Below are 56,932 nucleotides of genomic sequence, written 5' to 3'. Positions count from 1 at the left end.
CATAACGACGACACGCCAGGAATAATCCTATGGATCAGGGAAGCCAAACGAACCAGGACCGATCGAATGTGTGCCGCAATGTCATTTCGGGCCTGCTTTTAGTTTCGCGCTAATATGCGCTGACATCACGTAGCGACAATGGTCGCTCAAGCTGTTGAGCTTGGTTCGCAGGCAAGCAGTGATAGCGTCGGCGTTCGGTATCTCATTGCGACACAAGCGAAGCACATCCGGGGTGCAAGCCCGTAGCTCTTCCTCCATGGCACGAAGCTCTCGAGCGACAGCGCTGAGAGAGCTCGTTGTCGTAAAAGCAATGAAAGCTCCTACATGCCAAACTGCTCTATAGGTCTGAAGAGAAAGGGGGCAATGCGTTCGATTCACGATATCCTCTTGGGGGGCGGCGTGGAGCAGGACGCTCAACGGTGCCTGTAGAGACAGTAGGCCAAAGGCTCAGTGGTGGGAGCGGCTACGGAAAGTGACCAATGAGAGAGAGGTCTACAATTGTCGGAGGGGCAGGGAAGCTACGCGTCGACTACCAAAATCACGCTGTTCGGTGTCGGACAGCTTGGTCGCGCATCGGACCGGTTGTAGATTGGATGTCGGTAATTTGTGACGTAGAGTACGCGGCAGAATGCGCCCTGGAGGCCGCTCTTGCAGTTGGCCTACTACGACGCGCTCATCTCCGCAGTCGTGTTTGGAGTGCTTGCTGTCCAAAAATGATACCAAATTGCATGCACGAAGGAGGTATGGATCCTCGCAGCATGGTGTGGCGTAGATCTTAACAGGCTGAGACATTGGCGATCCTTGAACTCGTTAGTGGCGTCGGCCTGGCCGGTGAGCCTACTTGTTCGAGATCCTACAATTTGACGCTGCGTGCGGTTCAACCCCTCCGAACGGCTGGTCGGACGAAATATGTTAATTCCAGTGCCGGCGGCAGACGCGTCATTCGCGAGACTAGCGGGTGGGCCGCCAAGGTAGACGAAAAGCCACCTCTACGAAGCACCGGGATTGGCCGGGCTGTTCCTCTGGCGATCCTTGAAATTGCTCGAAGAGCCGCTGTCGCTAGAGAAGCGGCGCTTTTGCGGCGTGCCGAGCTGCTATCAATCGACTTCGCGAGTTCCGCGACTGTTGCGAGGTTCGGGAACGCGGGCGAGACCGCGGCCGGTATTTACTAGATCTGGTGGGCGATCGAAGGAATAGCTTGAATCTCACGCAGCGTCACATTGTAGGCGTGAATCGCGGAACACGAAAGATACGCACCATGCTTCTACTGCACATGCTACGCAATTATGCGCTCGACATAGATCATCATATCGATACGCCGGAAGTCCAGCGTGCTCTATCTAATGGATGCCGCCGGTCGAACGACGACGAGGCGCATAACATATGGGCCTACTGCTTCTCGCCTCGGGAGCGGATCAAGTACATCCGGAAAAATCGCTCGCAGTTTGAATTTCACGACTATCGTCAGATCGTCAGCGTCGTTCGGGGACACTGTTTTACCGGCTGCGCATCAGAGCTGGTAAAATGGCGACGTCGATTCAGGGTAAGAGCGTGGCGCCTCGCTTTGTTGTTCTGCGTCGCTACTTGGTTAATCTTTGTCCTCGCCGTGATTCGATTGGTCCGCTAGTCTAAGCGTTGGCAAGTTAGGCGGGTTCTGCGAACAAAGGGACTTATTGAATAGGCTCGGACCGATTGAGCGCGAGAAAGCTCCCGAGCGTCCGAGCGTCTGCGAACCCCAACTACCATGCCGACAACATGCCAAGCGATGGTCCCTTCCATGGGTCCTCGTGCGGAGGCCCGGTCAGGTGATTGAGCGAACGTCGAGCGACGCCGCGAAACGAGCCCAGCCCGCCATAAGCTTTTAGAAGCAGCGGCTTGCTCGAGAGCGCTCTCGCTACTATCGAGCCAACCCACGGGGACGAATGCATCCCGACGCCACTTTTGATGGTGTCAGTCCTGTGCCATTTCGCGTGATGTCGCGGCAGAGGGGCGTATCGGCTATGTCAAGCGGCGGCGATAAGGGCACTGATCAACTTAATAAGAAGGCTAGGTTCGATAATAGATGCGCGTTCTAAAATGAGTTTGGCGATTTCGATCCGGTTAGAAGGAGTTCTCATACTTGGAGGTAATGCTAGGACGGCCTCGTCAAAAAGCAGCCCCAGAGTAGAAAGCTGTTCCGGCTCATACAGTTTGCCGTGGTCCTGTTCGAGACAGTTGGCGTCGCCCCCGATGACCGCATTCTCTGCTTGCGCGTCGAGTTTCGGACACATGCCGAGCTTCGCCGTTACTAGCTCGCTTGTAAGCGCATTGAGGAGTCGGGTTGCTTCGATCGCGCTCTTGTCCTCGCAGATCAGTCTCGCAACTTCTTCGATTTGCAACTCAATAGTTTGCTTAAGATCTTGAAGACGGTGACGAGTACACTCCACGGAGGGTTGTGCGGTGGGAATATGTGGGTCAGCATCAGCCTTCAGTGGAACGGAAGATGAGTTGGCAAATGCGCGGAAGGGGAGGGCGAAAAATCGAAGGAGTTGCGCGCAAAAACCTAACGTCATCACCCGATATGCTTGATTCAGGCCCTCCACAACCTTCGATTTGCTGGACCCATACACTGTCATAGTCATGGCTGCCTCATGTATCCTTCTGGCACACGAATCTTTCGTTACTCCGCGGTGGCGTCCAGCGCGGCGTGGTTGTGGCCTTCAAAGACATTGCTGGCAACCGTTTGAAAGGACTTCTTCTGCTTTACTGTTGAGCACGGGCCAAACAAGCTACCTAGAGCAACCGACCTCAACTGTCGACAGTAAGTCCCCACGCCCTGCACCATCCCCCAGCTCAACCTCCGCTTGGCCTAGCAGCCTTAATCGGGGTGGGTAAAATAGATTGTTGTGATGGAGGGCATTCACCTCGTGGATAGAACACAGCAACTGTGGCACTCATTCCGAATGATATGCGCGGCGGCCCAACGGACTTGATTCGGTCGTGACGCGCTCTGCGGCACCCAATTTGAAGCGCTTCGGTCGAGCTTAGCGATAAAATGCTCAAAGGGCAGCCCAGAAGGTTGCTCGTGCGGCGCCGGCCCGGCGGCGCAGAAATAAAACGATAGGCCCACCGCGTCTGCGGATTCACTGAAAACTCGGACGCCGAGCGACGATCTCACTGCCCGAGTGCGACCTGCGCTTTAGCTCGAAAGCGCGCAGACATTTAATCAGAATCTCGCTCGCCTAGCCGGCTTTGACTCCAGATAGCACCATGCTGACGCCATGTATCGTTGGCGTGCAGATCGTAGATGAATCATGCAAGATCACTCATTTTAGTGCTGCCGGAGTGTTTCATCCCCATAAGTAGCTGCAGCCTTTGACTGATGCGGCTTTCCGCCCGAATAGCCCATTCAGTGTCGGGCCGACGACCTCCTCGCGTTCTCGCCGACCTGATGACAAATCCCGTGAGCAGGGGACACCAATTATCCGGTGGACCCGCCCTGAGCGCTTGCCACCCCTTACTCCGGCCGCGACGAGTATCCGGTTCATCAAGCTATCCCTTTCGTCCCATCCGACGTCGAGACGGCGTCGAGAGTGTCCTTTGTCATCCCTTGATCTCTACAAGCTAACGCAACGTGCGATTCAAGTCATTTCTGCGTCTCTCGCGAAACCTATTCTATTCAGACATGAGCGCAGCGCAAGTCCGGGCAAGCTTAAGTCCGCGTATCGCGGCAGGAGATAAGACAAGTGCGAAATCACGATAGCAGGAGGCAATAGGATGAAACAAATGACGCTGCCTGCGAGTCGACCAGAGCCATGAATTCGGCAGTCTGGCACCGCGCGAGCATGCCGATTGTGCCAGAGCCGCAAGCTAGAGGAAATGCGCTTATGCTCATATCGTGGAAGGACCGGTTGGGAGCAGCGACAATTCACGCCAGCGCGATCGCTGGCCTGTCCAGATTGTGCAGATGCCGTAGGCGAGCGAATCAAGGCTGAATGAGCGTGACCATCCATGGTGTAGATGCGGCCCATCAACACAATCGATTTTACCAATCTTGTAGGATCTTGCATAACGACGGCGGTTTAGAGAAAGGCCTTCGGTCTAGTCGGAATGGTTATCGATCTTAGTCTGCGCACGAAAGAGCATTTTCGGCGTACGTCGGACATTCGTCCAAGCGCTAGTGTAGGCTGCTGCTCTCGGGGGCAGCCAGTTGACGCTGCGAGCATCCGAAGCGGCCGGCCACGGCTGAAGAACGGAGTTTGTCCCCAAAATCGTGGTACGGCGCGCGCATGAGTTCGGGCTCCTTGAACTCCGGTCCAATGACACATAAGGAAAAGCCAGATTACGCTCAAAATGGACATCTCTCTTCTGTGGCTAAGGTTCGCGGCGAATGCCCTCGCCGCAAATGGAGCGCCGGTAGTAGTCCTCCCTTTTGTCAGCGGACGCTGGTGTGATGTGAAGCAGCCTCGCTCTTCCCAGACTGCTGCCCAGCCAGAGAAAGCGGCCGGGCTTCTTTTGGCGGCCGAGTACAAACGACAGCGTGGAAACGGAAGCTTCAGTCAGCTATTCGCTTCTTTCCGGCATCAGCGGCGCACTTCCTGAGAACTGAGCTGGTGCATCGTGAATAATCCTCAGCGTAACCGACACGCCATGAAGTTTATACTGGTAAATCACAGGACACCTAACGGCGCGTCGAGCTGTATCGATTGTCGTCGATCTCTAGAGACTGGTTACTTGCGAGATGTGCCAAGCCGGCAGCACTATTGCGACTACAATTGTTATCGTCGTTACCAACAGAAGAGATCGGGCGCGCATTGGCTCGCGATCAAGTGGAGCATCGATAGGCTACCGCAAGAATATCTGAGCAATCTTGGAACTGTCGTTTCCTTTGCTGCGGTAGCGTTCTGGTGTTCGATCGTGCTCGTCAAGGTCGCAATGCGGCTCGGCGAACCGGAACTGCTGAAGCGGCCTCATGCGTAAGTGCACACCAGAAAGCGCCGAGCTAAACGTTACAGCGTTAGGGCAGGCGATCGAGCATTGCAGAACAGTGGAGCAGATTTGCGAATGATTGCTCCAAGAGTTGGGGGATATTGAGCCGTATGTGCGGGATTGTCGGAATTCTCGGGCGCGAACCGGTTGCAGAGCAATTGGTGGATTCGCTCAAGCGGCTTGAGTATCGAGGCTACGACTCCGCGGGGGTTGCCACGCTCGAAGGCAATCACCTGGAGCGCCGCCGCGCCGACGGCAAGCTGAAGAACCTCGAAGCGCGGCTGCACGACAAGCCGCTCAAGGGGACGACCGGTATCGGCCACACCCGCTGGGCCACTCACGGCAAGCCGACCGAGCACAATGCCCATCCGCACGCCACCGAGCGCGTCGCGGTGGTCCATAACGGCATCATCGAGAATTTCCGCGAGCTGCGCGAGGAGCTCGAGGCGAAGGGCGCGGTGTTCCGCACCGAGACCGACACTGAAATCGTGCTGCATCTGGTCGACGACCTGCTCGCGCGTGGCAACAAGCCGGTCGAGGCTGTGAAGCACGCCTTGAGCCGGCTGCGCGGCGCGTTCGCGCTCGGCTTTATCTTCGCAGGCGAGGGCGATCTGATGATCGGCGCCCGCAACGGGCCGCCGCTCGCGATCGGCTATGGCGACGGCGAGATGTATCTCGGCTCCGACGCCATCGCGCTTGGCCCGTTCACCAACACGATCAGCTATCTTGAGGACGGCGACTGGGTCGTGCTGACCCGCAACAGCGTTGCGATCTTCGACAAGGACGGCCATGCGGTCCAGCGCGGGAAGATCAGCCACGCGGCTTCGACCTCGCTGGTTGACAAGGCCAATTACCGCCACTTCATGGCCAAGGAGATCCACGAGCAACCGGAGGTGGTCGGCCACACACTGGCACGCTACGTCGATATGGCCACCGAGCGCGTCGCGCTGCCGGTCAAGCTGCCGTTCGACTTCAAGAACATCCAGCGCATCAACCTCACCGCTTGCGGCACCGCGAGCTATGCCGGGCTCGTCGCCAAATACTGGTTCGAGCGCTTCGCGCGCCTACCGGTCGAGGTCGATGTCGCCTCCGAATTCCGCTACCGCGAGGCACCCCTGCGCAAGGGCGATCTCGCCATCTTCATCTCGCAATCGGGCGAGACCGCCGACACGCTGGCGGCGCTGCGCTATGCCAAGGCCGAGGGCGCGCACACGATCGCGGTCGTCAACGTGCCGACCTCGACGATTGCGCGCGAGAGCGAGACCGTGCTGCAGACACTGGCGGGACCCGAGATCGGCGTCGCCTCGACCAAGGCCTTCACCTGCCAGCTCATGGTGCTTGCCTCGGTCGCGATCGCGGCCGGCAAGGCGCGCGGCCAATTGTCGGAAGAGGACGAGACCAGGCTCGTGCACGGCCTGGTCGAGATCCCGCGCCTGATGGCAGACGCGCTCAGCACCGAATTGCAGATCGAGAAGCTCGCGCACAGGATCGCCAAGTCGCGCGACGTGCTCTATCTCGGCCGCGGCACGAGCTTCCCGCTAGCGCTCGAAGGGGCGCTGAAGTTGAAGGAGATCTCCTATATCCATGCTGAGGGTTATGCCGCCGGTGAGCTCAAGCACGGGCCGATCGCGCTCATCGACGAGACCACGCCGGTCGTCGTCATTGCACCCAACGATCGGGTGTTCGAAAAGACCGTCTCCAACATGCAGGAAGTTGTCGCCCGCGGCGGCAACATCATCCTGATGACGGACGCCAAGGGCGCGGCCGAAGCGACGGTCGATTCTCTCGTCACCATCGTCATGCCCGACATGCCGGCGGCCTTCACGCCGATGGTGTATGCTGTGCCTGTACAACTTTTGGCCTACCACACGGCGGTGGTGATAGGCGCCGATGTCGACCAGCCGCGCAACCTCGCCAAGTCGGTGACCGTCGAGTGAGGAAGAGGGAACGGAGGCGATCACTTCTGTGTCCTTGTGGTTGTCGGGCGGTCCATTCTGGCTCTTGGATAACGAATCCTACGGCAACTTGGATTTGGATTCGCAGTAGGTTGGCAAACGTTGGTGAGCCGCCAGAATTGAGAGTTGTTCATGTTGGTCCGTTTGCATTTTTTGGCTTTGGTCTCGATTCTTGCCACAGTGGGCCTCGCACAAGCCAAGGATCGCCGCCCTGTCACCGAGCCCGTTGCACCTCATCATGTCTGCGCTCGGCTGGCGCCGTCGAGTGAAAACGTCACGGATAGTCTGCAAGACGCCATTGCTCACTGTCCCCTTGGCTCGGCCGTCTACTTGGCAAACGGGATCTTCAAGTCGGGTCCCATCGAGATGAAATCTGGCGTAACGCTATGGATCGAACGCGGCGCCACGCTTGTCGCTCTTGCACAGCCGAAAGCTTATGACAAAGGCTTAGGAAATTGTGGGCGTATCGGAGGCAAAGGCGATGGCTGTCGCCCATTTATTAGCTTTTCCAAAACACTGGGAGGCGGCATCTACGGCGATGGCATCATCGACGGCCAGGGCGGCGCGCTCATGGTCGGCACCGGTGAGAGTTGGTGGCAATTGGCGCGGCGCGCGCAAAGTGAGGGCGGAAACCAGAACGTACCTCGCCTCATCCAGATCGACGATGCCCAGGACATTGCCTTTCACGGCATTACACTGCGTAATGCGCCCAATTTCCACGTCGCGATGAACAGGGTCGAAGGTGCCACCTTTTGGGGGATCACAATCGATACACCGGCCGACGCCCGCAATACAGACGGCATCGATCCGGGCGCCAGCCAAGATGTGACCATTGCTCACTGTCAGATCCGTACGGGAGATGACAATGTGGCGATCAAAGCCGGAAGCAATGGTCCCGCCCGCTATATTTCCATTATAGACAATTACTTCGGGTGGGGGCATGGCATGTCGATTGGCAGCGAGGTTAGCTCTGGTGTCAGCGATATACTGGTGCATGGCCTGACCCTGGACGGCACGACGTCTGGCTTGCGTATTAAAAGCGATGTCAGCCGAGGTGGCCTTGTGGAGAGAGTCACCTATGATGATGTGTGCCTTCGCGGCAACCGATGGCCTATCTATTTCGATACACGCTATAATCCCCAGGCGCACGGCGACAAACTGCCGGTCTACCGACAGATCGTTCTGCGTCACGTGCGTGGCGGCGGTGGTGCGCTGGTGATGCACGGGCTTGATCTAATCCATCCGCTTGAGATTGCGTTGGAGGATGTGTATTTCTCCGATAGCGCGACTTGGCAGGTGGAAAATGCAAATGTGGTGGTTTCAGCGGTGTCGCCGCCTCTGCGGGGCGGGCACGGCCAAGTGCCGTCTGATGCGTGGGAAGTTTGTGCAAAGGCGTTCTCAAAAGCACCCAGCGAGTCTGCGAACAGCATCGGGCCCTGATAGAATCTATCGCCTCTTGTTAGGTACGGCTCATGACCGATCAGGTCGCGAGCTCTCTGAGCACGGCTGGCTTAGCCGGTGCCGTCCGTCCGCCCGCCTCGCGGGATATGTTTGGCTGAATTTTCCAGCTTCGGCTCCTTGTCAGATTTTGCGCCCGCAGACCGCAGGTAGCCCCCCTCGACTGTCCATTTCAGTTGAATAGAGAGGCTCTGGTCGCCGACGATAGGATTGCCGCCGACCTGCTGAACTTGGAAGCAGCCACCAAATTTGCAACCTCCAGCAAATGAAATGAGAGCACCTCACTCATTATTGGACGTTCGATGTCAAACCAGGCTCAAGTTGCCCCTGTCTCAGCCAGGCTGCTGTCATGCCAGACCGCGAACCCGCCCCGGGTTCACTTTTCTTTTCGATTTCGTCAGCTTCTCGAAAGCCAACCTTCCTAGCATTCGAACCTGGTCTCTAGACATCGATGCTGCCTAAGAAGGAACTGGCCACAAACCTAGGGTACCCGCTGGGTGGATCTGCAAGAGACTCTGTTTCTCGGAACCGAAAGGAGAGCTTTATGGAGTCCAATCGGATAAACGGTGCCGGCTCGCCTGAACCCTTAACGGGGTACGTCCAAACACTGGAGAATCATGATCTATTTAAACAGGCAGTGAATGATGCCAAGTCAGCATCATCTGCCGCGCCTGTATCGGCAAAGGCTTCGGCTTGGCACTCGAGCGATCCATACGGGAGCTATTCACGCGACGGTTACTCTTGGAATAACGACGTATGGGGCGCGGGCGCCGGGCCTCAGACGATTTCGGTGGGTGCAGTCAACGAGTGGGGCGTGTGGTCGAACCAGCCTAATACTCGCGGCATCAAGAGTTATCCACACCAGGCTCTTGATATCGGCAAACCGCTCAGTTCAATCCACACTTTGAGCTCGAGCTTCAATCAGACCGTTCCTGCTGGAGGCGCCTGGGACGTCGCTTATGATATCTGGGACAGCTCAAAGCAGTATGAGATAATGCTCTGGACAAACTACACCGGAAACCCGGACGGTAGCGGCAACGTTAAGCCCATTTCATATAATTACGCCGCTTCCGGGGCGGCGATCCCGGTCCGCAGCAATGTCAACATAGGTGGAGCGACTTGGAACGTGTTTGAAGGCTACAACGGTCACAAGGTCATCTCACTGCTTCGCACTTCGAAAACCAACAGCGGCACAGTGGACATCAAGAGTGCTCTGGAGTGGATCAAGTCGACGGGTTACTTTGGCGACATAAAGGTTGGTAGCGTCCAATACGGCGTCGAGATCACCTCGACCCCTGGGGGAAAGAACTTCAATTTCAACAACTGGACCGTGACTTCGAAGTGAAGATCTGCGGGCGGTGAGCTGATCTGCGCTTATGCCCTTGAGGCACGCCGACCGAGCCTCAGCTCGCCGCCTATGGCTGAACGAGAAGCTGACGAAGTTCGCGAGGCGGTTCGCGAACCCTGAAGAAAAGATCGTAAGGCGGTGCAGAGCTGGGCGTGACAGACCCAGAACGGCGCAGCGGTGGACATAATACAAGTTTACGCCACATAGTTTCCTATCTTGATGGTGAACTCAGCAACCAGTCCGTATCATCAGCGAAGAACGCTTTGAGCGACCATTGCTTGGCTTCACTGTCGGTTAGCTGATGGGCGTAAGGCTCCCGTCCTCTGGGGTTGGCGCCGATACCGGTGGATTGATATTCGGCATAATAGGCGGTCTTCAATCTATTGGTCTTACCGCGATCCCACTCGCTCCAGCCTTCCGGTATCACCGGCGCATTCATTCGGGTGAATAAGAAGATCACTGTAGCATAAGAGCGCCAAGGACGGCCAAGGGCGATGCCGTGTGCGCTCGGATCGGCGGTCAGGGTGCAATGGTCGAAAACATAGGCGCTGTCTTCGTCCGGCGAGTCTTTGCTTTGTGCGGTATACACCACAGCCTGGTTGGCAATGCCGTGCAACTCACAATGTTGGAAATAGGCCTTGGCGTTGCCAAATACATAGTCGACATGGCCCTCGACGTAGCAGTCCGAAAAGTATTGCCGTGCGGTTCGGCCGTTCGGCCCTTTGTTGGCGAATAGTGTGTCCTGTGCGCCGAGGAGCCGGACGCGGGTAATAATGTCCTTGTCTCCGGTAATAGACAGCGCCACCGCTTGCGACGGCGGATTGTCTGGATCCAAGGAATAGTCGTTTTGTATCGTCAGATTATCGAGTCGGAAGTCATCGCCAGATGCGTCCATCGTGGCGGAATGAACGGTTCCTCCCACTTTGATCGCGCCGTCGCCGTAGACGACCACCGTGTCCTCCGGTCTCTGGCCGGTGCCTTTGATGTGAACGCCAGGCTTGCCGATTTTGATCTTCTCGCGATAGACGCCCGGTGCGATCAGAATGTCGCCGCCTCGAGCCGGCAGTGCATCTACCGCCTCCTGGACGGAGCGATAGGCCATGTGCCCGGATTGCGAGACCAAGAGCCGCTCAGCATGTGCCTCCGATGGCTGCAAGGATCTGGCCAGAACGGCGGCGGAAATCAGGAGAATTCGCATAATGGTCCCCCACTCTTTGTCGAAGGAATAGCAAACTTGATAAACGTTTTGTGTAGTTGCGTCCTACATGAAGGCAGCTCTTCCCCAGGCAGACATACTGCAAGCATCTGAGGACGGATGAGGATATCACAAGCGTTCAGGTTCGAGGCAGCTCACCGCCTCCCCAACGTACCGGCCACACACAGGTGCAGCCGCATACACGGGCAGTCCTTCGTATCGAGGTGCAGCTTGATGGGCCCGTGGACCCGATCCACCGGATTCGTCATCGATTTTTTGACGTAGAGGAGTCTTTGGCCGAAATAGTGAATGCACTTGATCATCGATATCTGAATGAAGTCGAAGGTTATATAGTCGATCGTTAAGAAGCGGGACTGCGCTGAGTTGGACAGTTGAGTGTCCGCCAGAGCGGGATCAGGAACAGGCACAGAAGTTCTCTGAGCCAGGCGAGGACGCGGCGGAAATTGTGTCCGACGGCAGAGAGGAGAACGTTGGCGGCGTCCCCGGCGCGGCCTTTGAGATAGCACCGGCCGAGGTGCCCTTCGGCCTTCAGGTGTCCGATGATGGGCTCAATGGCGGAGCGGCGGCGCAGCTCGCGCTTGATGGCGCCGAAGACGCCGCGTTTCTGGCCGGAGATAAAGACGCGGCGGGGGTTTTGCGCGTCATGGCCGCGGTAGCCCTTGTCGGCATAAGCCCGCTCGATCGCACAGCCGGTGAGTGTCTCGGTGCGATCAAGGACGTCCCGCAGGGTGTGACCGTCGTATGGGTTGTCGGGCAGCGACCTGGCGTGCAGCACGAACAGGCCACCGGGAGCCCGGCGATTGTTGGTGACGATGGAGGCCTTCACCCCGAATTCGTAAGGCGCGGCGGCCTTGCCCTTGCCAATGCACTCCACCTCCGGAGCATGAAACGAATAAAGCTTGAAGCCGCGCTGGCGCTGCTGCTGCGAACGGATCTGCGTTGCCCGGCCAAGCGGGAGAGCGAATGCCTCCTCCAGTGCGGGCTGGCCCTCGGTCTTGCGGCGGATGTCGCGGATGATCCGGCCCAGCCGGCTGCGCAGGATACGCAGCTGTCGCTGATGCCGGTTGAACTGCTTGGCATGGGCGTAACGACCCGCCATCATCGCGGCGGCCTTCGCCACACGAGCATAGGATTGCCGCAGCCTGACCCCGTGCTTCCTCGCCAGGCGGTTCAACCCCCGGATCGCTGCATGCAGCAGTTTGGCATCGGTCGGGAAGCTGATGGCCTTCGGCTGCACGGTCGTGTCGACCGTGACCCGCTTGAGGTCTTGGCTGCGCAACGCACCGGTCTCGTGCGCCACCCGAAGGCTCTCGGCCAACAACCGCTCCAGCTTGTCGCCCAGCCGCTTGCGCCAATGGCTCAGGTCTGAGCGCTCGTGCAGGAAAACGTGCTGGAAAAACTCTTCGCCGGTAAAGAACTGGAAGTACGGGTCGTGGACCCAGCGCTCACACACCCCCTCATCGGACAGCCCGTAAATGTGCTTGAGCAACAACAGCCCGATCATGAAGCGAGTCTCGATCCCCGGCCTGCCGTTCTCGCTGTAGAGCGGCGCGATCTCCTCGTCGATCCAGTCCCAATCGATCTTGCCGGCAAGCAGAACCAGCTCGTGGTTCATGTTGATGATCTGGTCCAGCCGCGCCCGGAACAGATCGTTCGATCCTGTCGTCTTGTGCTTCTTCGGTCGCATCGTCCCTCCGATGCAACACAGAAGCACGGTTCACAGCGAACGGGAATCTACAAAAACGAATTTGCAAGGTTTGCTACGCCCAAGCGTCAAATCCCTGCAATCTCAAACGCCCCCAAATCCAAAAAACAGACTCCTGCTCAATCGCTTAGAGGCTTGTTCACGGGCGACTATATAATTCTACCGCCGAAAATATCGCGGTTTGGATCTGGGAAAGATTGCATCGCAAAGTTCTGCGAATTCGTCCGTTCGGGTCTATGAAACGTCTGATGCCTTGGCTGAATATGACGGACGATGAGAAAAATCAGTCTTCTCTAAGCTTTTCTCCTGCTGGATTGTCCAACAACGGCGATAGGCGAGCGGTCGTACTGCGCTGGCGGTGATCAAAATCGATCGCGGACCAAGCGCCAGGGGACCGCCAGCTTCGACGCCTGGGCGATACCGTCCAGTGGTTGGCGAGCGCATTTCAGAATCCAGCGGCATCATCTCAGTACATTTGGGAGAGATTGCCGGAATCCCTGCTTCAGACAGCCTCCTCAATATTATGCCAATCATCAAGCCATGCCGACTTGGATCACCGACTAGCGCTTGCACCGCAAGGCGCTGGGCTGACCGAGCAGCAAGTAAACTTTCCTATTCGGTAGTTGGCACAAGATGCGATTCGCGAAACCACGGTCGGTGGTTCGCACTAACGGCTCGCCAACGGCAAACATGTGGAATGGGAGAGGAGCGCGCGGCGCGCGCTCCTCTTCCTGGCCTGTACCTTTTACAGGTGGGGGCAACGAGGATAAACCAGATCGCTCTCGAATCCGGTCTCGTCATTGCAACTGTTACCCCATGGCCAATTGTCTCATGGCGCGCTCGAGGTGCCATGAAGGGTCGTCGTCAGAAGAATCTGCTTCACTCAAGTATGCTTCGCTACTTGCTTCGCTACCTGCTTCGGTATCGGTGTCGTTGCCCTCGGATTTCGAAAGATACAGTGGAGGTTTATCGGCTCGCTGCCATTCACCGTCGTCGTTCTTCGTCCATTTCTCGGGATGTTGGTTGGGATCGAGCCCCCAACAGTTATTACCCCGATCGCCCATATCACCCATATGAACAAAGCCCATCTCCGCTAGACGGGGTTCAATCCCATCTAAGGCAGGACGCGACATGACCAATGGCCGCTCGCCGTCGAGCCGAAGCTGATGCTCCAGCAGAATATCGCCTGCGTTCTCGACCAGCGGATGAGTAACCCTAAGGTCCAGAACGGATGTGACGTCGCTATGCCCAGGAAATTTCCGCTGGGCCTCTTCCGTTTCGAGGGGGAATCCGGCTCCTGACCTTAGAAGACCGACAGTTTTGTCGCCCAATTGATAGCGGAAGAAACGCGCCCTCTTGTTCGGATTATCGTAGGTGCTGGCATAACCCCCAGCAACCCATGCGGCACGATCAGCTTTGTTGGATACGAAATGCGAGTACTCTTGTGGATTGCCGGCGATGTGTCTGATGTCACCGCCCATAAATCCTCTTACTTCTCTCATGAAGGAAGACCTGTCGATCTCATCGATTGGGGGCTCGGCGACCAGGGAGTACGGCCTCGCCGCCGACGTGCCCGCAACCGTTTCAGCAAAGCGATAGCTGTCTTCTGAACGTCTCGTTTCATCAGCCTGGCTGGCGCTTGTGGACTGGCTGGATGAGCCAGTGATTCGGCTATACATTAGATTCGCCCTCCTATCGGCAAAGTTGCTTGCTACGCGCTTGTGCCGCTCAAGCGTTGGGCACAATGATACGCAGCTTAACTGACCATAAGCTGACACGCCGGCGCAGAGCGTCTGCTGCCGACCGCGACTAGCGTAGGTTCTGTGGGGGGCACGGCTCACGGGTCATAGCAGCGAAGCGTCGATCGGCTTGTCTGCGCGCAGCGGGACGTGTTTGAATTCTTGAGCCTGCAGAAGATATTTTTGATCGTGGTGTGTACTTTTCTCGTCGACGGGCGCGCGGCTGTGCGCGGCGTGGGTGCCGGGAGATCACTACCTTGGCGCCGATGCTCGCCGAGATCGGCGATGATGCATTGCTGCGGAACGCCTTGGCGGCGATCAGTGCGTCGATGGCGACATTTTGGATGATGGTGGAACGCCGACGATGGCGAAGCTCTATTCGGGCAGCAACACGAAACACACGAGAGCGCCGACCGCATCCGTGAGGCCAGGATTTTGGTGTTCATGCCACCCTTAACGGCCGATAGCCTGACCTTGAGTCCTCCTTTTGCGCCTTGTCCGTGGCGGTGCACCTTGATGCCCGCGGCGTTGACGATGGCGTATTCCATATCCGTCTCGTCTCGCCCCGAACAGGCTCTTCCGCACATTGGCCCAATGCCCGAGCACACGCCGGTTCGACATAGGGGACGCATTGTTAACTCATGAGGAATTTGGGAATGGCTATGAGATCATCCGCAAGCTGATCGATGAAAATTCGAACCTCAGGGTCAACTTCATCAATCATGGCGGAACTTCCGGAGTCTTGCGTGCAAGGCGCCGTTGGAGTCAAACGCAGAGTCCGAAATCGTACAAATTGACGCTACGTACGATTCAAGCTCTTTCGAACATTGCGCAAATGATGTCTCGTCGATGCGGAGCCGGTCTAGCGGCCTAAGTTTCGCCACGCTGCTCGCGTCAGTCAGAGCAGCATCATCACGGATGTACTGATGGTGCAGAGGCGGGACCCGGCGCATTTTACGACTGGCAAAAGTGCGCCGGGCGCCTCGGTTTGCTGGCGAGCCGCATGCGTAAAAGACCTATCGAGTGCATAGGGGTGGTTGGTGGGCCTTGACGTACGGCCTTTCGCAACACGCTATAACTCTGGGAAGCTCTGGTGAAAACACGGGTCTTTGTCAGCCGCTTCGCCAAACGACGCCGACCTCAACGCCGAATTTGGTTCGAAAGCGACGGGCACCTGCTCCAAACCGAGCAACATGTCGCGAGGCGACATGCGAACGAGAGAATCGCTTCGTGCGTTGAACGCCGTGGCCCAATTATTGCAAACTTTCCTGCCAAAGATGCCGACTTATCTGATCACTCTTAAGGAGCTCGCTTGTCCCTTCATGGAGATGACGGTGTTGCTGGTCAGACCGCTGAACCAGATCTGGCGCATTGTCCGTTTCACGACGACAAGTCCCACGCGCGACTTGGCGAAAGGAAGACGCTTGTACTAACAGGCGCCTCGCGCGGCATCGGTCATGCTACGGGCAAATTGTTCTCGGAAGCTGGTTGGCGAATCATCTCGTGCTCTCGACAGCCCTTCGATGACCGTCGGTGTCCATGGGATTCGGGAATCAACAATCATGTGCAGGTGGAGCTAAGCGATCACAACGCATTGCCGCGCGCGATTGCCGAGATCAAGGCGCGGCTCAATGGAGAGCCGTTGCACGCCCTGGTCAACAATGCAGGTATTTCCCCGAAGGCACCGGATGGCGGTCGACTGAATTCGTTGACAACATCCATCGGAACCTGGATGAGCGTATTTCACGTCAATTTGGTCGCGCCGATTCTACTTGCGCAAGGTCTATTCGAAGAATTGAAAGTGGCATCCGGCTCGATCGTCAATGTCACGTCAATCGTAGGCACTCGCGTGCATCCTTTCGCAGGCACCGCCTATGCCACCTCTAAGGCGGCGCTCGCCTGCCTTACGCGCGAGATGGCGCATGACTACGCGCCGTTCGGCATTCGGGTCAACGCGATCGCGCCGGGCGAGATCAAGACAGACATTCTGTCACCGGAAACTGAAGCGAGGTTGGCGCCGATCATACCGCTACACCGTGTCGGCACGCCGGACGAGGTCGCGAAGGTTATTTTCTTCCTCTGCTCAAGCGCCGCGAGCTACGTCACAGGTGCGGAAGTTCCAATCAATGGCGGGCAACACGTGTGAAGCTGCCGCTGCGGTTCACTGCGGTTTTGATGCGCTCATCAGGACGAGATGTCGGTCGTACCTGGTCTAATGTCGCAAACTGGCCGAGTCGTCGAAGACGACAACAGGGTGCCGATAAGCCGACAATGCAAATATGAGTTTCCCGCCAGACCCGGCACGAAGCGATAAAGTCTAAGCTTCCTCGGATTTTCCCGGCCTAAGGCGGCAGCTGACGCTGCGGGCAGGTCCGCCGAGCCAACGTCGGCGCGCGCAAATGCCCACTCGCAGATCGACGACACGCTCAAGATAGAACCCCAATTCACACGATTCTGATGAGACGATTGTCAATTTCGAGGTGGTATTGCCGGCGACGGCAGACTTACCAAAGTCGGTGTCGGGAGTTCCGGTCTCTCGCGTGTGGCACGAGGCTTGAAAGCCAGGTGTCGCGCACCGCTTAATCCTAGGAGTCTTAATCCATGGCCTACAAGATCGTCGCTTCGCAATGCTCGGTTTGCGGTGCATGTGAGTTCGAGTGTCCGAACGGCGCGATTAGCCTCAAGCGCGACATCTATGTAATCGATCCGGCAAAGTGCACAGAGTGCGAGGGGCATTCCGATACACCGAAATGCGCGACGGTCTGTCCAGTCGAGGACACATGCGTTCCCGCCTGACAATGTTGATCGAGATATCGTCGCAGATAACATCAAATAGGAAAGAGTGTCGGCGCATCCCCGCCGCGTCGTCGAGCGGCGTGGCAAGCTTGCGGCAACTTAGAAAGAGCGTGCGTCAGCGTCGTCGTGGCCAGCGGCGAATAGGGCGCACAGTCTCGAAGGCAGAGCGAGGCGATACATCGGTTGGCATGCTGAGTGGTGGATGGTAGCGGCCGACAAACAGTCGAGCGGGTCGGCGGCTTTGACGTGGACCAATCGCAACCCGTGAGGCCCTGATAGATCCCAATAAGGGCTTGAAGGACTAAGAGGTTGCCAGAGACCGAGTGAGAGCTCGCTTGAATTCTCCCCACGGTACCTGGAGGGCTGTTACCGCTCGTTGATCGCGACCGAGCTGGTCCGCCGCGTTGAGTATCCGACAATCGAGTGCGGCATCGCGAGGCCGAAGAATGCGCTCGTCTCGCTAAGCATGGCCGATTCAGATCCGGAAGCCCCACGAGCTTGCTATTTTCCTCCGCCAAGTCGCGATGCTGGAGCCCCACGAACTGCGCGCGAAGCGGTCTTCAACCCTGGATCAATGGTCCGGACCCTCAGGGCGGAGCCAATGAACAGGGCGTCGTTTTCATGTCGATTGCGAAGCCGTCCGCGAGCATCGTGAGCTCGTGCAGGTCGACTGCAACCGGGCCATCCAAAGTCGTCGGAAGACGTGTTTAATCGAACCTGACGGGAATGAGACCGGATGGTCCGTCGTGGGAGACCGGTGCACCCAACGCTATCCTGACGGCCTCGCAGACAGAACTGAAGGAGATCGGATTGCTGATGACGCCATGTGCACCCCGTTCAAGTCCTATCTGCACGAAGGGGTCGGAGTTCCGCTCCGCTATGAGCAGGATCTTGGGACTCGCGAACACCTTGATAAGCTCTTCCAGGACTGCCTCTCCTCGCTCCCGCAGGATGGCGATGCCAACCAGAACCACGTCGGGAGCTTCCCTTGACGACGTTATGGCGTCATCCACGGAGGCAAAAGCATGTGTCTGGTAGCGCTCACGTAGGATGTAGTCGAGCGCGGAACGTACGACCTGCTCAGGTTCGATCAGGAGAATGCTCGGACCGTCGCTCCTCGTAAAAGCCTCGGTGTCGAACTGCATGATACCCTCTGTGCATTAATTAATACGCATCAAAGCAAGCTCCGTACCGTAGCTGTCCAGCTGTGCGAACGATACTGTCTGTGCGAACGAAACTGTCGATTCGTTCGTTGCGTAAAGCAAAGCGTCTGCCTTGTTTCAGACAAGCGAGTGCGACCACTCACGTCGAAAATTGCCGATGTCGGACTTGCGACAATGCCGCCCCTCCACCGGTATCTATCTCCACTTGCACTGTTATTTGTTTCGAGCGGGCGCTGGCACGCTCGTTGCAAAAGTCGTTATGCAAGGGCGCGGCTGTCGGCCCTTGTATCTCACCGAGCTGCGAATGCGGCGAGCCGAGTGATGGGATTACGAAAGTACGCAGATCACAATTGATCGATGGAGAGCAACATGTCGTCACTGAGACAAATCGCATTTTACGGCAAGGGCGGTATCGGCAAATCGACCACATCACAGAACACGCTCGCAGCGCTTGCCGAGATGGGTCATAAGATCTTGATCGTCGGCTGCGATCCGAAGGCCGATTCGACCCGCCTGATCCTGCATGCCAAGGCACAGGACACGATCTTGAGTCTCGCGGCGAGCGCCGGCAGCGTCGAGGATCTCGAGCTCGAGGACGTTTTGAAGGTCGGTTATAAGGATATCCGCTGCGTCGAATCCGGGGGTCCGGAACCAGGCGTCGGGTGCGCAGGCCGGGGCGTCATTACGTCGATTAACTTCCTGGAAGAGAACGGTGCCTACGAGGACATCGATTACGTGTCCTACGACGTGCTCGGCGACGTCGTCTGCGGCGGCTTTGCGATGCCGATACGCGAAAACAAGGCGCAAGAGATCTACATCGTGATGTCTGGCGAGATGATGGCGATGTACGCCGCCAACAACATCTCCAAGGGCATTCTGAAGTATGCCAATTCCGGCGGCGTGCGGCTTGGCGGCTTGATCTGCAATGAGCGGCAGACCGACAAGGAGCTGGAGCTGGCGGAAGCGCTCGCCAAGAAGCTCGGCAGCCAGCTGATCTACTTTGTCCCTCGTGACAACATCGTCCAGCATGCCGAGCTACGCCGCATGACGGTGCTGGAATATGCGCCGGACTCCAAACAGGCGGAGCACTATCGCAATCTCGCGTCCAAAGTCCACAACAATGGCGGCAAGGGCATCATCCCGACGCCGATCAGCATGGACGAACTTGAGGATATGCTGATGGAGCACGGCATCATGAAGCCAATCGACGAAAGCCAGGTCGGAAAGACCGCTTCCGAACTCGCGGCCCTTTCGGCGTGAACTCAGACCTCACATTCGGTGCGTTTGGACCAAGCGTCGGTCCGAAGCCACAGAGAGCAATCAGAAGGATATTCGCATGAGCCTGGCGTCCACCCAGAGCGTCGCAGAGATCAAGGCCCGCAATAAGCAATTGATTGACGAAGTCTTGAAGGTCTATCCCGAGAAGACCGCCAAACGGCGTGCCAAGCACCTTAATGTGCACGAAGTTGGTAAGTCCGACTGCGGTGTTAAGTCCAATCTCAAATCGATCCCGGGCGTAATGACCATTCGAGGCTGCGCCTATGCCGGCTCGAAGGGCGTGGTGTGGGGGCCGATCAAGGACATGATCCACATTAGCCATGGCCCCGTCGGTTGCGGCCAGTATTCCTGGGGATCGCGACGCAACTATTATGTTGGCACCACCGGTATCGATACCTTTGGAACGATGCAGTTCACTTCCGACTTCCAGGAAAAGGACATTGTCTTCGGCGGCGACAAGAAGCTCGTCAAGGTCATCGACGAGATCCAGGACCTATTCCCGCTCAGCCGCGGAATCACCATCCAGTCGGAATGTCCGATCGGCCTGATAGGGGATGACATAGAGGCAGTTTCGAGGGCAAAGTCGAAGGAATACGGCGGCAAGACTATCGTGCCCGTGCGCTGCGAAGGTTTCCGCGGCGTATCGCAGTCACTGGGTCACCACATCGCTAACGATGCCGTACGCGACTGGGTGTTCGACAACATCACCCCGGAGGCAGAGCGGCGATTCGAATCCACGCCCTATGACGTTGCCATCATCGGGGACTACAACATCGGCGGCGACGCCTGGTCATCTCGCATCCTCCTTGAGGAAATGGGCCTGCGCGTGATTGCGCAGTGGTCGGGCGACGGTAGCCTTGCCGAACTTGAAGCGACGCCAAAGGCGAAGCTGAACATCCTGCACTGCTATCGCTCGATGAATTACATCTCTCGCCACATGGAGGAGAAGTTCGGCATTCCCTGGTGCGAATACAACTTCTTTGGTCCATCAAAAATCGTCGAATCGCTGCGTAAGATCGCGGCCTTTTTCGACGACAAGATTAAGGAGGGAGCCGAACGCGTCATCTCCAAATACCAGCCACTCATGGATGCTGTCATCGCCAAGTACCGGCCGCGGCTAGAAGGCAAGTCCGTGATGCTCTTCGTTGGCGGCTTGCGGCCTCGACACGTGATTGGCGCCTATGAGGACCTCGGTATGGTGGTTGTCGGGACCGGCTACGAGTTTGGTCACAACGACGATTATCAGCGCACCGCCCAGCATTACGTCAAGGACGGAACATTGATTTACGACGACGTCACTGGTTACGAATTCGAGCGCTTCGTCGAGAAGATCCAACCCGATCTTGTTGGTTCTGGCATAAAGGAGAAATACGTATTCCAGAAGATGGGCGTGCCGTTCCGACAGATGCACTCCTGGGACTATTCGGGCCCTTATCATGGCTACGATGGGTTCGCGATCTTCGCCCGCGATATGGATATGGCAATCAATTCGCCCATCTGGAAGAAGACCAGAGCACCTTGGAAGGATGCCCCGCGTCCGACCCTGATGGCGGCGGAATAAGTACGCCAGTTCAGGACGATCGAACACGAATCCAACAAGGACGCCACGATGACACAGAATGCCGAAAACGTGCTCGATCATTTCGAGCTGTTCCGAGGGCCCGAATACCAGCAAATGCTGGCGAACAAGAGAGCGCTTTTCGAGAATGCGCATGATCCCGCGGAGGTCGAACGTATCCGCGAATGGGCCAAAACCCCCGAATATCGCGAAAAGAACTTCGCGCGCGAGGAACTGACCATTAATCCGGCCAAGGCTTGCCAGCCGTTGGGTGCCGTGTTTGCCTCGGTCGGATTCGAGAGCACGTTACCTTTCGTGCATGGCTCTCAGGGCTGCGTCGCCTACTATCGAAGCCACTTGTCGCGACACTTCAAGGAACCAACGTCCTGTGTTTCCTCGTCGATGACCGAAGATGCAGCTGTATTCGGCGGTCTTAATAACATGATCGACGGGTTGGCCAACAGCTACAACATGTACAAGCCGAAGATGATCGCGGTCTCGACCACGTGCATGGCGGAAGTGATCGGCGACGATCTCAACGCCTTCATCAAGACGTCGAAAGAAAAAGGATCGGTTCCGTCCGAGTTCGACGTTCCCTTCGCTCATACGCCCGCTTTTGTCGGTAGTCATGTCACCGGTTATGACAACGCCCTGAAAGGTATTATCGAGCATTTCTGGGACGGCAAAGCTGGTTCTGAGCCAAAGCTCGAGCGCCAGCCGAACGAGAAGATCAACTTCATCGGCGGCTTCGACGGCTACACTGTAGGCAATATCCGCGAAATAAAGCGCATTTTTGAGTTGATGGGCATCGAGTACACGATCCTCGCTGATAACAGCGATGTGTTCGACACGCCGACCGACGGTGAGTTCCGCATGTATGACGGCGGGACTACGCTGAAAGACGCCGCAAATGCCATCCATGCCAAGGCGACCGTCTCCATGCAGCAATATTGTACGGAGAAGACGCTGCCTTTCATCGAGGCCCATGGCCAGCAAGTCGTTGCGTTCAACCATCCGGTCGGCGTCAGCGCGACCGACGACTTCCTGATGACATTGTCGCGCATTACCGGAAAAGCAATCCCGACGGGCCTGGAGCAGGAGCGCGGTCGTCTGGTCGACGCCATGGCGGATTCCAGCGCACATCTTCACGGTAAGAAGTTCGCAATCTATGGCGATCCAGACCTTTGCTATGGTTTAGCAGGCTTCCTGCTCGAGCTCGGTGCCGAACCCACTCACGTCTTATCGACCAACGGAACTAAGGCCTGGGAAGAGAAGATGCAGGCGCTATTTGCCAGTTCGCAGTTCGGCCAGGACTGTCATGCCTATCCAGGCAGGGACCTTTGGCACATGCGTTCGCTGCTGTTCACCGAGCCGGTCGATTTTCTGATCGGCAACACCTACGGCAAGTATCTGGAGCGCGACACCGGTACGCCGCTGATCCGCATCGGCTTTCCCGTGTTCGATCGTCACCATCATCACCGTTATCCGGTGTGGGGCTACCAGGGCGGCATGAATGTGCTGGTGAAGATACTCGACAGGATATTTGAGGAGATGGACAAGAACACCAACGTAGTCGGTAAAACAGACTACAGCTTCGACATCATCCGCTGATGTGAGGGTGTCTCCGCCTCATCGCCGCGTGTCGCGGCCGTGAGGTGGGGATCTACACCTCGACCGTTGCCAGGCCCACAAACCATCCGCGGAAGGAGATAGCCGTGACTTCGCTCTCGGCCACGATCCAGAATGTCTTTAATGAGCCGAACTGCGCCAAGAACGCCAACAAGTCGGAGGCTGCACGCAAGAAAGGCTGCACCAAGCAGCTGCAGCCGGGCGGGGCCGCCGGGGGTTGCGCCTTTGATGGCGCCAAGATTGCGCTACAGCCATTTACCGACGTCGCTCATCTCGTTCACGGCCCCATCGCGTGCGAAGGCAATTCCTGGGACAATCGCGGCTCCGCCTCCTCAGGGTCCGATCTCTGGCGCAGAAGCTTTACGACCGACATGCATGAGATCGATGTCGTGTTCGGTGGCGAGAAGCGGCTGTACAAAGCGATAAAGGAAATCATCGCAAAGTATGATCCCGCGGCGATCTTCGTCTACCAGACCTGCGTGCCGGCCATGATCGGCGACGATATCAATGCTGTCTGCAAGATCGCGTCGGCCAAGTTCGGTAAATCCGTCATTCCCGTCAATTCGCCGGGATTTGTCGGTTCGAAGAACCTGGGCAGCAAGCTTGCGGGTGAAGCGCTGCTTGAATACGTGATTGGCACGCAGGAGCCAGATTGCACAACGCCTTACGATATCAATCTCATCGGCGAATTCAATTTGTCCGGCGAGCTCTGGCAGATCAAGCCGCTGCTCGACGAAATCGGCATTCGTATCCTGTCCTGTATCTCCGGCGATGGTAAATATCGCGAGGTCGCCAGCTCACATCGGGCGCGCGCCGCCATGATGGTGTGCTCCAAGGCCATGATCAATGTCGCGAGCAAGATGAGGGAGCGTTACGGCATCCCATTCTTCGAGGGATCATTCTACGGCATCCAGGACACTAGCGACGCCTTGCGAAAGATCGCGCGCATGCTGATCGAACGCGGCGCACCGCCCCAGCTGATGGAGCGCACCGAGGCTGCAGTCGCACGCGAGGAAGCAAAGGCCTGGGCTGCGATCGAGCGCTTCAAGCCGCGCTTTGCTGGCAAGAAGGTTCTGCTCATCACTGGCGGCGTGAAGTCATGGTCGGTGGTCGCGGCTCTGCAGGAAGCAGGGCTCGAGATCGTTGGTACTTCGGTCAATAAATCGACCAGCGAAGACAAGGAGCGCATTCAAAAATTGGTGGGCCATGATGCCCACATGATCGAGGATCTTACGCCACGCGAAATGTACAAGATGCTCAAGGGGGCGGAAGCAGATATCATGCTTTCGGGCGGAAAGTCGCAGTTCGTCGCCCTGAAGGCGGCGACGCCCTGGCTCGACATCAATCAGGAGCGCTGCCACGCCTATATGGGCTATGTCGGCATCGTGAAGCTGATGGAAGAGGTCGATAAGGCGCTCTACAATCCGATATGGGATCAGCTCCGTAGGCCCGCGCCGTGGGATGAGGCGGAGATCAACTGGCAAGCAAAGGCGCTTGCGCAAGTGGACGTGTCGGCCGCAGGGGGCACGCCGACCTTGCTCGGTGCGGCGAGGGCCCCTTACGCCAAGAGAACGCGCTCGCGCAAGACCGTCGAGCTCAGCATCATCGAGGAGTGCATTCCCACTCACGGGTCGACCACTGTCGGTGCCATGCCGCAGGATACCCACGCTTCCGTGCCGCCCCAGCCGATGTCCGCGCTGCAGGCGGCGGAGTAGGGTGCAAGCTATGGCGATCGTTACCTGTTCCAACAAGGCCTGCACGATCAACCCGCTGAAGATGAGCCAACCGATCGGCGGCGCTTTCGCCTTCTTGGGACTTCGCGGTGCGATGCCACTCTTACACGGTTCGCAAGGTTGCACGTCTTTCGGCTTGACCCTCTTTGTCCGTCATTTCAAGGAGGCGGTGCCCTTGCAGACCACTGCAATGAGCGAGGTTTCGACCGTGCTCGGGGGCTATGAGAATGTCGAGCAGGCGGTCCTCAATATCTACAAACGCGTTAAGCCCGAAATTATCGGCATCAGTTCGACAGGCGTCACCGAGACCAAGGGCGATGACGTCGAGGCGTTCATTCGCCTTATTCGGCAAAATCATCCGCATCTCGAAAAGTTCCCGCTCGTCTACGTTTCGACGCCGGATTTCAAGGATGCGTTTCAGGATGGCTGGGCAAAGACCGTGGCGCGACTGGTTGAGGTGCTTGTCGACCCGGTCGATCCGGCTGCGCCGCGCGATTGCTCGCGCGTTAACGTCCTGCCTGGTTGCCACCTCACCCCTGGCGATCTTGATGAGCTAAGGACGATTTTCGAGGATTTTGGGCTGAGGCCCTCGATCCTGCCGGATATCTCCGGGTCGCTCGACGGTCACATCCCCGATGATTTCACGCCGACTACGATCGGTGGGATTGGGGTCGACGAGATCGCGACCATGGGGCAGGGGGTCTGGACGATCGCCATCGGAGCGCAGATGCGCCGCGCGGCCGAAGCGATGCAGGCGAAGACTGGCGCGCCGTTCCGGCTATTCGAGCGGCTCTGTGGCCTCGTCCCCAGTGATGAATTCGTGACGTTTCTGAGCGAGATCAGCGGCAAGCCGGTGCCGGCAAAATATCGCCGGCAGCGTGGCCAGCTAGCGGACGCCATGCTGGATGCGCATTTCCATATCGGAGGTCGAAGGCTCGCGATTGGGGCCGAGCCAGACCTCTTGTTCGACATCTCCAGCATGCTGCATGAGATGGGCGCTGAGGTGACCGCTGCAGTGACGACTACGGCATCTCCGGTGCTCGAACGCGTCAAGGCCCAAGAGGTTGTTATTGGTGACCTCGAAGATCTGGAGGAGCTTGCCAAGGCGCGGGACTGCAATCTCCTGATCTGCCACTCGCACGGCCGCCAAGCGGCAGCACGGTTGGATATTCCGTTCTACCGGGCCGGCTTTCCGATGTTCGACCGCCTCGGTGCAGCTCACCAGATGAGCGTCAGCTATCGCGGCACGCGCGAGCTGATCTTTGACCTCGCCAACCTCATCATTGCTGACCGCGAGGACAACCACCAGCCGACACCGGCAACTTGGAAAATCAACGGCGCCGGTCTGCGTGCCGTTCCACCGCAGCTGAACTGATGCAAGAATAGGAATCAGAGCCGATGAAAGTCGCATTCGCCACCCAGGATTTGAAGCGCGTCGATGCACATTTTGGTTGGGCCAAAAACATCGCCATCTATGAGGTGAGGCCCGAGGGGCACCACTTGATCGAGGCCATCCAGTTCGACGGCGATCTTAAAGAGGACGGCAATGAGGACAAGCTAGCACCGAAGATCGATGCCATCAAAGACTGCGCCATCCTCTACGTTGCCGCGATCGGCGGCTCCGGTGCAGCGCGTGTCGTGGCAAATAACATCCATCCGATGAAAGTGAGCCAGCCCGAAGCAATCGACGATCTCTGCATCAAGCTCGAAGGTGTGTTGAAGGGCTCGCCGCCACCTTGGTTACGCAAGGTGCTTGCCAAAGGCCACAAACGCTCGTTCGATTTCGAGGACTGAGGGACAGGACTATGAACGAGACGCTTGAATTGATTCAAACCCGCCCCGCGGGGGAGGCGCCCTTCGTGAAGAAGCTTGTCAAGATCTGGCGCGCCGAGGACGGCCACGGCGCGTGGGATGGAAAAAGCGATCTCGAGCTGCTGGAGCCTTATATTCTCGACAGGGAGAAGCGCCGCGCTTTGCCGATCGTCGGCGATCCCGATCCGGACACGATCTGGCGATTGGAATTGTTCTTCAACGCCGTTGCGGTGTCCATCGAGAGGGCCACCGGGGTGATGATCTCGCCGATGCTGAAAATGCACCATGAAGGCTTTGGCCGCATAGTGCTCATTGGCGGTCGGCTCATTGTTGTAAACAAGCAACTGCGCGACGTGCATCGTTTCGGTTTTGACAATCTCGCAAAGCTGGTTACGGAAGGTGACAAATATGTCGACAAGGGAATCGAGATGATCCGCAGGTTCCCGGACGTTGCGAACTACTGAGGTGATAAATGAGCAATCTTGAAGCACTGAAAGCCGACATCAAGAAGCTCTCGGTCAAGGCTACTCAAGCAAAGATGGATCTCCACGATCTAGCCGAGGGACTGCCGGCCAACTGGACCTCGATCCTTAGCGTTGCCCAACAGGTCCACGACGCCTTCGACGAGCTAGAGCGCAAGCGCGAGGATCTCAAGGCGCAAGAAAAAGTATAAGAGTCTTGACATGTCATTTGCAACTCGCGACGGCCGTAGTTGGAAGCCCGAGTATCTGACTTCTATCGATCCCAAGAAATGCATTGGCTGCGGCCGCTGCTACAAGGTGTGCGGGCGCCAGGTCATGATGCTGAAGGGCATTAACGAGGCCGGCGAAATGGTCGATCTCGAAGACGATGACGACGAGGTCGAGAAGAAGGTCATGGTGCTGAATGATGACGGAGCGTGCATCGGCTGCGGTGCCTGCGCACGGGTGTGCCCGGCCAACTGCCAGACCCACGCTCCAGCCAGTTGAATCCAATTGTCGCTTGAGGCGTCATGTTCTTAGGGGTCTTCTGCGGTGGCCCAAGCCTGTGAACGCCTGGAAGCTTCTCTGAGAGTACGAGCGACATTGTTTCGCCTCTGCCGGCGGCTCGGCTTGCACCAAATTCAAGAAGGAGGCGGACGATTCTGCGCCATCGCGGGGCTGGCCCGCGGCGATTCAGTATGCAGGCAGGGAACTCGGCGCTCGGCGTAATTGAATTCAGAGTCCGAAAGACAGATCAACTCTTGCTACTCGATCCCCTGTTCATGTGCCTTCCTCATCGCAGCAATGCGAAACCGCTCGTGGATAGCGGCGGGATCGCCGAGCATATCGGCCTCGGCCTTATTTAAAGCGGCGAGAACGAGCTTCGCTTCCTCGCGCGTCAGCGGGACGCGGCCAGCCATGTGGGTGGCCTCGGGCACTGTAGCGAGAATCACTCGGCGATATGGATGATTCTTGACTTCAATGAGCTCGTCCGTCTCAAGTCTGCCCCCAAGCATGATTGCGAGCCCGACGACCTCAAGCTTACGGCCATCCCGAGTGGTCTTGATCAGAGTTACCATTTCGTTGAGTTTCCCACGCAGCAGATCAGTCATAGCGACCATGGTTCCGATAGTCGCGTCACGGTCTAAGTCTCAGGTGGGGTACTCGCCCCGTCAGGCCGCGCGATCATCCGCGCCAAGGCGTGACATGCCTGCGGTGAAGATCCGTTTTTTGAAATTTGCCTGGGACCACAGGACAAAGTTGAACGGCTTGCTTAAGGCCCGCAACTCGAACCTAGTCGCGGCAAGCAGAACGTGTACCGGCGCCTCGCCCGTCTTCGCACTCCCTTCCTTGACGCAAAAAAATCGACGTCGCGGAGCCTGGACGCGGACGGACATTTTCGTGATCGGGCCGCTCCAGCCAGCCGTCTTGAGTGACGAATTTAAAAACGGCAATTTGCACCAGGGCGCACCTTGCTTGCAAGGAGGTTTCACAATGTCGATTTGCTTGTTCTAGCCCAGCGGAAAAATCCACTGTCACCCGCGCGATTGGCACCACGAGAGCAGTCGAGAAATCTGACACGATACGTTAGACAGGACGGTTCTCGTTGCGGTTCTTCACAGGCGTCATCTTGGCGAGGCCTTCGTCGTATGAGAGTTCATCGTAAAGTGCGTCGACGTTCTTGGCAGCATCGAGCAGATAGTCGAGCTTGCCGGCAGTATTTAGCTTCTTGATGTCGTTCTTGTCGACTCCAGCGAGATCCATCATCTCCTTCCATACTGTCGATTCGTCACAAGGCAGTACGCGGAATGTGATGTCACCGATCTTCGTACGGTATTTCGCCGATAGATCGATGTTGTTGCAGAACATGAAGTAGCTGCCGTTCTGGCTCAATGCGCCGTCCAGCACTTTTGCGGCATCCGCAAGATAGGCGAAAGAATGCAGGTAGCCGGCCAGGACTGGGATCGCTGTTTCTCCCTCGTCCGCTACGGTCAATACCTGCTCGACCGAATAGTCGGGAGGACGCTTCTCGTCGGCAACCTGAGCCTGGAATTTTAGCGCGATATCGCCGCGGAAGCCGAAACGGCCAGGCTTCGTGGTCTCACCCTTAAGCACCGCATTTAGCAAACGGCCCTCCTTGTCTAGTCGGCCAAGAACGGTGTTGTCGATGGACGTCATGAAATTCTCCTCATTTCGATGCGGCCGGTGCAGATATCGCACAGCGGGAATACGCCTTGCTCCGTATGCAAATTGCTTGCCGGTTGCAAACGCCTGCAGCAAACTCAACGGCAATCGTTCGGCTGTGCTTAAGTAGACAAGCGTGTCCGTCAGTGCAGAGATCGCGACAAACTCTTCCCAAGCAGCAAACCCTTGTGTCGCAAGCCCGACACGCCTCGCAACGCGAACAGGCCAGATCTGCAAAAGCCAAGCGCTATCAGGAGTGCGAGTGCTGGCATGGGACTTGCCAACGTTATCGCCAAGTTGGCGCAAGAGGGAAAGCGATGATCAAGCTGACAGAGAGCGCGGAAAATGCGGTGAAGAACGCGATCTCTACGGCCGCGCAGCCTGCGAGCGGGTTACGGATTATGGTCGAACGTGGCGGCTGCGCCGGGTTCAAGTACACCATGCGACTTGCCCCGGCGCCGAAGCCCGACGATACCGTGATCGAGAAAGGGGGCATCAAGCTGTTTATCGACTACAACAGTCACGAGCAGCTTGCCGGAACCACGATCGATTTCGTGGTGGAGTTGGAGGGCTCCGGTTTCACCTTTGACAATCCCAATGCAAAGTCGAGCTGCTCATGTGGCAAGTCATTTAGCTAACGCCGACTTGGCGAAGATTGCAGAGAACCGGGAAATGCTCGTCGAGACTCAACAATCAAGACAATCGGCGACCAAAGAGTCGTCCGGACGGGAGCAGATCGTCCGCGCCGTGCTTGACGAAATTCGGCCCAATCTGAAGGGTGACGGCGGAGATTGCGAGCTTGTCGGCATCGATGGCAACAAGATCATGGTTAAGCTCACAGGCGCCTGCCTCTTCTGCAAGCTCGCGAGTGTGACCCTGGAAGGTATCCAGGAGCGGTTGATCGAGCGGCTAGGCGGATTTGTCAGCCTGATCCCGGTCGCCAGAACCGGACACGGGACAAGGAGGAAGACGCACCGTGCGGCCGATCTATCTGGACAATAACGCGACCACACGCGCGGATCCGTCCGTCGTCGCGGCGATGCTGCCATTTTTCTCCGAGCAATTCGGCAATGCCTCCTCCGCACATGCGGTGGGAAGGCAGGTCGCAGAAAGCATAAGAGAGGCTCGCAGGAGTGTGCAGGCGCTGATCGGTTCCGCTTTTCATCACGAGGTCGTGTTTACCTCAGGCGGTACCGAATCAGACAATACGGCGATCCTCTCGGCGCTCGCCGTGCAGGAGCAACGGGACGAGATTGTCACCACAGCTGTGGAACATCCAGCCGTGCTGTCGCTTACAGACGAGCTCGTCCGTCGCGGCCACAAGTGTCATCTAATTCCTGTCGATTGTGCCGGCCGACTCGACATTGACGCCTATCGCCGCGCGCTGTCGCCGCGTACCGCGGTTGCCTCCGTCATGTGGGCCAACAATGAGACCGGCACAATCTTTCCGGTCGACGTTCTCGCCAAGATGGCGCGCTCCGTCGGAGCACTTTTCCACACTGATGCGGTGCAGGCCGTGGGGCGAATCCCCATCGACGTGAAGACGACAGAGATCGACATGCTGTCGCTTTCCGGTCACAAGCTGCATGGGCCAAAAGGCATCGGAGCCCTCTATGTGCGCAAAGACACCAAGTTCAGGCGGCTGATCTTCGGCGGCCCCCAGGAGCGCCGCCGGCGCTCCGGCACCGAGAACGTGCCCGGCATCATCGGGCTCGGTAAGGCTTCCGAGCTCGTTGCTGTGGAGGCCGGACGGGAGTGGATGAAAATAGCAGCGCTTCGCGATCGGTTGGAACACGGCGTCCTGGAGTTCGGCAATTGCGTGGTGCTCGGCGACCAAGAGAACCGCCTACCGAACACCTCAAATATCGCCTTTGAAAATCTGGAAGGTGAAGCAATCATTCATCATTTAAATCGCGACGGTATTGCAGTGTCGTTAGGATCAGCCTGTGGGTCCGGCTCTATGGAGCCGTCGCATGTGCTGCGCGCAATGAACGTACCGTCGACCCTGTTACGCGGCGCGATCCGCTTCTCATTGTCTCGTGATACCACGAGCGAAGAGATCGATCGTGTCCTTGTTATGCTCCGGAAGATCATTGCGAAGCTGAGAGGGGCATCACTTGAGGTGCCGGGGCGTGCAAGGTCTATCTCTCGATTCAACGAGTCTATCCAATGAAGGTCATTATTCGTCGTTCACCTGAAGCCGGTCTTTCGATTTACGTGCCCAAGAAGGATCTTGAAGAGCCGATTGTTGAATCTGAGCACGAGACGTTGTGGGGCGGCTGGATCAGAATAGCCAATGGCTGGGTGCTCGATCTCCCGCCGATGACGAGCGACACAACCTTGCCCATCACAGTCAACGCAAGGAAGCGTGGCGGCGACCGCGAAGAGGCATGAACGCGCTCAATCCATCAATCGAGTTCGTTAATCGGCCAGCGGCCGAAGCCATGCTCCGCAAGGTTGCCGAGGAGCTTCGTCGCGGCAACGTTGTTCCCTATCTTGGACCCGGCCTAGCGGAGTTGTCGAACGCGAGTGTACCGATAAGTTTCGAGGATCTAGCGGCATTCTTCGGCAGCAGGCTGGCGTTGCCAAGACGCACGAGCGGGAACGCCTGGGCCTGTGCACAGCACATTGAGACCACGAGGCACCGCACCACCCTGACAGCGATGATGGCGGACGCCTTTAACACGCCGGTCGAGCCGGCGCAGTTACGGCGGCATCTCGCAGGGCTGCCGCTGCCGCTGATCGTCGATAGCTGGTACGATGGCGCGATGAGAAACGCCCTGACTGGACGCAGCAATTGGGGCGAGGTCCAGGGAACCACCCGCGCCGGCCTTAGTGAGCATCGTTGGTACCGCTTCTATGACGCCGCAGGCACTGAAGTCGACTGCTCTTCGGCAAGAGGGTGGAAAACGATTCTTTACAAGCCACACGGCGGCGTCGCCCCGGCCAAGAATTTCCTTGTCTCCGATGGCGATTATGTTGAGGTGCTAACCGAAATCGACATACAGACGCCGATTCCGGAGGAGGTCAGGGATCGCCGCACCGGCCGCAGCTTCCTATTTCTTGGTTGCCGCTTCGACGATCAGCTTCTGCGTACCTATGCGCGACAGGTGTTAAAGCGTTCCTGCGATGTACACTACGCGGTGATCGAGCCTGACACGCTCTCCAAGAATGAGCGCCGCTTTCTGCTCGAGCAGGGCGTGAGGCCACTCGCAATTCCGCTCGCTCATGCCGTCGAGATCCTCCAGACCAGTTAGGGGACGCAGTCGATTTTGCGGCAGTCGGAAAGGGAACTTTCCTCCCGGCATCGCCGCCGCCTGATGAGCGGTCCTTCTAGCAAATCAGAGGGAAACGAGGGTGACAGATCAACATCTCTGCTGACGCGCCACTGCGTGCCGTCCTAGCAACAAGGCATGTCGTCTTTCCAACATACCTCGGCAACACAACATCCGTGCGTTTTGTAACTCATTGAACGCGACCAATAAAACTCGCGTGCCGCGACCATGGCACGCCGGTTGCTAAGACCTGGAGACACGAAGCTTGTCAGGTCTGAAGGGAGAACTGGGCAGATGGATGCTCCAACGCAACAGGAAGCATCGAGCAGCGCTATTGAGATCGGCGAAATCACGAAGGTGATTGCCGAGAAAAAGGGCTGCGGCACGGCTGGCTGCGGCTCGCAGGCGAGCCGCAACGATCTGCCTGCCGAGACATGGGAGAAGGTGAAAAACCACCCCTGTTACAGTGAGGAAGCGCATCATCACTATGCGCGCATGCATGTCGCGGTCGCGCCGGCCTGCAATATCAAGTGCAACTACTGCAACCGAAAATATGATTGTGCTAATGAATCGCGTCCCGGCGTAGTCAGCGAGAGGCTGACGCCAGAACAGGCCGCTAAGAAGGTCGTGGCGGTCGCCTCTACCATTCCGCAAATGACCGTGCTCGGCATCGCCGGTCCTGGCGATCCCCTCGCCAACCCCGAAAGGACCTTCAAGACGTTCGAGCTCGTCCGAGAGGCCGCGCCCGATCTCAAGCTGTGCCTATCAACGAACGGTCTGGCATTACCCGATCATGTCGACACCATCAAAAAATTCAATGTGGAGCACGTCACGATCACGATCAACATGATCGACCCCATGATCGGGGCAAAGATCTATCCCTGGATCTTCTACAAGCACAAACGCTATACAGGCATCCAAGCTGCAAAGATTCTCACCGATCGCCAGCTCCAGGGGGTGGAGATGCTCGATGCGCGCGGGGTCCTCTGCAAGGTCAACTCCGTCATGATCCCCGGGATAAACGATCGGCACCTCCTCGAGGTCAACAAAGCTGTGAAGTCGCGCGGTGCTTTCTTGCACAATATCATGCCTTTGATTTCCTCACCCGAACACGGCACCGTGTTCGGTTTGAATGGCCAGCGCGGCCCGACCGCGCGGGAATTGAAGGCATTGCAGGATGGCTGCGAGGGTGAGATTCGCATGATGCGCCACTGCCGTCAGTGTCGGGCCGATGCGGTCGGCCTCCTCGGCGAAGACCGTCGCGCGGAGTTCACCACCGAAAAAATCGTGGAGATGAATGTCAAATACGATGTTGAGCGCCGCAAGGGCTACCAGGCCAAACTCGAGGAGGAGCGCGCCGCCAAGACCGCTGCGAAGCCCTCCGACCTTACGAAACGCGCAAATAACGGTAGCCACCTTAAGCTGCTGGTGGCGGTCGCGACGAAAGGGGCGGGCCTGATCAACGAACACTTTGGGCATGCCAAGGAGTTCCAGGTCTATGAGCTCTCCAGCGGCGGTGCCAAATTCGTTGGCCATCGACGCGTCGATCTGTACTGCCAGGGAGGCTATGCGGAGGAAGGAAGGCTTGCGACCATCATCGAGGCTGTTAGCGATTGCCATGCGGTGTTCATCGCCAAGATTGGCGGCCGCCCCAGTGCCGAATTGATCAAAGCCGGCGTCGAGCCGGTCGATCAGTACGCTCATGAGCCAATCGATAAGGCAACGATCGCCTGGTTCGAGGCCTATCTCGACAGGGTCAACAGCGGCACGATCCAACATGAAGAACGTGGTGATGCTGCGATCCGCCCGCGGGCGCTGACTTCCGCGGTGTGAGATGAGAAAACCAATGCCGTTCAAGATCATCGCCTCTCAGTGCACAGGCTGTTCGGCCTGCGAGCCAGAATGCCCGAACGTCGCGATCGCGGAGAAGGGCGGAACGTTCGTGATTGATCCAAAAAAATGTACCGAATGCATCGGCCATTTTGACGAGCCGCAATGCGTGGCGGTCTGCCCAGTCGACAACACTTGTGTCATCGACACCTCGCTTGCGCGCTACCAGGAGCCCGCTTGAGCGGAGGACAGGACATGAACGTTAGGAGTATAGGAGCGGTGCGACGAATTGCCCGCTTGATGCTCCGGTCTGAGAGACGCTCCTGCTGCGACCTTTGCCTGGCGATTAGCCCGGGCGCATGTTCAGGACTTGCCTGTGGGGTGAGCCTGATAGAAGAGCCGGGGGACCTTGATGCCAAGGTCAGGAACGCACGCGTTGAGCCGCTCCGGGAGAGCCCGCAGCTGTGCGACAGTGCGACGACTGACTTGCCAGATGGGCCGAAGCGAACCGGGTTCGTATTGCCAGATCACAAGCAGATCTCCAACGGGCACTATTGAATGTAAGGGGCTGCCACCGATGCCAGAAGCTCTGTTCAGCCCGCAATCGGAGATCAACGAGGCGCTCCTCAGCAGCACTTTGCTCGGAGATGGACTGCCGAGCGAGGCCGAGCATCACCTATGGGAGGCGAGCCTCTTCTATCATCTCGATGAGGTCGCCGAAGGCCACTTGCGCCAGGCGGAGGCACTCGCACCAGAGCACGCCGCAGTGCTGATCGGCCTCTTTCGCTTCTATTTCTACAAGGCGCGTCTCGCCGAGGCGCTGGAGGTCGCTCAGCGCTGCATAATCAAGGCGGCCGAGGTGAACAATCTTTCGTCGGACTGGCGCATTGTCCGTGCCGGTGACGCGGCATTCGGCTGTTATGAAAATACTCTGCCGCGCTTCTTTCTATTCTCGCTGAAAGGATATGCCTATTTGCAAATGCGGCTCGGTCGAACCGAGGAAGGGCGGATAGCTATCCAAAAGCTACTGGAGCTCGATCCCACTGATAAGATCGGTGCCAAGGTTCTCCTACGTGTGCTTGAACACATGTTTCAAGACGATGATTGACATCGGCGCGGCACAAAACTGGCTGGACCTTATGAACCTTGTCGACGACCCATACAGGCTAGCACGCGAGGTTGCGCGGTCGCGACTTGCCTTCGAACCAGAACGAGGACCCCGGCATGCGCACCAGTGTTCCTGATGATGACGTCGTCGAGCTGATGGCAGGACCCGTCTTCGACTTTGGCGAGAAGGTGCGGGCCAATCGCACCATTCGCAATGACGGCACCTACGCCGGCAAAGAGATCGGCGACATCCTGGCCAGGAAGGGCGAGGTCGGCTACGTCGTGTCGATCGGCACTTTCCTGCAGCGGTTCTACATCTACGGCGTCCAATTCATCGAAAGCGGCAACAGGGTCGGCATGAAGCGCAAGGAACTCGATCCGATCGTGCCTCGCGACACGGTCGAAGACCTGCTCTTGCCGGGAGCTAAATCACGATGATCAAAGCCGAGCCGCCAAAATTTCAGCGGGGCCAGCGCGTAAAGGCGTTGTTCGACCTGGTCAATGACGGGTCCCTCCCCGATGCTCCAGCGGAGGGACGCCTAGTCCGTCTCGGTGATATCGGCAAGATCGTCCAGGTTGGCCGACACACAGACGCAAACCTGCCGATCTATCTGGTCGAGTTTGGTGAAAAAGTGGTCGTCGGCTGCCTCGAAAGAGAAATTGGCTTGATTTCGGGAGTGGACAGATGATCGCGGGCTTAGCCAGAAATCCGGGACGACCCGCGCACCCTAACGACATCGATCGTATGCGAATCGAGCGCGCGCTAAAATCGAGAGAACGCTACCGTTATGTCTCAGCGAGCATCACGGCAGTTGCCGGCGGCTACCTGATCGAAAGTCCATGCTGCTCGCGCAACATCGACATCGAAGGCGGGATCATTGACGTGGCCCTGCTGCACCACAACAGCGCAAGCGCCTGCTGGCAGGTGTTCCGAAAGGATCATAAGAAGTGCGTATGGAAGCTGCACTCGACCCACCGGCGCTTGGCCGCGGTGACGGATCTCTTGAACGCCGATCCGGAACGCGTGTTCTGGCAATAAGGAGCCAAGGGATGGCTTTGGGAACGGACGAAATCGCGGACATCGAGCAGGAGCTCGGGTCATTCGATGATGTATCTCAAGCTCATGCGGCGTTGCGAAAGAGATACCCGCATCTGGCCTGGATCCGATGCGACCCCTCCGATCTCACCGAAATACCATTTCGCAGCATCGGGCCATTCGACCTGCATTTGCTCGATGTCGCCGATCATTGTGCGCGGATCACGGACGATCTGGCCCGGGCGACCGGCATTGTGTTGGTCAAGCGGGCGGCCGAGCTGTGACCGGTCCGCAGCTAACCTACGGCTGTGTTGCAGAGACCGGCGAAGAGCCGCGTGCAGCCGGACATAGCCCATTGGTTCCGTTGTCGGATCCCGACATTACCTGGGCCGAAATTGCAGCAGTCGATCGCGTGTTGTGCTCGCAGCGACTCTCTAACGGCGAGGTCACCGAACAATTCGAGGCGGCATTTGCCGCCTATCTCGGGCGAAACCATGCCGTTGCGGTACCGAGCGGCACCATTGGCCTTCTGCTTTGCTTGAAGGCTTGCGGCATTACCGCGGGCGACGAAGTGGTTGCCTCCTCCCATTCATATCGCGAAACTGCGCATGCAATCAGCCTCGCGGGTGCACGGCCGGTGTTTGCGGACATTGACTATTGGTCCGGGACGCTCGCGCCGCAGAAAGTCGAGGAACGCATCACGCCAAAGACCCGCGCCATCCTCGCCGCCAACATTAATGGGCATCCTGCAGCCTGGTCGGAGCTACAGGATGTCGCCAGTAGGCACAATCTGCTGCTGCTGGAAGATTCCACTGAGGCTATCGGCTCGCGCTACAAGGGCCAACTGGTCGGCACCTTCGGCGATGTCGCCGTGTTTGATCTGTCCCAGCCCTCGCTTCTGACCTGCGGCGAGGGCGCCATAGTGGTTAGCGATGATATCGAGCTAGCGGTGGCGCTACGTCGCCACCGCTCGCATCGGCTGGGCGATCGTTCTCCCGTTTCCGTCAGTGCGGGGGCACCATATCAGGTCGGGATGAGCGACCTTTCCGCTGCGCTGGGACTTACGCAGCTAAGGCGTATCGACGAGATCTTGGAGCGGCGCCGGTTGATCGAGCAGCTTTATGCGACGCATATGCAGTCGTTCGAAGGCATCAAACCTCCCTATGTCGAATCCGACGCGACTGAAGTCAACTGGTTCCTCTACGTTGTCCATCTCGGGACGCGTTTCACGCGCTCCAGCCGCGATGCGGTCGTCGAGGATCTTCGCGTCCGGCAAGTCGAGGTTGCCGTCTACAGCCGTCCCCTTCACCTGCAGCCGCACTATTTCGATCTCGGATACCGCCGCGGCGATCTGCCGGTGATCGAAAAGATCTCCGATCGCGCCGTCGCACTACCGTTTCATACGCATCTCACCGACAGCCAGATCGAGTTCATCGTCGAGACCATGAAAGACGCCTCGATCAATGTGGGCGCCGGAGCGACGATCTACTGAGAAGCCTATAAATGCATCAAGTCCGGCAATGGTCTCGCCAATCGATACGAATTCTTGTTGTCTCTGCGACAGTCCGTCGGCTCGATCGTCAAGGGCGAATGTCGGAGTAGCATCCCCGTCGCGGACTCTTTCGGCAGATGGCCGTCGCTACAGTTGGTTTGGAGCTTGCATGAAGCCGTGCCAGAGCAGGAGTGAGCGACCATGGGGATGGTTGGATCGGAAATCGAGGCCTTGATCCGCGAGGCGTTTCCCGACGCCGATGTGATCGTGACCGAACTCGGAGGCACCGGGCGCTACTGTGGAGCACGAATCGTGTCACAGACCTTTGCCGGAAAGAGTCGTATCCAGCAGCATCAGATGATCTATGAGGCGCTAAAGGGCAAGATGGCCGACACGTTCCAGGCGCTTGTGCTTAAAACCACCGTTCCAAAATGAGCCGCCTGCAAGGAAAGACTCAATGAGTGACCTGACCGGACAATACATTCAGCGCCTCAGTGCTGGAGGTGCCATCCAACGTTTCGAACCGGCGATCGTCCTACGGCTCTGGTCCGAACAGGAGCTCTCGGCGACCGCGAGATTGCTCCCGATATGTCGAGAGAGGATGAGCTCACCACTGGGACGACAGTGCATTTGAGGTTTTAGAAGCATGGACAACAACATGAACGAGTTTGAACTTCCGCAGCTCTACCGGCATCACGTTTTTTCCTGCCACACTCAGCGCCCACCGGACCATCCGCACGGCAGCTGTGGGACGGCAGGCGGTGGACCTCTGTGGGAGCGGCTCGGCAAAGCGATCGAGGCGAGAGGCCTCACCGATGTCGGCCTCACAGCAGCCGGCTGTCTCGGGTTCTGCGCCTCCGGTCCCCTGATGGTCGTCTATCCTGACGGTGTCTGGTATCGTCCGCGTAGCCCGGAAGACATTGACGAGATTGTTGACTCCCATTTGAAAAATGGCCGCCGTGTCGACCGCCTCGTCATCGTGCTGACGCGGAGTTAGCGCCGCGTGTGGTATGAAGTCAGTCGGGCTGCGTTGCATCGGTGTTAGCGCAGAAAGGGGCCCTCTCATCGCACCTCCGCGGGAACTGCTCGCGGTGAGGATGCCTCATCTGTCCGCGTCGTAGAAATGCCGGAGGCTGGTACAAGGCAATAGTGCCTCCGTGCGCGTGCAGTTCAAAAGCTCGCGCCCCGGGCATCCGCCCAGCAGTGACAGTACGGGTTCCCGGTCAAATCCAGCACATTTTATATTACTGGCTTCGATCAGTGGACGCCGGACTAGCAGAGGATTGTCGAGCAACAAGGCGATCGCATCGATTGCATCGATTGCCATCGGGTTAACTGCGCCCGATTTCACCTGGGGCGCGGCAGGGTTGAACCAGGATCGAACCGGCGTGTTACCAAAGAAAGTGAGCAGATTTGGCGCTGTCCAGAGCTCGGTCAGCAAGTTCTTTGCAACGACGCGATGTCCCGCCGCCTCAAGGGCGCGAATCTGGCGCGCGTTCGTGCTGCAGCTGGGCTTCTGCCAAAACAGAACAGTAGCCATGTCTAATTTCCTCTCTCTTTACAGTGAGCTGGATCAACTGACGTCGTTGTTGTTCCTCTTTGCGAGCGATCGAGGGGCGGCGGGATCAGCGCTCTCTGCATGTCGCGTTCTCGTCAAATTGCCGCTGGTGAGGAGGCAGCAATTTCTGTTCCGCATTGTCTGTTTCGCAGCAGATTCTTACTTTTGGAGCTCCGGCTTCTACAGGACCGTTATCGGTCGGCAGCGCCTGTTGGTCGTGAACTTCAGGGTTCCTCGAGCGCGATCAAACCCGTGGCGCAAGCGCCGCGAATGGCACGCCAGTTGCTACTTGGATGCTGCAGGAGTGAGGCTGGAGCGCGCCTGACGCTTTTGGCTAGCAATTCTCCTTTCCAAAGCTCGTCTGTTCCCACCTTTCTGAGAAAGAAACAACCTCGCACAAACCCAACGCCAAATCGTTGGAAGGCGATCGATGAAGAGCAACATGTCGTCACTGAGACAAATCGCGTTTTACGGCAAGGGCGGTATCGGCAAATCGACCACATCACAGAACACGCTCGCAGCGCTTGCCGAGATGGGTCATAAGATCTTGATCGTCGGCTGCGATCCGAAGGCCGATTCGACCCGCCTGATCCTGCATGCCAAGGCACAGGACACGATCTTGAGTCTCGCGGCGAGCGCCGGCAGCGTCGAGGATCTCGAGATCGAGGACGTCTTAAAGGTCGGTTATAAGGATATCCGCTGCGTGGAATCCGGGGGTCCGGAGCCCGGCGTCGGGTGCGCAGGCCGGGGCGTCATTACGTCGATTAACTTCCTGGAAGAGAACGGCGCCTACGAGGACATCGATTATGTCTCCTACGACGTGCTCGGCGACGTCGTCTGCGGCGGCTTTGCGATGCCGATACGCGAGAACAAGGCGCAGGAAATCTACATCGTCATGTCCGGCGAGATGATGGCGATGTACGCCGCCAATAACATCTCCAAGGGCATTCTGAAGTATGCCAATTCTGGCGGCGTGCGGCTCGGTGGCTTGATCTGCAATGAGCGGCAGACCGACAAGGAGCTGGAGCTGGCGGAAGCGCTCGCCAAGAAGCTCGGCACCCAGCTGATCTATTTTGTTCCCCGTGACAACATCGTCCAGCATGCCGAGCTACGCCGCATGACGGTGCTGGAATATGCGCCGGACTCCAAGCAGGCGGAGCACTATCGCAATCTCGCGTCCAAAGTCCACAACAATGGCGGCAAGGGCATCATCCCGACGCCGATCAGCATGGACGAACTTGAGGATATGCTGATGGAGCACGGCATCATGAAGGCAATCGACGAAAGCCAGGTCGGAAAGACCGCTTCCGAACTCGCCGCCATTTCGGCATTACATAGTAAGGGCCCCGCAAAAAGGCCGGCATTATAATGAGGGCCTAACGATGGAGTTGTCGGTAATTGTAACGGAGGAGCGGCCATTCGATGCGATCTCAATTCCGTCGGGCGGCCTCCCCGCTGATAGACGGCAGGCCGGAATCGAACTCTACCGTCTTCTAAATGGCTGCGATCCGGCAGACGCCGACGTCAGTGATAACGCAGATTTTGATCGGCATGTGCTCGCCTCAGTTCTTTGCGCCGCTGTGATGGATGGCGGACCACTTCCTGGCGGGGCGGGCCTGACCACGGAGGATCTCAATAAGCTGCTGGCGCTGTGTTTCTCATCAGCGCCCGTACGCAACCTCGTCTCGACGGAAAACGTCGTTCCGACCAGCGACGAGGAGATCATGGTGCGTGACCTTCTGCTTGCACAGCGATCGACGGAGGGCGAGACCAGCCGCTGGTTGGCAGCCATGATCGCGCGACGAGCGATGGAGCCGAACCATTTGTGGGAAGATCTCGGGTTGCGCGAGCGGCTTGAGTTATCGCGCCTTTTGGCGCGTCATTTTGCACCCCTGGCAGCGCAAAATATCAAAAATATGCGCTGGAAGCGCTTCTTCTATCGCAGATTGTGCGAGGAGGAAGGATTGGTCATGTGCACGACGCCTGTGTGCACACAATGCAACGATTTCAATCACTGTTTCGGCGAGGAGACCGGCGAGAGCAGGATGGCGGAGCGCCGCCGCGACTATCTGCGCGGAGTGGAGGTCACGTCGGAGCCACCAGCAATCCGCAGGCGCAAGTGAAAAGATTATGGACGGGCTTTCCGCCAACAGCCTCGCAGGACCGCCGGCGGCTGCGCAGGCTGAACTCGCGCGACGGCTTTGTATCGGACGTTCCGCGAAAGCGTACGCGCGGCGGCTACGAGAGGTTGCCGTGCGGCCGAAGCGCCAACGCGCACTGCTGGCTCAGTTACTCTTCGCAAGGGTCGATCGCCATGTCACCGCCGAAATGCTGTTCAACGAGGCGATCGAAGCCAACATCAAGCTATCGATTGCGACCGTATACAACAACACGCTAAATCAGTTCGCGAAAGCTGGCTTGCTGCGCCGAGTCATGCCCAACCGCTCAAGGCTGTTCTTTGATACCGATACCAGCATACATCCGCATTTCTATCTCGTCGGCGAAGGCATTTTGACCAATATTCCCGAAAAGCTTCTGTTTGCGCAGATGCCGAAGGCCCTGCCGGGCCACAGGATTTCTCGGCTCGACGTCATCATTTACATCCGTAGGACAGTCGACATGTGATGCGTCGCAAGTCCTACATTGGTGTGTTTATGACCAACCCAGTTACTGCCTTGAAGCACTTTCATTTCAGGAGGCTGCCTCACCGGTACGCGTGGCACAGCCGTTGCTCACGATTGAGCGGGGAAGGCGGAAGCCGCCATGGCCTTTGGAGTAACCGTGTCTGGAAAGTTGCAGACAAGACAGATAGTCCTGAATGACACCACATTACGCGACGGCGAGCAGGCTCCCGGCGTGGCCTTCACAACAGCGGAAAAGCTATCGATTGCACGTGTGCTAGCGAGCGCCGGGATCACCGAGATCGAGGCCGGCACGCCGGCAATGGGCTATGAAGAAGTCAGCGCGATCCGCGCAATTGTCGCAGCTAGCTTAGAAGCGACAATCATAGCCTGGTGCCGGATGAAACGTTCTGATGTCGACGCAGCAATCGAATCTGGCGTCGCAATGGTTAATATTTCGGTCCCATCCTCCGACTTGCAAATAGCCGCCAAGCTCGGCATCGGTCGGGTCGCCGCGCTCGAGCAGCTGAAGCGGATCGTGGGCTACGCTCGCGACAGGGGGCTCGATGTCGCGGTCGGAGGCGAAGACTCCTCGCGCGCCGACGTCAACTTCCTAATCGAGCTCATCACCGCGGCAAAAAACGCCGGCGCTCGGCGCTTCCGTGTCGCTGACACGCTCAGCGTGCTCGATCCCGATGCGGCCTTTGCGCTGGTGGCGGCGCTGCGTGCCACCACAGACCTCGAGATTGAATTCCACGGCCACGACGACCTGGGCCTTGCAACCGCCAACACGCTCGCCGCAATCAAGGCCGGTGCAACGCATGCCTCAGTCACTGTGATCGGCCTCGGCGAGCGGGCTGGGAACGCGCCGCTGGAAGAGGTCGCAGTTGCGCTCAAACAACTGTATGGATGCGATACCGGCGTCGTGCTGCCGGAACTCGAGAATGTCGCTGCCCTCGTCGCGGCCGCCGCCGTCCGTACCATCCCGCTCAACAAAGCGATTGTCGGCGAGCACGTCTTTACGCACGAATCCGGTATCCATGTCGATGGTCTCCTGAAGGATCAGCGCAGCTATCAGGCGCTCGATCCACAACTACTCGGTCGCTCCAATCGATTCGTAATCGGCAAACATTCGGGGATCGCGGCGATCACCGCGCTGCTGTCCGAATTGCGGCTTTCCGTCAGCGCCGAGGAAAGCAGGGTGATTCTTGCGCGCGTCCGCAAGCATGCCGTTGAGCACAAGGGTGGGGTAGGGCGCGAGACCGTGATGACGATCTGGCGCGAGGTCTGCGAGCGCTCCCTGCCCAAGGGGGCGTAAGGCCGCCATGTCCAAAGTAGTCGTCATCTCTGTTCTCGAACGCGTAGCCAGGACCGCACGTCAGTGCCTTGGGCTCCGATGACGAACATGTGGTAGAAATACGGATGGAAATGATGTCAAACGGTATCCTTTATCAATTAGGCAAGGCCGCAGCGGCCGAGGAGTTTTTTGAGCTGCTCGGTGTCAAGTACGATCCAAAAATCGTCAATGTGGCGCGGCTCCACATCCTGCGACGCATGGGGCAGTATCTCGCGGCTGAAGACTTGAATGCTGCAACCGATGTGGAGGTCGCTGAACGGTGTAAAGCCGTACTGGAGCGGGCATACGCCGACTTCGTAGCCTCCTCTCCAATCGATCAACGCGTTTTCAAGGTTCTGAAGGAGGCCGTCGCACCACGGCCGAAGAAAGCGCTACCCCTCGTGAAACTCGACAGGTTGAAGTGATGACGCTTCACTTCACCTCGCTTTCGTTCGCTGCCTCTTCGGTCTTCCCGGGCGGCGCGGCTGCCGCGGGAAGGTGCGAGTCCGGCTTTGCTCGAAGGGGTGTCGTGATTGGGACCTTCCGAATTGCGACGTCATGCTAACCCTCCTTGTCGTGGCTAAGTTCGCCTGTGGACGAGCATATGCGTGGACTTAATGCCGCTGTTCGGTTTCCGACGTATGGTCGCCGAATCTTTTGTCGCGTCGGGCCCCGGCCGGCCGAGGGGAATGCCGCTGATTTTGTAAGCCTCTGTATTAGCACCGAAATTCGAGTGCCCGGCCATTTGGTACGACACTTGCTGACTGGATTGGCAGCAAAGCCTTGGAGAAGCGCATGCACATCGTCGTCTGCATTAAGAAAGTTCTCGTTTCCGCGCAGATGAGCGTGCACGCTGTGAGCAAGACCATCATGCCTCAAACGGGAAAGTCCGACCTCCAAGATCTGTTTGCATTCGTGCCGTGCGACCTCCGTGGCTCGCCGCCTGTGCCGAACGCTAATTTGGGCCGGGGTTACACAGCAAGACTGTTCTAATCGAAGTTCGGCGAGCAATTCGGGGAGTGCCCCTCGGGCGCCAAACGAACTCCGAAAAGCCGATCTCGCGATTTTGGCGCACGGCTAGTATAGCAAGGAAGACTAATACCATGAGCAGTACCCCCAAAAGCCGCGCTCCGGCCGCCGCCTCTGGCCGTGCCGCGACCAAGAAGGAGTTGCCCGAGCGCTTTAAAGCCTACAAGCACGTTTGGGTTTTCGTCGAGCAGGAACGCGGGGTTGTGCACCCCGTGTCCTGGGAACTCATGGGCGCCGGCCGTAAGCTCGCCGACAAGCTCAAGGTTGATCTTGCTGCGGTCATCATCGGCCCGCAAGGTGAGGCGACACAGCAAGCGGCCGCGCAGTCTTTCTGCTACGGTGCTGACCTCGTATACATGGTTGCCGACAATCTCTTGGCCGACTATCGCAACGAGTCCTACACGAAGGCTCTGACCGACCTTGTCAACGGCCACAAACCGGAAATCTTACTCTTGGGGGCGACTACGCTCGGCCGCGATCTCGCGGGCTCGGTCGCAACTACGTTGCTTACGGGACTGACTGCCGATTGCACAGAGCTGGATGTCGATGCCGACGGTTCCCTCGCCGCGACGCGCCCAACCTTCGGAGGCTCGCTACTCTGCACGATCTATACGCTGAACTTTCGTCCGCAGATGGCAACCGTCCGTCCACGTGTGATGCCGATGCCAAAGCACGTCGCGCGGCCGGCCGGCCGAATTATCACCCAGTTACTCGGACTCGTCGAAGACGACATCGTCACAAAAGTTCTCTCTTTCCTGCCTGACCGCAACTCAGCAAAATCTAACCTTGCTTATGCCGATGCCGTTGTCGCGGGCGGCCTTGGGCTCGGATCACCGGAGAATTTTCAGCTGGTGCACCAGCTGGCGACCGCGCTTGGGGCCGAATACGGCAGTTCGCGGCCGTTGGTACAGAAGGGCTGGGTCACTTCCGATCGCCAGATCGGCCAGACGGGCAAGACGATCCGACCAAAGCTTTATATCGCCGCCGGCATTTCGGGGGCGATCCAGCACCGAGTTGGCGTTGAGGGCGCCGACCTCATCGTTGCTATCAACACCGATAAGAACGCGCCGATTTTCGATTTCGCTCATATAGGCATCGTCACCGATGCCATTCATTTCTTGCCGCCGCTCACCGCCGCGTTCCGCGAGCGGCTGTCGCCACATTCCAGCGATCGGATAGCAGGTTAAAGGAGTACGATCATGATCGAGGAAAAATTCGATGCCATCGTTGTTGGCGCGGGCATGGCCGGCAATGCGGCCGCGCTCACTATGGCCGAGGGTGGCTTGAAGGTGTTGCAGCTCGAACGTGGCGAGTATTCGGGCTCAAAGAACGTGCAGGGCGCGATCCTCTATGCCGACATGCTCGAGAAGCTGGTTCCCGATTTCCGTGAGGACGCCCCGCTTGAGCGGCATTTGGTCGAGCAGCGCTTCTGGATGATGGACGATCGCTCGCACACCGGGTTGCATTATCGCTCCGAGGATTTCAACGAGGACAAGCCGAACCGCTACACCATCATCCGCGCTCAATTCGACAAGTGGTTCTCGCAAAAGGTTCGCGAAGCGGGCGCCACAGTACTATGCGAAACGACAGTCACCGACCTGGCACGAGACTCCGATGGCAAGGTTATCGGTGTAAGGACCGATCGCCGCGATGGGGAGATCCACGCCGACATCGTCGTGCTGGCGGAGGGCGTCAACGGCATGCTCGGCACGCGGGCTGGCTTGCGCGAGCGGCCGAAGCCCGAGAAGGTTGCGCTCGCAGTTAAGGAAATGCACTTCCTGCCGCGCGAGATCATTGAGGCGCGTTTCAATCTGAAGAGTGACGAAGGCGTAGTGATCGAGGCCGTAGGCACGATTTCTCGCGGCATGACCGGCATGGGCTTTATCTACGCCAACAAGGAATGCATCTCGCTGGGTATAGGCTGTCTGGTCGCCGACTTCCAGCGCACGGGCGAGACGCCTTACGGCCTGCTCGATCGTTTCAAACGGCATCCTTCGGTCGCCCCCCTTATAGAAGGCTCCGAGGTGAAGGAATATTCTGCTCATCTGATCCCAGAAGGGGGATTCAAAGCGATACCGCAACTCTACGGCGATGGCTGGGTCGTGATCGGCGACGCCGCGCAGCTCAACAACACAATTCATCGCGAAGGCTCAAATCTCGCGATGACCTCGGGCCGGATTGCGGCCGAAGCGATTCTTCGGATCAAGTCGCGCAATCAACCGATGATCCCGCAGTACCTGGCGCTCTACAAGAAGATGCTCGACGAGTCCTTCGTGATAAAGGATCTAAGGAAGTACAAAGACATGCCGGCGCTGATGCACACTCGCTCGCAAAACTTCTTCCTGACCTATCCGCAGCTCGTTTCCAAGGCCATGCAGAACTTTCTGCGCGTCGACGGCACGCCAAAAATTGAAAAGGAAAAGCTCACACTTAGATCGTTCACCAGCGCACGCTCGCGGAGAGGTCTATTTGGCGATGCCTTTCGACTCGCGCGCGCGTGGCGGTGAACGGAGGAGCAGGAAGTGCCAACGACGGAGACCGAATTATGTCGATCGAAGTAGCCATGCGTGTCGAAGATAAGCTATTCAATAACCGCTATCTCGTCGATACCGGCCGCCCCCACATCAAGGTGCGGCCGCATGCCAAACCATCGCCGCAGCTTTTGTCGATGTTGAAAGCTTGCCCAGCGCGCTGCTATGAGCTCAGCGAACAGGGCCAGGTCGAAGCCACCGTCGACGGCTGCATCGAATGCGGCACTTGCCGGGTCATTTGCGAGGAGAGCGGTGATATCGAATGGAGCTATCCGCGAGGCGGCTATGGCGTGCTATTCAAATTCGGGTGAAGCAAAGTGGAAGGTTTCCCAGAGAGTGGGCGATCCTGCAGCTATCACCGAGGTTCGAGGCGTCTTCCCCGAACTATCCGAGGGCTATGAGAGCATGATCGGGTTTTCGGCGAGGCCCCCTGCACACGATCAGAGCAGATCTAACTAACATCGCAGAGGATTGTGATGCGGACAGAAGATCTCCCCTCCCACGTTCTAAAGGGTGGAGAGGAGGAGCGGGCACGTCTTGCAGTGGTTGCCCGGGTGCTGGCGGAGCCGACACGCTTGCTGCTCGATCGATCCGAACCGCTCGACGGGTGCACCGCCATCGATGCAGGCTGCGGCGGTGGTGATATCACGTTCGAATTGGCAAAGCGGGTTGGCAGAGCTGGCCAAGCTTTCGGTCTGGATCTCGATGAAGACAAAATCGTTTTAGCACGAGCGGAGGCTAAGCGGCGTGGCATCCCAAATGTGGAATTCTGCCGCGCAGATGTTACACATCATTGGCCGGTGCGGGGGGTATCAGTGGTGAGTGTTCGGTTCGTCCTTACCCATCTCGTCGATCCTGGTAAGGCGCTCAAACAAGCCTACGAGGCGCTCCGACCTGGGGGTATGATCGTGGTCCAGGATATCGATTGCGACGGCGAGTTCTGCGATCCGCCGTCGGCTGCATTTCGTCGCAAAGGCGAACTCTTCATTGAAGCCGTGCGCAAGCGCGGCGGAGATCCCTTGATTGGCCGTAGGCTCGTCGCGCTCCTCGAAGCCGCAGGCTTCTCTGACGTTCACTCCTCAATGGTCCAGCCTTACGGCGGCGAGGGTGACGTCAAGCGGGTACCATTGCTGACTTTCGCCGCAATTCGCGACGCGCTGATTCAGCTAGGGCTCACCAGCATCCAGGAGATCGGCGGCATTACGGCCGAGCTCGAAGCGTTCCTTGATCGGCCTAATACGACTGTCGGCCTACCGCGCATCTTCCACGCCTGGGGACGAAAGCAGTGAAGCTTGTGGCTGCCGTTTGCGATAACTCGGGAGCGTCACGATGGTTTGAGAGCGCGTGACGCTGGTTCAGTGCGTGACGTTAGGTCTGCTTCTGGGCCGTTTTTAGCCGCACGCACGGTAGTCATTAGCGGCGAAAGCAGGCAAGACGAGGTTTCGGCTGAGTGTTCTCATCAGCGTATATGCACACAATCAAGAACGCGAGGATAAGGGCGTGAAGTCGGTGATAGATGAGGAGTTTGCTGCCTTGCGCAGTCATCGGGACCGCATTCATCGTTATCGCCGTTTGCTTACAACGCAGCCAACGGGACTCGAGCGCCAGGATCTCGAGCGACGGCTGTACGAAGAGCGTTGTGCTTTCGATGCCTTAATAGCCAGTAGGTTTCCGCTCATTTTCAATAGTCCGCTTGTGGCTGATCGGGAGAAGTCCGTTTCAGTCACGACGGAGGAGTGTGACTAAAGCCGCCCGGCCCCTCCGCCGTTGTCTTCGTTGCCCCGATGATGCATATATCGCAAGCCAAGGCGTTGTGGTGTTCGCAGGATTGTTCGCCTTGCCGAGCCGAGGCCGCTAGCTATCCTTCGACCTGATAGCTGAGCGTACCATCGTGCGTCTCGTGGCCCGCGTCGCGTTTGACATCTGAGGGCTCTGCCAGAGGTCAAACGCTGTAAGCAAAGTACGAGTCTTCGTAGTGGTCAAACATGTGGGCTTCACGACGCTTGACTTTCACTGAGAAGTAGGAAGACGTGTCGTGATCAAAACCGTTGTATGCCCCCGAGCCGTTCGGCACGAGGGTGAAATACGAATCCTCTCCGTGGTGATAGACGTTCGCTAACTCGCCATCAACGTAGCAATGGCCGATGTAGCCATATCAACTAACTCTGCCGTTCCGAACGCAGACGCTGATCCTATTGTATGCGCTGGTCTCGACTTCCCAAACCCTGGTGACAAGACGCCCGAGACTGTCAGCCAAAGCGACCGCAGCTGCGGCAACCCGAATACAGGGTTTCACGTTGCCTCCTTACTGATTGATCGGAGAAACCTGAGGCGAGGAGTGGCTTTGATGCTCGCCCGAAGACGCGCCGTGCCCACCTCTACATGGCGCGGTGATCTCGTGCCGCGAGAAGCAAGCAGTATGCCGAACCGGAGCTGAAGCGGCTGCAAGCATTCCGAAGGACCGCGCTCGAAGAATCTGGCGTCCGAGCCATGCTGCGCCGAATTGTCGACGTGGCAGTGATAAACGCCTGAGGCGGCGGTGGTCCTCACCCAGGAATGTGAGGAGGACAATCCCTTCCGAAGAGGGCTTGAATCGGACGTTGCGTCAGGTTGTACCAGGGGCGAAAGCCCTTTCCAGAAGACTAAACTAAGATGACGCAATCCTTCCTTGCTACGATACTATGTTCCGTATTCGGTTTGATTGGGATGGCCGGAGTTTCGCTCGCTGGTCCAATCGGAGGCTACGACTGCGCCATAATCGCCACAGCTCGATACGCAGTGGGTGATCGCAATGAACACGACGTCGTTAGCTTCCAATATACGTGCAACGGCGTCGATGGGGTATTCAAAAATGCCGTGGTTACAGCAATATCTGTCGTGGAGCTCGATAACGAGGAGGGAACGTTTATGGGTTCGTTTAGTCTTCACCGCTCGCCTGATGGTTTTGCAGCCGAGCAGCTTCTAGAAGGCATCGGCGACATCGTCGTAGAGGGCGACAACGCCGTTGGAATTGAAGCGTACGGTAAGACGTCGTTTAAATTCGCATCCGGTGCCTTGGAGTGTCTCGCAGAGAAGACTGTCAAGTTCACGGCCAAGCCCACGGGTTTTGGAAAATTCAAGCTGGAGTTTATGGACTGATCGTTCGTCAACAAAAGCTGGCGGCGTTCTTGTGCAAACGTCGCGTTATGTAGCAGAATCTCTCTGACCATGTCCTTCTTGATTAGCTTGATCTGTCGACCGGGACGCTGAACCACCGCACGACAGATGCTCCTACACATAGAGCGTGAGCCTTAGAGGGGAGCTGTGTATGCGACATCCAATGCTTCTCGTATTGAGCTGCTGGCACGTCACAGGAGTTAGGTATATCCGTAGGTGAGGCTGTGCTGTCCACCGCCGTTCCGCGGGGTCGCAAATTCGCAGCGGTCCAGAGCAAGCTTTCCAGGGGAGGCATGTTAAAGCCGACTCAGGTGCAAGGCGCTCCATATTTCGCGCGTCCTTAAGCCATCAAAGTGGCAATGTCCGCGTTAGGATATTGATCGTTTCTGATACGACAACTCCAAAGCGTCAAACCAACACATCGATTGCAGCTAGAAACGCCCGGTGCCGTGCCCTGGGACGGGATGCCCTTTGTGCGACCAATCAAGCCCAATTCGCTCAAGAGGGAACGAATGTCGCGGCCCGAGGCGCCTGTTTAGATGCCGTGAAGCGTTACGCGCTCCTGCGTCATCCAACAAGCGGAGATCGGAGCAGAGGAATGCAGGTCTGAACCTCCGACAATTCGCTGACCTACCCCGCTGAATCGCATTAAAAGCCAACAATGCGCGATGACTTATCCGGCGAGACATAGCCACTACCGCCGCCTGAACCAATGATCCGGCGCGAGCGCACCTGGCTTGCGAGAACCGCGCGGATCCTTTTGTTCGATGTCGTACATCTGGGTTCCCCGACCGCGAACGTGCCGATGTCAACAAGTCATCAATCCGTCGGCAGACGCGACATTGTGCCGGAAAGGCAACACGCGTGTTCGTGTATCGCACTGGCCCAAATCCTGCACCGCACAAAAAGCGGGACGCCAAGGCTTACGAAGCGGAGGCCTATTTGAAACTCTACGTATCAAAGCGACGATACCGACGCGGCTCCACTGCTGGTGAGCAATGGCGGCAGTTCGCCGAAGAGGCTGGACGGCGCAAAGCTGATGGCCCCCATGATTTCAGCAGAAGCCTCGATGACCTCATTCGAGATCAATTGGCTGGCGCCGAACTGGGGCGCGCAAGGACTCCTTCGCGAGCTGAGGAGCGTCAATCTCCCCTTGATCGTTTGCTAGCGGGTCTACCGATTTGGCGCCGCCGACGATGCGGCTGGCGGTGATACCGGACGTTGCGCGCTTGGGAGATATCGATGGTCGACCAATTGGATTTGGCATCATTCAAGCTGCATCCCGAGCGGGAGGCCGTACTCGGCGAAGTGCATGCACGCCCATTTTCCGGTCTAGTTTCTTCGCTTGGGATGGTGCGTTTCGTGTTTCTCGCGAAGGGCGAGGATGCCGCAAGCGATCGCCGCCGATTTATCGATTTCTGTCGGGAGCGCAATGTAACCCCGCCAGAGCCGTCGGCAAAACATCATCAGATCGGGTTAGGACCGGTGGTGCTACGCTGGGAGCAACATTCGGAATTTGCAACGTTCACTTGGATCTGGAGTACCGCGAACGGTTCAGCCGCCCGTCAATTCGGCGACGTCTGTGACTCCGCTCAATCATTGATCCGTGCACTATCGCAAGCTGGAGAACTACTCGCCGCGATCAAGTTAGAGGCAGAGCGGGGCGATTGTCCGATCGAGCGCGCCGAACAGATTTTTGACAAAAATAGCCTCGCGATGGTCAACGTCAAGGACGGGGCAAGCCTTGTAGCCTCCGACTTTCGCGCTGACGACAAAGGTTTCACGAGAATTCTAGTCTGTGATCGCGGACTGACGCCGCCCGATCTCGGTGCGCTGGTGCAACGCCTGTTAGAAATCGAAACCTACCGCTCCCTAGCGCTGCTCGGTCTATCGACTGCGCTCGAGCTTGCGCCATCGGTCGATCGAATCGATCGCCGCCTCGTCGAGGTCCTCGAAAAGATGCAGGGCGCGGAAGGGCTAAAAGTCAACAACCATCTCCTTGAGGAATTGACGGCACTGGCAGTCTCGTTCGAAAGAGACGTGACCGGCAGTTTGTTCCGCTTTGGTGCCAGCCGAGCGTACAACGAGCTCGTGCAATCGCGATTGTCGATCGTTGAAGGCGAGGGCGTCGCGGGTTATCCGACTTGGTCGTCCTTCCTGGCGCGCCGTATGGCGCCTGCGATACGAACCTGTGCGACGATGGAGGAGCGTCAGGCAAATTTATCGGACAAGCTGGCACGCGCCGCGGATTTGCTACGAACACGCGTGGATGTCGAGATCGAGCAACAGAATCGCGACCTTTTGAGATCGATCAACGAACGGTCGAGGCAGCAGCTTCGCCTGCAGTCCACGGTCGAAGGATTGTCAGTCGGGGCCATTGGATACTATGTGGTCAGCCTGTTCGGCTATCTCGCGAAAGGCGCTCACGATGTTGGGCTCCACGTAGAGCCCGCGTCCGTAACCGCGGCTTTCGTGCCGATCGCCGTCGGCGTGATTTGGCTGGTTAGTTACAATATTCGGAAACGACACCTCAAGCCAGAGGACGCATCGTCCAGAGCTCGCGAATAGAGTTTTCTGAGACAATATCGATCGCGCGGTCCTGCAGCTTGGCGAGCCCGGCGAGAGGATATTCTACGGTCGCGGCTCGCCCTTGCGTGCTGGCTTTTGAAAGACGATAGGTTTGGTCGGTAACTCTCATGAGAGGCGTCCTCTAGCTAGTTGCCTGTTGAAAAGCGGACAATTGCCGGACCGAGTGCCAAAAGTTTCTCGAACGCCGGACAGCACTGGATTCGACAGTTCGATAACGCCCAACAGACGTAGGACCATTCGGTCGGAGATTTCGTCGTAGCGATGAAGGGCGTGTTCTGGGCACTGAAGCTAAGCGTATGCAGGCTGTAGCGATGTGCAATGTGGACGCCTTCGAGCGTGATCCCGATAAGCGCTGCTTGCCTAAATGCGGCCTCCGTCTGGCACGCTGCTTGCTCTGCCACACACAACATCACCAGGCCCCCCCATGGTGGTGTTGGGGCGGACTCGGCGTATCCCAGGTCCAGGCGTCGGGGCCGCCCCGCTGCGCATGTTCGGGTATAGGCGGAGATACACCTCTGCACAGCCCTAATGTTGATTGCACCACATCTCAGAGAATTTTGATAGAGATTCGACCCACACAGAGCCGATCCCGTTCACATCGGCAAGCCAGAGTGTCGGTCGTTTAGAACGTCACTGCCGTCTGTAAAAGGGGCCTGCAGTCCCGTTCCATGGCGCATGGCAAGCCGCCGATTTTGGAGGAGATCAAGCAAGGGACGTGAAGCAAAGTCGCCATTCATATGCCTGATCGCGTAGTTTTCCCGCGCAAGATATCCTTGCATCGTCTGCATGACCAATGTTGGGATCGGCCGATTGCCATTCGCCGTGCTCGTTTGTCGTGATTCCGACGTTGTCGTGCGCCTATGATTTGGTCGACCAAATTCCTAACAAACGGGAACGTCTTCAGTTCGCGCACACACCGAGCCATTGGCCTGCTTCTTGCTGTTCGCTTCATCGATGACTTCATCAATCGGCATAATCGCTGGGGAGGCTCATGGGAGCAGCGACGGAAACGTTCTATGGCGTGATCAGACGGCAGGGTATCACCCGTCGAAACTTTCTTAAATTTTGCAGCCTGACCGCGGCAAGCCTCGGGCTTGGGCCGCTGGCCGTTAGTCGCATTGCGAATGCGCTTGAAACAAGGCCACGCATACCTGTGATCTGGATGCATGGGCTCGAATGCACCTGCTGCTCCGAGAGCTTTATCCGCTCCGCCCATCCCTTAATGAAGGATACAATGCTGTCGATGATCTCGCTTGACTATGACGACACCATCATGGCCGCCGCTGGCCATCAAGCGGAAGCGATCCTCGAAGAGACCCGTGCCAAACATAAGGGGCAGTATGTGCTCGCGGTCGAGGGCAATCCACCGCTGAACGAGGGCGGCATGTTTTGCATTCACGCCGGCAAGCCATTCGTCGAGAAGTTGAAGACCATGTCCGAGGACGCGATGGCCGTCATCGCCTGGGGTTCCTGCGCTGTATGGGGCTGCGTTCAGGCGGCCAGGCCCAATCCGACGCAGGCAACACCCATCGACAAGGTCATCACCAACAAAACTATCATTAAGGTGCCGGGTTGCCCGCCGATCGCGGAAGTGATGACTGGCGTTGTGACCTTCATGACCACCTTTGGCAAGCCCCCCGAACTCGACCGGCAGGGCCGGCCGAAGATGTTCTACTCGCAGCGCATCCACGACAAATGCTACCGACGCGCGCATTTCGACGCAGGCCAATTCGTCGAGGAATGGGACGATGAGGCGGCGCGCAAAGGATATTGCCTCTACAAGATGGGCTGTAAGGGGCCGACCACGTACAACGCCTGTTCGTCGGTGCGCTGGAACGGCGGCGTCTCCTTTCCGATCCAGTCGGGCCACGGCTGCATCGGCTGCTCAGAAGATGACTTCTGGGACAAGGGCTCGTTCTACGACCGCCTGTCCAACATCAAGCAATTCGGCATCGAGAAAAATGCCGACCAGATTGGTATGGCGGCGGCCGGCGCCGTCGGCGCTGGGGTCGCCGCACATGCGGCGGTGACGGCTTTTAGGCGCTATGCCGCCAGACGGGAAGATACGAACCGGCGTCACTGAGTGTTTTGAGGTAAGGCAAGAGTGGACCTTCACATCCCAGACGGGTTCAAGCCCGGCAAGCGCATCGTGGTCGACCCTGTGACCCGGATCGAAGGTCATATGCGGATCGAGGCCAATATCGACTCCGACAACGTGATCCGCAACGCGGTCTCCTCAGGCACAATGTGGCGGGGCATCGAAATCATCCTGAACGGCCGCGATCCGCGCGACGCCTGGGCCTTCACCGAGCGGATCTGCGGCGTCTGCACCGGAACGCATGCGCTCACCTCGGTCCGTGCGGTTGAGAACGCGCTGGGCATCACCATTCCGGAGAATGCCAACTCGATCCGAAATATTATGCAGCTCTGCCTCCAGGTGCATGATCATCTCGTGCATTTCTATCACCTGCACGCGCTCGACTGGGTCGATGTGATGTCGGCATTGAAGGCCGATCCAAAGGCGACCTCGGTGCTGGCGCAATCGATCTCGTCCTGGCCGTTGTCCTCTCCCGGCTATTTCAAAGACCTCCAGATCCGGCTGACAAAGTTTGTCGAGTCCGGTCAGCTCGGTCCGTTCAAGTACGGCTATTGGGGGCATGCCGCCTACAAGCTGCCGCCGGAAGCGAACCTGATGGCGGTCGCGCATTATCTGGAAGCGCTCGATTTCCAGAAGGACGTCGTCAAGATCCACGCCATATATGGCGGCAAGAATCCGCATCCAAACTGGCTGGTCGGCGGGGTGGCCTGCGCGATCAATGTCGATGGCACCGGCGCGGTCGGCGCCATCAACATGGAGCGATTGAATCTCGTCTCGTCCGTCATCGATCGCTGCATCGAGTTCACCGAAAAGGTCTACCTGCCCGACATCGTCGCGATTAGCTCCTTCTACAAGGACTGGCTCTATGGCGGCGGGCTCTCTGGCAGAAGCGTGATGGCCTATGGCGACATTCCGGAGAACGCCAACGACTATTCTGCGAACAACCTGAAATTGCCGCGCGGTGTGATCATCAACGGCAATCTTAACGAGGTGCTGCCGCTCGACCATGCAGATCCCGAGCAGATACAGGAGTTTGTCAGTCACTCCTGGTACAAATATGACGATGACTCCAAGGGCCGACATCCCTGGGACGGCATCACCGAGCCAAACTACGTGCTCGGTCCCAATGCGAAGGGCACCAAGACCGACATCAAGGAGCTCGATGAAGGCGGCAAGTATTCTTGGATCAAGGCTCCGCGGTGGCGCGGAAATGCCGTCGAGGTTGGACCGCTCGCCCGCTTCATCCTGGGCTGCGCGCAGAACAAGCCGGAATTTAAGGAGCCGACCGAAAAGCTGCTTAAGACGCTCGGCTTGCCGGACAAGGCCTTATTTTCTACTCTCGGCCGTACCGTTGCACGCGCACTGGAATGCCAATGGGCTGCCAACCAGATGCGGTATTTCCAGGACAAGCTGGTGGGACGCATCAAGGCGGGCGACTCTTCGACCGCCAACATCGACAAATGGGAGCCGGAGAGCTGGCCGAAGGAAGCAAGGGGCTATGGCTTCACCGAGGCGCCGCGTGGCGCGCTCGCGCACTGGATCAAGATCAAGGAGACTAAGATCGACAACTATCAGTGCGTGGTTCCAACCACTTGGAATGGATCGCCACGGGATCCCAAGGGCAACATCGGCGCCTTTGAAGCGGCGCTGATGGAGACTCCGATGGCGGCTCCGGAACAGCCCCTGGAGATCCTACGCACGATCCACTCCTTCGATCCCTGCCTTGCGTGCTCGACCCACGTGATGAGCCCGGACGGTCAGGAAATGGCAGCCGTCATAGTCCGGTAAAGAGGCAGGAACCTCATGATGGATACAGCTAAACGTCGGGCGGAGACCGAGCTGGCCTCTGCCCCAATCGCGGTCGATGCCGCTGGCGAACAAGCCGCCGCTCGGTCCCCCATCTATGTCTACGAAGTGCCGGTGCGGATCTGCCACTGGGTGAATGCGCTGTCAATCGTGTTTCTTATGGTGAGCGGCTATCTGATCGGCACGCCGCCGTCGATGGTCGCGGCGTCCGGCAAATTTGTGATGGGCTACATTCGGTTTGCTCATTTCGCGGCGGCGCAGGTGCTCGCGATGTTCTTTCTCGCCCGTATCCTATGGGCCATCTTCGGGAACCGTCACTCACGGCAGATTGTCTACATTCCGGCGCATCGCAAGCAGTTCTGGAAGGACATATTGCACGAGATTCGTTGGTACGCCTTCCTGGAACGCAAACCGAAGGTGTATGTCGGCCACAATCCCCTGGCGCAGACCGCGATGTTCACGGGC

53 protein-coding genes and 1 pseudogene (1 of these 54 running past the window's edge) are annotated in these 56,932 nt (G+C 57.8%); 44 read left to right on the top strand and 10 right to left on the bottom strand.

The features are described 5' to 3' along the window. Positions 1 to 2,003: 2,003 nt before the first annotated feature. The gene (locus ACNJX9_RS33605; RefSeq protein ID WP_439406329.1) at positions 2,004 to 2,621 is read right to left on the bottom strand and encodes a hypothetical protein; all 618 of its coding nucleotides are present in this window, start codon (positions 2,619 to 2,621) and stop codon (positions 2,004 to 2,006) included. A 2,457-nt stretch (positions 2,622 to 5,078) separates the two neighbouring features. Here ACNJX9_RS33605 and glmS point away from each other — a divergent pair. The 3 genes from glmS (at position 5,079) to ACNJX9_RS33590 (ending at position 9,726) form a co-directional block, all read left to right on the top strand. Beyond that, positions 5,079 to 6,905 carry a glutamine--fructose-6-phosphate transaminase (isomerizing) gene (glmS, locus tag ACNJX9_RS33600; protein WP_439406327.1) on the top strand — a complete coding sequence of 609 codons (1,827 nt, stop codon included), beginning with the start codon at positions 5,079 to 5,081 and terminating at the stop codon, positions 6,903 to 6,905. Between the two features lie 150 nt (positions 6,906 to 7,055). Then, positions 7,056 to 8,363 (top strand): glycoside hydrolase family 28 protein, encoded by a 1,308-nt coding sequence (locus ACNJX9_RS33595; RefSeq protein ID WP_439406326.1) that lies wholly within the window; start codon positions 7,056 to 7,058, stop codon positions 8,361 to 8,363. Positions 8,364 to 8,925: 562 nt separating this feature from the next. Then, complete coding sequence (locus ACNJX9_RS33590) at positions 8,926 to 9,726, top strand: GH12 family glycosyl hydrolase domain-containing protein (protein ID WP_439406325.1); 801 nt, start codon at positions 8,926 to 8,928, stop codon at positions 9,724 to 9,726. A 214-nt stretch (positions 9,727 to 9,940) separates the two neighbouring features. Here the strand turns inward: ACNJX9_RS33590 and ACNJX9_RS33585 are convergent, their stop codons facing one another. Further along, positions 9,941 to 10,927 carry a pectinesterase family protein gene (locus ACNJX9_RS33585; protein WP_439406323.1) on the bottom strand — a complete coding sequence of 329 codons (987 nt, stop codon included), beginning with the start codon at positions 10,925 to 10,927 and terminating at the stop codon, positions 9,941 to 9,943. Between the two features lie 117 nt (positions 10,928 to 11,044). On the opposite strand from ACNJX9_RS33585, the gene ACNJX9_RS33580 reads away from it, so the two are divergent. Then, on the top strand, positions 11,045 to 11,209 hold the full coding sequence (locus ACNJX9_RS33580) for a 6-pyruvoyl trahydropterin synthase family protein (RefSeq protein WP_439406321.1): 165 nt from the start codon (positions 11,045 to 11,047) through the stop codon (positions 11,207 to 11,209). A gap of 76 nt (positions 11,210 to 11,285) precedes the next feature. Here the strand turns inward: ACNJX9_RS33580 and ACNJX9_RS33575 are convergent, their stop codons facing one another. The 3 genes from ACNJX9_RS33575 to ACNJX9_RS33565 form a co-directional block, all read right to left on the bottom strand. Then, positions 11,286 to 12,632: an IS5 family transposase gene (locus tag ACNJX9_RS33575; protein WP_439406320.1), complete on the bottom strand. Its 1,347-nt coding sequence runs from the start codon at positions 12,630 to 12,632 to the stop codon at positions 11,286 to 11,288. Between the two features lie 827 nt (positions 12,633 to 13,459). Beyond that, entirely contained in the window at positions 13,460 to 14,329 is an 870-nt protein-coding gene (locus ACNJX9_RS33570) for a host specificity protein (protein ID WP_439406319.1), read from the bottom strand. A 158-nt stretch (positions 14,330 to 14,487) separates the two neighbouring features. Next, positions 14,488 to 14,937: a hypothetical protein gene (locus ACNJX9_RS33565; RefSeq protein WP_439406317.1), complete on the bottom strand. Its 450-nt coding sequence runs from the start codon at positions 14,935 to 14,937 to the stop codon at positions 14,488 to 14,490. Positions 14,938 to 15,701: 764 nt separating this feature from the next. On the opposite strand from ACNJX9_RS33565, the gene ACNJX9_RS33560 reads away from it, so the two are divergent. Together ACNJX9_RS33560 and ACNJX9_RS33555 are read left to right on the top strand one after the other, a co-directional pair. Next, complete coding sequence (locus ACNJX9_RS33560) at positions 15,702 to 16,535, top strand: SDR family NAD(P)-dependent oxidoreductase (RefSeq protein ID WP_439406316.1); 834 nt, start codon at positions 15,702 to 15,704, stop codon at positions 16,533 to 16,535. A gap of 455 nt (positions 16,536 to 16,990) precedes the next feature. Continuing rightward, positions 16,991 to 17,185 carry a 4Fe-4S binding protein gene (locus ACNJX9_RS33555; RefSeq protein ID WP_083514266.1) on the top strand — a complete coding sequence of 65 codons (195 nt, stop codon included), beginning with the start codon at positions 16,991 to 16,993 and terminating at the stop codon, positions 17,183 to 17,185. A gap of 707 nt (positions 17,186 to 17,892) precedes the next feature. Here the strand turns inward: ACNJX9_RS33555 and ACNJX9_RS33550 are convergent. After that, positions 17,893 to 18,330, bottom strand: coding sequence for a response regulator (locus ACNJX9_RS33550; protein ID WP_057748115.1), 438 nt, complete (start codon positions 18,328 to 18,330; stop codon positions 17,893 to 17,895). 387 nt (positions 18,331 to 18,717) lie between these two features. Here ACNJX9_RS33550 and nifH (ACNJX9_RS33545) point away from each other — a divergent pair, with 387 nt between their 5' ends. From nifH (ACNJX9_RS33545) to fdxB, 9 genes are all read left to right on the top strand, one after another. Next, positions 18,718 to 19,608, top strand: coding sequence for a nitrogenase iron protein (gene nifH / locus ACNJX9_RS33545; protein WP_057741165.1), 891 nt, complete (start codon positions 18,718 to 18,720; stop codon positions 19,606 to 19,608). A 76-nt stretch (positions 19,609 to 19,684) separates the two neighbouring features. Further along, positions 19,685 to 21,187, top strand: coding sequence for a nitrogenase molybdenum-iron protein alpha chain (nifD, locus tag ACNJX9_RS33540; protein WP_439406314.1), 1,503 nt, complete (start codon positions 19,685 to 19,687; stop codon positions 21,185 to 21,187). A gap of 48 nt (positions 21,188 to 21,235) precedes the next feature. Then, the gene (nifK, locus tag ACNJX9_RS33535; protein ID WP_439406312.1) at positions 21,236 to 22,795 is read left to right on the top strand and encodes a nitrogenase molybdenum-iron protein subunit beta; all 1,560 of its coding nucleotides are present in this window, start codon (positions 21,236 to 21,238) and stop codon (positions 22,793 to 22,795) included. Between the two features lie 104 nt (positions 22,796 to 22,899). Continuing rightward, positions 22,900 to 24,528, top strand: coding sequence for a nitrogenase iron-molybdenum cofactor biosynthesis protein NifE (gene nifE, locus ACNJX9_RS33530; protein WP_439406311.1), 1,629 nt, complete (start codon positions 22,900 to 22,902; stop codon positions 24,526 to 24,528). A 10-nt stretch (positions 24,529 to 24,538) separates the two neighbouring features. Next, complete coding sequence (gene nifN, locus ACNJX9_RS33525) at positions 24,539 to 25,921, top strand: nitrogenase iron-molybdenum cofactor biosynthesis protein NifN (protein ID WP_439406310.1); 1,383 nt, start codon at positions 24,539 to 24,541, stop codon at positions 25,919 to 25,921. Positions 25,922 to 25,944: 23 nt separating this feature from the next. After that, positions 25,945 to 26,340, top strand: coding sequence for a nitrogen fixation protein NifX (gene nifX / locus ACNJX9_RS33520; RefSeq protein ID WP_439406309.1), 396 nt, complete (start codon positions 25,945 to 25,947; stop codon positions 26,338 to 26,340). A gap of 11 nt (positions 26,341 to 26,351) precedes the next feature. Further along, positions 26,352 to 26,822: a NifX-associated nitrogen fixation protein gene (locus ACNJX9_RS33515; RefSeq protein ID WP_439406308.1), complete on the top strand. Its 471-nt coding sequence runs from the start codon at positions 26,352 to 26,354 to the stop codon at positions 26,820 to 26,822. A gap of 8 nt (positions 26,823 to 26,830) precedes the next feature. Next, positions 26,831 to 27,031 (top strand): CCE_0567 family metalloprotein, encoded by a 201-nt coding sequence (locus tag ACNJX9_RS33510; RefSeq protein ID WP_057741135.1) that lies wholly within the window; start codon positions 26,831 to 26,833, stop codon positions 27,029 to 27,031. Positions 27,032 to 27,041: 10 nt separating this feature from the next. After that, positions 27,042 to 27,326, top strand: a complete 285-nt coding sequence (gene fdxB, locus ACNJX9_RS33505) for a ferredoxin III, nif-specific (RefSeq protein WP_057741134.1) — start codon at positions 27,042 to 27,044, stop codon at positions 27,324 to 27,326. Between the two features lie 257 nt (positions 27,327 to 27,583). On the opposite strand, the gene ACNJX9_RS33500 is transcribed toward fdxB, so the two are convergent. Continuing rightward, the gene (locus tag ACNJX9_RS33500; RefSeq protein WP_439406306.1) at positions 27,584 to 27,931 is read right to left on the bottom strand and encodes a hypothetical protein; all 348 of its coding nucleotides are present in this window, start codon (positions 27,929 to 27,931) and stop codon (positions 27,584 to 27,586) included. Between the two features lie 475 nt (positions 27,932 to 28,406). Further along, on the bottom strand, positions 28,407 to 28,997 hold the full coding sequence (locus ACNJX9_RS33495) for a hypothetical protein (protein ID WP_439406305.1): 591 nt from the start codon (positions 28,995 to 28,997) through the stop codon (positions 28,407 to 28,409). Positions 28,998 to 29,320: 323 nt separating this feature from the next. On the opposite strand from ACNJX9_RS33495, the gene ACNJX9_RS33490 reads away from it, so the two are divergent. The 11 genes from ACNJX9_RS33490 (at position 29,321) to ACNJX9_RS33440 (ending at position 36,254) form a co-directional block, all read left to right on the top strand. After that, complete coding sequence (locus tag ACNJX9_RS33490) at positions 29,321 to 29,641, top strand: HesB/IscA family protein (RefSeq protein ID WP_057741129.1); 321 nt, start codon at positions 29,321 to 29,323, stop codon at positions 29,639 to 29,641. Between the two features lie 34 nt (positions 29,642 to 29,675). Beyond that, positions 29,676 to 30,005 (top strand): NifU family protein, encoded by a 330-nt coding sequence (locus tag ACNJX9_RS33485; RefSeq protein WP_057741127.1) that lies wholly within the window; start codon positions 29,676 to 29,678, stop codon positions 30,003 to 30,005. Continuing rightward, positions 29,980 to 31,176: a cysteine desulfurase NifS gene (gene nifS, locus ACNJX9_RS33480; protein WP_057741124.1), complete on the top strand. Its 1,197-nt coding sequence runs from the start codon at positions 29,980 to 29,982 to the stop codon at positions 31,174 to 31,176. The genes ACNJX9_RS33485 and nifS overlap by 26 nt, the downstream gene beginning before the upstream one ends. Continuing rightward, a complete protein-coding gene (nifT, locus tag ACNJX9_RS33475; protein WP_057741121.1) occupies positions 31,173 to 31,397 on the top strand; it encodes a putative nitrogen fixation protein NifT in 225 nt (74 codons plus the stop codon). Before nifS ends, nifT begins: the two co-directional genes overlap by 4 nt. Further along, complete coding sequence (locus ACNJX9_RS33470; RefSeq protein WP_439406303.1) at positions 31,394 to 32,260, top strand: SIR2 family NAD-dependent protein deacylase; 867 nt, start codon at positions 31,394 to 31,396, stop codon at positions 32,258 to 32,260. Before nifT ends, ACNJX9_RS33470 begins: the two co-directional genes overlap by 4 nt. 312 nt (positions 32,261 to 32,572) lie before the next feature. After that, the gene (gene nifB / locus ACNJX9_RS33465; RefSeq protein WP_439406301.1) at positions 32,573 to 34,111 is read left to right on the top strand and encodes a nitrogenase cofactor biosynthesis protein NifB; all 1,539 of its coding nucleotides are present in this window, start codon (positions 32,573 to 32,575) and stop codon (positions 34,109 to 34,111) included. 13 nt (positions 34,112 to 34,124) lie between these two features. Beyond that, positions 34,125 to 34,349: a 4Fe-4S binding protein gene (locus ACNJX9_RS33460; RefSeq protein ID WP_283037596.1), complete on the top strand. Its 225-nt coding sequence runs from the start codon at positions 34,125 to 34,127 to the stop codon at positions 34,347 to 34,349. Between the two features lie 336 nt (positions 34,350 to 34,685). Next, positions 34,686 to 35,216 carry a hypothetical protein gene (locus ACNJX9_RS33455; protein ID WP_057741113.1) on the top strand — a complete coding sequence of 177 codons (531 nt, stop codon included), beginning with the start codon at positions 34,686 to 34,688 and terminating at the stop codon, positions 35,214 to 35,216. A 116-nt stretch (positions 35,217 to 35,332) separates the two neighbouring features. Further along, on the top strand, positions 35,333 to 35,653 hold the full coding sequence (locus ACNJX9_RS33450) for a nitrogen fixation protein NifZ (protein WP_057741158.1): 321 nt from the start codon (positions 35,333 to 35,335) through the stop codon (positions 35,651 to 35,653). Then, complete coding sequence (locus tag ACNJX9_RS33445; protein WP_439406298.1) at positions 35,650 to 35,904, top strand: nitrogen fixation protein NifZ; 255 nt, start codon at positions 35,650 to 35,652, stop codon at positions 35,902 to 35,904. The genes ACNJX9_RS33450 and ACNJX9_RS33445 overlap by 4 nt, the downstream gene beginning before the upstream one ends. After that, complete coding sequence (locus ACNJX9_RS33440; RefSeq protein WP_057741108.1) at positions 35,901 to 36,254, top strand: DUF3024 domain-containing protein; 354 nt, start codon at positions 35,901 to 35,903, stop codon at positions 36,252 to 36,254. The genes ACNJX9_RS33445 and ACNJX9_RS33440 overlap by 4 nt, the downstream gene beginning before the upstream one ends. Before the next feature lie 59 nt (positions 36,255 to 36,313). Here ACNJX9_RS33440 and ACNJX9_RS33435 read toward each other — a convergent pair whose 3' ends face one another. Beyond that, entirely contained in the window at positions 36,314 to 36,463 is a 150-nt protein-coding gene (locus ACNJX9_RS33435; protein WP_439406297.1) for a hypothetical protein, read from the bottom strand. A gap of 143 nt (positions 36,464 to 36,606) precedes the next feature. Between ACNJX9_RS33435 and ACNJX9_RS33430 the strand changes: the two genes are divergently transcribed. The 3 genes from ACNJX9_RS33430 (at position 36,607) to ACNJX9_RS33420 (ending at position 38,740) form a co-directional block, all read left to right on the top strand. Then, a complete protein-coding gene (locus ACNJX9_RS33430; protein ID WP_439410167.1) occupies positions 36,607 to 37,743 on the top strand; it encodes a DegT/DnrJ/EryC1/StrS family aminotransferase in 1,137 nt (378 codons plus the stop codon). 201 nt (positions 37,744 to 37,944) lie between these two features. Continuing rightward, on the top strand, positions 37,945 to 38,178 hold the full coding sequence (locus ACNJX9_RS33425) for a BolA/IbaG family iron-sulfur metabolism protein (RefSeq protein ID WP_057741104.1): 234 nt from the start codon (positions 37,945 to 37,947) through the stop codon (positions 38,176 to 38,178). A gap of 223 nt (positions 38,179 to 38,401) precedes the next feature. Beyond that, positions 38,402 to 38,740 carry a (2Fe-2S) ferredoxin domain-containing protein gene (locus tag ACNJX9_RS33420; protein ID WP_283037589.1) on the top strand — a complete coding sequence of 113 codons (339 nt, stop codon included), beginning with the start codon at positions 38,402 to 38,404 and terminating at the stop codon, positions 38,738 to 38,740. A 105-nt stretch (positions 38,741 to 38,845) separates the two neighbouring features. On the opposite strand, the gene ACNJX9_RS33415 is transcribed toward ACNJX9_RS33420, so the two are convergent. After that, positions 38,846 to 39,283, bottom strand: coding sequence for an ArsC/Spx/MgsR family protein (locus ACNJX9_RS33415; RefSeq protein ID WP_439406296.1), 438 nt, complete (start codon positions 39,281 to 39,283; stop codon positions 38,846 to 38,848). A gap of 460 nt (positions 39,284 to 39,743) precedes the next feature. Here ACNJX9_RS33415 and nifH (ACNJX9_RS33410) point away from each other — a divergent pair, with 460 nt between their 5' ends. From nifH (ACNJX9_RS33410) to cybH, 15 genes and pseudogenes are all read left to right on the top strand, one after another. Further along, positions 39,744 to 40,670 (top strand): nitrogenase iron protein, encoded by a 927-nt coding sequence (gene nifH, locus ACNJX9_RS33410; protein ID WP_439406294.1) that lies wholly within the window; start codon positions 39,744 to 39,746, stop codon positions 40,668 to 40,670. Between the two features lie 13 nt (positions 40,671 to 40,683). Continuing rightward, positions 40,684 to 41,424: a nitrogen fixation protein NifQ gene (locus ACNJX9_RS33405; RefSeq protein ID WP_439406292.1), complete on the top strand. Its 741-nt coding sequence runs from the start codon at positions 40,684 to 40,686 to the stop codon at positions 41,422 to 41,424. Between the two features lie 7 nt (positions 41,425 to 41,431). Beyond that, positions 41,432 to 41,926: a Fur family transcriptional regulator gene (locus ACNJX9_RS33400; RefSeq protein WP_439406291.1), complete on the top strand. Its 495-nt coding sequence runs from the start codon at positions 41,432 to 41,434 to the stop codon at positions 41,924 to 41,926. Positions 41,927 to 42,064: 138 nt separating this feature from the next. After that, positions 42,065 to 43,240 carry a homocitrate synthase gene (gene nifV, locus ACNJX9_RS33395; protein ID WP_439406290.1) on the top strand — a complete coding sequence of 392 codons (1,176 nt, stop codon included), beginning with the start codon at positions 42,065 to 42,067 and terminating at the stop codon, positions 43,238 to 43,240. Between the two features lie 110 nt (positions 43,241 to 43,350). Further along, positions 43,351 to 43,683, top strand: coding sequence for a nitrogenase stabilizing/protective protein NifW (gene nifW, locus ACNJX9_RS33390; protein WP_057742286.1), 333 nt, complete (start codon positions 43,351 to 43,353; stop codon positions 43,681 to 43,683). Between the two features lie 370 nt (positions 43,684 to 44,053). Then, positions 44,054 to 44,251, top strand: coding sequence for a hypothetical protein (locus ACNJX9_RS33385; RefSeq protein ID WP_057742252.1), 198 nt, complete (start codon positions 44,054 to 44,056; stop codon positions 44,249 to 44,251). Positions 44,252 to 44,361: 110 nt separating this feature from the next. After that, positions 44,362 to 45,474, top strand: a complete 1,113-nt coding sequence (locus ACNJX9_RS33380; RefSeq protein WP_439406289.1) for an electron transfer flavoprotein subunit alpha/FixB family protein — start codon at positions 44,362 to 44,364, stop codon at positions 45,472 to 45,474. A 12-nt stretch (positions 45,475 to 45,486) separates the two neighbouring features. Next, positions 45,487 to 46,794 carry an FAD-dependent oxidoreductase gene (locus ACNJX9_RS33375; protein WP_439406288.1) on the top strand — a complete coding sequence of 436 codons (1,308 nt, stop codon included), beginning with the start codon at positions 45,487 to 45,489 and terminating at the stop codon, positions 46,792 to 46,794. Positions 46,795 to 46,832: 38 nt separating this feature from the next. Next, a complete protein-coding gene (locus ACNJX9_RS33370) occupies positions 46,833 to 47,129 on the top strand; it encodes a ferredoxin family protein (protein WP_439406287.1) in 297 nt (98 codons plus the stop codon). Between the two features lie 165 nt (positions 47,130 to 47,294). Further along, on the top strand, positions 47,295 to 48,107 hold the full coding sequence (locus ACNJX9_RS33365; protein WP_439406285.1) for a class I SAM-dependent methyltransferase: 813 nt from the start codon (positions 47,295 to 47,297) through the stop codon (positions 48,105 to 48,107). A 1,363-nt stretch (positions 48,108 to 49,470) separates the two neighbouring features. Beyond that, entirely contained in the window at positions 49,471 to 49,956 is a 486-nt protein-coding gene (locus tag ACNJX9_RS33360; RefSeq protein ID WP_439406284.1) for a hypothetical protein, read from the top strand. Positions 49,957 to 51,216: 1,260 nt separating this feature from the next. Continuing rightward, positions 51,217 to 52,542: a DUF3422 family protein gene (locus tag ACNJX9_RS33355; protein WP_439406283.1), complete on the top strand. Its 1,326-nt coding sequence runs from the start codon at positions 51,217 to 51,219 to the stop codon at positions 52,540 to 52,542. Positions 52,543 to 53,554: 1,012 nt separating this feature from the next. Then, positions 53,555 to 54,646, top strand: coding sequence for a hydrogenase small subunit (locus ACNJX9_RS33350; protein ID WP_439406281.1), 1,092 nt, complete (start codon positions 53,555 to 53,557; stop codon positions 54,644 to 54,646). Positions 54,647 to 54,667: 21 nt separating this feature from the next. After that, a complete protein-coding gene (locus ACNJX9_RS33345) occupies positions 54,668 to 56,449 on the top strand; it encodes a nickel-dependent hydrogenase large subunit (protein WP_439406280.1) in 1,782 nt (593 codons plus the stop codon). A 15-nt stretch (positions 56,450 to 56,464) separates the two neighbouring features. Next, positions 56,465 to 56,932: pseudogene (gene cybH / locus ACNJX9_RS33340) on the top strand (Ni/Fe-hydrogenase, b-type cytochrome subunit) (its annotated part continues 264 nt past the right edge of the window); the annotation flags it as partial.

The sequence above is a fragment of the Bradyrhizobium sp. BLXBL-03 genome (genome assembly GCF_051853015.1).
Classification (GTDB): Bacteria; Pseudomonadota; Alphaproteobacteria; order Rhizobiales; family Xanthobacteraceae; genus Bradyrhizobium; species Bradyrhizobium manausense.
The sequence above is the reverse complement of the archived record's forward strand: the minus strand, read 5'-3'. Positions and strand labels throughout refer to the sequence as shown.

Coding starts and splice junctions, on each gene's coding strand:
- ACNJX9_RS33605 (WP_439406329.1), bottom strand. CDS start 2,621: ATGACTATGACAGTGTATGGGTCCAGCAAATCGAAGGTTGTGGAGGGC.
- glmS (WP_439406327.1), top strand. CDS start 5,079: ATGTGCGGGATTGTCGGAATTCTCGGGCGCGAACCGGTTGCAGAGCAA.
- ACNJX9_RS33595 (WP_439406326.1), top strand. CDS start 7,056: ATGTTGGTCCGTTTGCATTTTTTGGCTTTGGTCTCGATTCTTGCCACA.
- ACNJX9_RS33590 (WP_439406325.1), top strand. CDS start 8,926: ATGGAGTCCAATCGGATAAACGGTGCCGGCTCGCCTGAACCCTTAACG.
- ACNJX9_RS33585 (WP_439406323.1), bottom strand. CDS start 10,927: ATGCGAATTCTCCTGATTTCCGCCGCCGTTCTGGCCAGATCCTTGCAG.
- ACNJX9_RS33580 (WP_439406321.1), top strand. CDS start 11,045: ATGAGGATATCACAAGCGTTCAGGTTCGAGGCAGCTCACCGCCTCCCC.
- ACNJX9_RS33575 (WP_439406320.1), bottom strand. CDS start 12,632: ATGCGACCGAAGAAGCACAAGACGACAGGATCGAACGATCTGTTCCGG.
- ACNJX9_RS33570 (WP_439406319.1), bottom strand. CDS start 14,329: ATGTATAGCCGAATCACTGGCTCATCCAGCCAGTCCACAAGCGCCAGC.
- ACNJX9_RS33565 (WP_439406317.1), bottom strand. CDS start 14,937: ATGGAATACGCCATCGTCAACGCCGCGGGCATCAAGGTGCACCGCCAC.
- ACNJX9_RS33555 (WP_083514266.1), top strand. CDS start 16,991: ATGGCCTACAAGATCGTCGCTTCGCAATGCTCGGTTTGCGGTGCATGT.
- ACNJX9_RS33550 (WP_057748115.1), bottom strand. CDS start 18,330: ATGCAGTTCGACACCGAGGCTTTTACGAGGAGCGACGGTCCGAGCATT.
- nifH (WP_057741165.1), top strand. CDS start 18,718: ATGTCGTCACTGAGACAAATCGCATTTTACGGCAAGGGCGGTATCGGC.
- nifD (WP_439406314.1), top strand. CDS start 19,685: ATGAGCCTGGCGTCCACCCAGAGCGTCGCAGAGATCAAGGCCCGCAAT.
- nifK (WP_439406312.1), top strand. CDS start 21,236: ATGACACAGAATGCCGAAAACGTGCTCGATCATTTCGAGCTGTTCCGA.
- nifN (WP_439406310.1), top strand. CDS start 24,539: ATGGCGATCGTTACCTGTTCCAACAAGGCCTGCACGATCAACCCGCTG.
- nifX (WP_439406309.1), top strand. CDS start 25,945: ATGAAAGTCGCATTCGCCACCCAGGATTTGAAGCGCGTCGATGCACAT.
- ACNJX9_RS33515 (WP_439406308.1), top strand. CDS start 26,352: ATGAACGAGACGCTTGAATTGATTCAAACCCGCCCCGCGGGGGAGGCG.
- ACNJX9_RS33510 (WP_057741135.1), top strand. CDS start 26,831: ATGAGCAATCTTGAAGCACTGAAAGCCGACATCAAGAAGCTCTCGGTC.
- fdxB (WP_057741134.1), top strand. CDS start 27,042: ATGTCATTTGCAACTCGCGACGGCCGTAGTTGGAAGCCCGAGTATCTG.
- ACNJX9_RS33500 (WP_439406306.1), bottom strand. CDS start 27,931: ATGACTGATCTGCTGCGTGGGAAACTCAACGAAATGGTAACTCTGATC.
- ACNJX9_RS33495 (WP_439406305.1), bottom strand. CDS start 28,997: ATGACGTCCATCGACAACACCGTTCTTGGCCGACTAGACAAGGAGGGC.
- ACNJX9_RS33490 (WP_057741129.1), top strand. CDS start 29,321: ATGATCAAGCTGACAGAGAGCGCGGAAAATGCGGTGAAGAACGCGATC.
- ACNJX9_RS33485 (WP_057741127.1), top strand. CDS start 29,676: ATGCTCGTCGAGACTCAACAATCAAGACAATCGGCGACCAAAGAGTCG.
- nifT (WP_057741121.1), top strand. CDS start 31,173: ATGAAGGTCATTATTCGTCGTTCACCTGAAGCCGGTCTTTCGATTTAC.
- ACNJX9_RS33470 (WP_439406303.1), top strand. CDS start 31,394: ATGAACGCGCTCAATCCATCAATCGAGTTCGTTAATCGGCCAGCGGCC.
- nifB (WP_439406301.1), top strand. CDS start 32,573: ATGGATGCTCCAACGCAACAGGAAGCATCGAGCAGCGCTATTGAGATC.
- ACNJX9_RS33460 (WP_283037596.1), top strand. CDS start 34,125: ATGCCGTTCAAGATCATCGCCTCTCAGTGCACAGGCTGTTCGGCCTGC.
- ACNJX9_RS33455 (WP_057741113.1), top strand. CDS start 34,686: ATGCCAGAAGCTCTGTTCAGCCCGCAATCGGAGATCAACGAGGCGCTC.
- ACNJX9_RS33450 (WP_057741158.1), top strand. CDS start 35,333: ATGCGCACCAGTGTTCCTGATGATGACGTCGTCGAGCTGATGGCAGGA.
- ACNJX9_RS33445 (WP_439406298.1), top strand. CDS start 35,650: ATGATCAAAGCCGAGCCGCCAAAATTTCAGCGGGGCCAGCGCGTAAAG.
- ACNJX9_RS33440 (WP_057741108.1), top strand. CDS start 35,901: ATGATCGCGGGCTTAGCCAGAAATCCGGGACGACCCGCGCACCCTAAC.
- ACNJX9_RS33435 (WP_439406297.1), bottom strand. CDS start 36,463: ATGATCGGCGACATCGAGCAAATGCAGGTCGAATGGCCCGATGCTGCG.
- ACNJX9_RS33425 (WP_057741104.1), top strand. CDS start 37,945: ATGGGGATGGTTGGATCGGAAATCGAGGCCTTGATCCGCGAGGCGTTT.
- ACNJX9_RS33420 (WP_283037589.1), top strand. CDS start 38,402: ATGAACGAGTTTGAACTTCCGCAGCTCTACCGGCATCACGTTTTTTCC.
- ACNJX9_RS33415 (WP_439406296.1), bottom strand. CDS start 39,283: ATGGCTACTGTTCTGTTTTGGCAGAAGCCCAGCTGCAGCACGAACGCG.
- nifH (WP_439406294.1), top strand. CDS start 39,744: ATGTCGTCACTGAGACAAATCGCGTTTTACGGCAAGGGCGGTATCGGC.
- ACNJX9_RS33405 (WP_439406292.1), top strand. CDS start 40,684: ATGGAGTTGTCGGTAATTGTAACGGAGGAGCGGCCATTCGATGCGATC.
- ACNJX9_RS33400 (WP_439406291.1), top strand. CDS start 41,432: ATGGACGGGCTTTCCGCCAACAGCCTCGCAGGACCGCCGGCGGCTGCG.
- nifV (WP_439406290.1), top strand. CDS start 42,065: ATGGCCTTTGGAGTAACCGTGTCTGGAAAGTTGCAGACAAGACAGATA.
- nifW (WP_057742286.1), top strand. CDS start 43,351: ATGATGTCAAACGGTATCCTTTATCAATTAGGCAAGGCCGCAGCGGCC.
- ACNJX9_RS33385 (WP_057742252.1), top strand. CDS start 44,054: ATGCACATCGTCGTCTGCATTAAGAAAGTTCTCGTTTCCGCGCAGATG.
- ACNJX9_RS33380 (WP_439406289.1), top strand. CDS start 44,362: ATGAGCAGTACCCCCAAAAGCCGCGCTCCGGCCGCCGCCTCTGGCCGT.
- ACNJX9_RS33375 (WP_439406288.1), top strand. CDS start 45,487: ATGATCGAGGAAAAATTCGATGCCATCGTTGTTGGCGCGGGCATGGCC.
- ACNJX9_RS33370 (WP_439406287.1), top strand. CDS start 46,833: ATGTCGATCGAAGTAGCCATGCGTGTCGAAGATAAGCTATTCAATAAC.
- ACNJX9_RS33365 (WP_439406285.1), top strand. CDS start 47,295: ATGCGGACAGAAGATCTCCCCTCCCACGTTCTAAAGGGTGGAGAGGAG.
- ACNJX9_RS33360 (WP_439406284.1), top strand. CDS start 49,471: ATGACGCAATCCTTCCTTGCTACGATACTATGTTCCGTATTCGGTTTG.
- ACNJX9_RS33355 (WP_439406283.1), top strand. CDS start 51,217: ATGGTCGACCAATTGGATTTGGCATCATTCAAGCTGCATCCCGAGCGG.
- ACNJX9_RS33350 (WP_439406281.1), top strand. CDS start 53,555: ATGGGAGCAGCGACGGAAACGTTCTATGGCGTGATCAGACGGCAGGGT.